The sequence below is a fragment of the Archangium sp. genome, assembly GCF_036277355.1.
In the GTDB taxonomy this organism is placed as follows: Bacteria; Myxococcota; Myxococcia; order Myxococcales; family Myxococcaceae; genus Archangium.
In genome coordinates, this window is record NZ_DASUNC010000057.1 from 1 (window position 1) to 57,671 (window position 57,671).

Below are 57,671 nucleotides of genomic sequence, written 5' to 3' on the forward strand. Positions count from 1 at the left end.
CGCCTCGCGGAACTCCTCCCCGAGTCGTGGGCCCAGCAGCAGGCTCAGCAGCGATAGGCTTGTCGACGTGCCGTCCATCACGCGGCCACCGTGCCACGCTTCTTGATGGCCTACACCCTGGGCTGGACCGGACCCTTACGGCACGCCCGTGCGCGTCGTGGTGGTGAAGAACGAGCACCGCACCTTCCTTTTCGACGCCCAGGGCAAGCTCCAGTCCATCTTCGGCAACGCCGTGGGCACTCGCGCCACCCAGACGGACCCGGGCCTGAAGAAGGTGACGGGCAAGCTCGACGAGGCCCAGTCCCACGCCCTCGGAAAGAAGCTGTGGGGCGGACCCGTCTTCGGGCCTCGCATCATCGACCTCTCGTGGGCCGATGGCTCCCGCTCGGGTGAGGAGCTCCATGGCACCAGCGCTCCCGCACAGCAGGGCGAGGACGTGTCGCACGGATGCGTCCGCCACGACAACGCCGACATCATCGCCCTCTACGACGCGCTGAAGGTGGGGGACATGGTGGCCATCGTCGACAGCATCAACGATCCGAACCTGAAGGCCCCGCCCGCCACGCCCACGGGCCTGCCGGACCTCTCGGGCGCCGTGGCTTCGCGCAAGTAGACGTCCCCGGGACTCGGGAAGCACCGGGCGAGCCACAGGCTCAACCCGGGAACCGGGCACCCTCACCCCGTCCCTCTCCCGGAGGGCGAGGGGAAATGGGCTCGGTGGGGCGAGGGGTCCTGACGAGGTGCTCGAGCCGCTCGAGCGACACGCTCAGAAGTAGCGCTTGCGCTTGCTGCTCGGGAGGATGCCCAGCACCTCGCGGTACTTGGCCACCGTGCGCCGGGCGATCTCCGTCCCCTGCGCCTTCAGCAGCTCGACGATCTTCTGGTCCGAGTACGGATTGCGCGGATCTTCCTGCGACACCAGCTGCTTGATGTGGTGCTTCACCGCCTCGCTCGCCGTGTCCTCTCCGGACACGCGGGCAATGGACGAGTTGAAGAAGTACTTCAGCTCGAAGATGCCCTGCGGCGTGTGCACGTACTTGTTCGTCGTCACGCGCGACACCGTCGACTCGTGCATCCCGATGTCCTCGGCCACGTCCCGCAGAATCAGCGGCTTGAGGTGGGCAATCCCCTGGTCCAGGAAGTCCTTCTGGAACTTCACGATGCTCTCGGTGACCTTGTAGATGGTGCGCTGGCGCTGGTGGATGGAGCGGATGAGCCACTGCGCGCTGCGCAGCTTCTCCTGGATGAACTCCTTCGTCTGCCCCGGCCCCACCCCGCCACTCTTCAGCGCGTTGCGGTACGTGCCAGAAATCCGCAGCTTCGACAGGCCGTCGTCATTCAGCACCACCGTGTACTCGTCCTCGCCCATCTTGTAGACGAACACGTCCGGGGTGATGTACTGCGCGTCGTCCCCGCTGAAGTTGCGGCCCGGCTTCGGGTCCAGCTTCGGCAACAGCTTGGACGCCTCCACCACCTCCTCGAGCGGCACCTTCAAGTCCTTCGCGATCGCCGGAAGGTTCTTGCTCTCGAGGTACTTCATGTGCCGCTTGATGATGAGGCCCAGCAGCGGCGCGTGCTTGTCCCTCAGCGCCGACACCTGGATGAGCAGGCACTCCTGCAGATCTCTCGCGGCGCAGCCCTTGGGCTCCAGGTTCTGGATGCGGCGCAGCGTGCGCTCGGCCAGCCCCATGGGCACGTCCGCCTCGTTGGCCAGGCGGATGAGCGGATCTCCCTCCACGTCCTCCAGCTTCAGGTACCCGTCGTGGTCCAGGTTGCCCAGGATCAGCATCCCGATGCGCCGCTCGGCCTCGTTGAGCCGCAGCGTCCCGAGCTGCTCCTGCAGGTGATCGACCAGGTCCTCCTTCTCCACCAGGTTGGCTTCGAAGGACGGCATGTCCTCGGTCGCCACGTTGCCCTTGTTGGAGGCGGTCGTGGGCTCGTTGAACTGGTAGCTGTTGAGGTAGGCCTCCCAGTCGATCTCCGGCGGACCATCCCCATCCGCCTTGAACTCGGGCGCCGCGTCCGGGGTCCGGGCTTCCACCCCCGCCGGCATCTCCGTGTTCGCCGCCTCCATGGAGGCCTCGCCCGGCTCCTTGTCGGAGGTATCGCCAAAAGGCGTCTCGTCGGGCTGCTCCAGGAGGGGGTTCTGGTCCATCTCCTCGCGGACCTGCTCCAGCAGCTCCATCCGCGAGAGTTGCAGCAGCTTGATGGCCTGCTGCAGCTGGGGCGTCATCACCAGCTGCTGCGACAGCTTCAGGCTCTGCTTGAGTTCCATCGCCATTTCTATCTCCCGCCCGTTTCAACAATCGACTCGACGGCGGCCCGCCATCAAGGACCGTGCCAAAGTAGCAAGGCCCCCTGACTTCGTCCAGTGTCCGAGAGTCCGGCCCGCACTTTGCATTTTGTGAAATTCTTCTTTTATTCCGCCTACTTGCACTGTCTCCATCCAACGGGGAGACGTTGCGCAATGGACGTGCCGGCCCGAGGCGGCGAGCGGCTCCAGCCGGTCCGCGAGCCCCCCACGGGGCCGGAAACCCGGCCCTCAAACCGACTGCAAGCGGAATCGCTCCCCGAGGTACACCGCCCGCGCCCGGGCCGAGGAGGCAATCTGCTGCGGGGTGCCCTCCTCCAGGATTTCACCCTGTGCGATGATGTAGGCGCGGTCGCAGATGCCCAGGGTGTCCTGGACATTGTGGTCGGTGATGAGGACGCCCAGGCCCCGGGACTTCAGGTGGGCGATCTGCCGCTGGAGGTCCCCCACGTTGATGGGGTCCACGCCGGCGAAGGGCTCGTCGAAGAGGATGAAGCGCGGGTTGGGGATGAGCGAGCGGGCAATCTCGGCGCGGCGCCGCTCGCCCCCGGAGAGCGTCTCGCCGAAGGACCAGGCCACGTGGCTCAGGCCGAACTCCTCCAGCAGCTCGCGGGCGCGGCGCTCCCGGGCCGCCTTGTCCAGGCCCTTCTGCAGCTCCAGCACGGAGAGGAAGTTCTCGTGCACCGTGAGCTTGCGGAAGACGGAGGCCTCCTGTGGGAGGTAGCCCAGGCCGCGCAGGGCCCGGCGGTGCATGGGCAGGGACGTGAGGTCCTCGTTGTCCACGCGCACCCGCCCCGCGTCGGGCCGCACCAGGCCCACCACCATGTTGAAGCTCGTCGTCTTGCCGGCGCCGTTGGGCCCGAGCAGCCCCACCACCTCGCCCTGCGCGACATGGAAGGAGACGCCCTGCACCACCCGGCGCTTGCGGAAGCTCTTCTGCAGACCCTCTGCGTGGAGATGGCTCGTCATGGCTGCTTCGTTCCCCCCGTCTTGTCCTTGCGCCGCTGCTCCTGCTCCTTCAGGGGCGCCGTCTTGAAGACGACGGTGGCGTCATCTCCCTCGAAGCTCTTGCCCCCGAGGGCCATGCGCACCTGGGTGCCCCGGAAGTGGATCATCGGATCCTCCGCCTCGGGATTGCCCGTCACCACCAGCATGCCGGTGGGGACGTCGAGGCGGGCGCGAGCGCCCTTCGCGCGGCGATCTCCATCCACCGCGCGCACGTTGCCCACGCAATCGGCACGCGTCACCTCCCGCGTGCCGTTGTAGTAGGCGGTCAGTTTGTCGCACCGCAAATCCATGGTCCGGTGCTTCACCGTCACATCACCCGAGAAGACAGCCTGCGAGCGCGTGCCATTCACCCGCTTGGACGTGATGACCACGGGGTTGTTCTGCGGAGCCCCCTTCACCTCGACGGGCGCCGACTTGAAGGTGACGGTGGCGTCCTTCACCTCGAAGTTCTGGCTGCCCAGCATCAGGCGCAGCTCGGAGCCCTCGAGGTGGGCCGCGGGGTCCTGCGCCTCGGGGTTGCCCGTCACCACGAGCAGGCGGCCAGGCACGTCGAAGTCCGCCCGCTCGCCCTGGGCGGTGCGCTCGCCGTCCACCGCGCGCACGTTGCCCACGCACTCGCCGCGCGTCGCCGTGTACTTGCCGGCGTACTGCGCGTAGTGCGCGGTGAGCTCGTCACACCGCAGGTCCATCGACTCGCGCCGGGCCCGCACGTCCTCCTTGAACATCAAGGTGGACTGGTCGCGCAGGATGGTCATCTTCTTGGAGGTGATCTCCGTCTCGCCCCCCTTCGGGGCGGCCACGGCCGTGTTGGGAGCGCGAGTGCCCGTGCTGGCGGTGGCCGCGGCGGGCTGCACCGGCTGGGCGACGAAGAAGGCCGTGACCAGGTACTCAATCACCGCGTGGCCCCCTGGACGTTCGCCCGCACCGAGCCCTCGAAGTCGAACTGCCCCGTGGGGAAGGACAGGGAGAAGGCGTCCGCCCGCATGCGGCCATTCGGTCCCGTCACCTCGACACCCTCCGTGCCTCGCGCCACCTGCTGGCTTCCGTCATACGTGGCGCGCGGGGTGTGCGCCACCAGGCCGGACGCCGTGCGCACCTCCACGTCTCCCGAGGCCACCAGCTGCCGCGCGCCCGGGTTGCCCTCCATGAGCTTCGCGCGCACCGTCGTGCCACCCGCCTGCTTGCCCTTGGGGGCGGTGCCGTTCGCGCCCTTGTCCGGCACGTGCACGGTGGCCTGGGTGGCGGTGAGCTCGCCCGTCCGGTCCCAGGTGGCCAGCGTGGCCTCGCCCGTCATGGACAGGGTGCTGCCGTCGTACGAGCGCAGCCGCACCCCATGCATCACCACGGCGGGCGGCGCGGAGGCATCTTCGGTGGCCTGCTTCTGGGTGCAGGCCGCCAGGAGGGCGAGGAGGCTGAGGAGGGGACGTCGCACGAGGCGTATCTCTATCACCGGGCGGGGGTGGGACGGGTCTTCCAACGCTGGTGCATCCACACCCATTGCTCGGGGGCCCGGCGGATGGCCGCCTCGATGCCGAGCGAGAGAGCGGCCGTGAGCGCCACGGCATCCGCCTCGCGGTCCCCGCTCGCCTGCCAGGGCACCTCCTCCATCCAGAGGCGGTAACCGTCGCCTTCCCGCTGACAGAAGCCCACCACCACCGCCGCGCCGGTGCGCAGCGCCAGGTCCGCCGCCGCGCGAGGCGTCGCGGCCAGCTCACCGAAGAAGGGCACGAAGACGGACTGCACCTTCATGTCCTGGTCGATGAGCAGCCCCAGGACTTCTCCCGCCTTGAGGGCGCGCAGCATGGCCCGGGCCGCGCCCTCCTGGCCCCGCCAGATGCTGCGCACCCCGCCCTGCGCGCGGAACCGCTCGACGAGCGCGGTGAGCCGCGGGTCCGTGGTCTCCTTGGCGATGCTCTGGCTGGGGTAGCCCGCGCGCGCCACCCGCCGGGCCAGCAACTCCCAGTTGCCCACATGGCCGGACACGAAGACGACGCCCTTGCCCCGGGCGAGCGCCGCCTCCAGGACGCTCCTGTCGCGGGCCTCCCAGCGGACCAGGTGCTCCAACCGCCGGTCCATGGCGGCGGTGGCGCCCACCTCGAAGGCGGCCATGCCCAGGTGGCGGAAGGAGGCGCGGGCGAGCTCATGCCGCTCCGCGTCGGACTTCTCGGGGAAGGCCCGGGCCAGTGACTTCAAGGCCTTGCGGCGCTCCCCGTCGGCCACGGCGAAGGCGAACCGGCCGAAGCCCGCCCCCAACCACCGGGCCAGGCCCAGCGGCAGGAGGCTGACGATGGCCAGTGCCGCACGGACGAGCAGGTAGCGGAGGAAACGCTTGAGACGCTTTGCTAAGGGTGGGCGCTCCACGAGCGTTTCCATATCCCATGCGCGAATACAACTTCGACGGCATCGTCGGTCCCACCCACAATTATGGCGGCCTGTCGCCCGGCAACCTGGCGTCCTCCCTGCACGGCGGCGAGGTGAGCCACCCCCGCGAGGCGGCCCTCCAGGGCCTGGAGAAGATGCGCTTCGTCGCGGGCCTCGGGGTGGGCCAGGCGGTGCTACCGCCACAGCCGAGGCCCTCGCTCAAGACGCTGCGCGCGCTGGGCTTCACCGGCACGGACGAGGAGGTCATCACCCGGGCCGGGAAGGAGGCCGAGCACCTGCTGCGGCTGACGTCCAGCTCGGCGGCCATGTGGACGGCGAACGCGGCCACGGGCGCGCCCTCGGAGGACACGGCGGACGGGCGCATGCACCTGACGCCGGCCAACCTCCAGCAGATGTTCCACCGGGCGCTGGAGGCGGAGACGACGCACGCGGTGCTGCGCTCCATCTTCGCGGACGAGAAGCACTTCGCGGTGCATGCGCCGCTGCCCGGGGGCGGGCACTTCGCGGACGAGGGCGCGGCCAACCACATCCGGCTGGTGACGCCGGGGCACAAGGCGGTGCACGTGCTCGCCTGGGGCCGCAGCGCGTGGCGGGACGATGTGCGCCACCCCACCCGCTTCCCCGCGCGGCAGACGTACGAGTCGAGCCAGGCGCTCGCGCGGCTCCACAAGTTGGACCCGGCGCAGGTGCTGCTGCCACAGCAGGCTCCCGAGGGCATTGACGCGGGCGCCTTCCACACGGACGTGATGGCGGTGGGCAACGAGAGCTTCCTCATGCTGCACGAGCTGGCCTTCGTGGACCCGCGGGGGCTGCTGAAGACGCTGCGCGAGAAGCTGGGCGAGGGCTTCACGTACGTGCTGGCCACCAACGAGGAGCTGCCGGCGCGGGACGCGGTGAAGGCCTACCCGTTCAACTCGCAGGTGCTGACGCTGCCGGATGGCACCATGGCCATCATCGCGCCCGAGGAGAGCCGGGAGACGGAGCCGGCGCGGCGCTTCCTGGAGCGCGTGGTGGCGGAGAACAACCCGGTGAAGCGCGTGTATTACCTGGACGTGCGCCAGTCGATGAACAACGGCGGCGGTCCGGCGTGCCTGCGCCAGCGCGTGTGGCTCACGGACGCCGAGCGCGCCGCGGTGAAGGCCAACGTCTTCTACAGCGCGGAGCTGCACGAGACGCTCGCCGGCTGGGTGAAGCGGCACTACCGCGAGGACCTGCGCGCCAGGGACCTGGCGGACCCGAAGCTGGCCCGCGAGACGATGACGGCCCTGGACGAGCTCACGCGCATCCTCGGCCTGGGCAACGTCTACGACTTCCAGAAGTGAGGCATTGTGGAACCGGGCGACGCCACTCCGCTCGGACGGGTGTACGGGGCCAGGGCGAGGCCGCCCCGGCACCCGTCATTCATTCCGGAACCACTCCGCTGGGATGCCGAGGGCCGCGAGAATCCGCTCGGGCGAGCGCTCGCCCTTGATTTCGCTGACGACCGGCAGACGAGGAAACGCCTCAGGCGGCTGCGCGAGTTCTTCGATGCCCTCCCCCCCCCGCCTCACGGTAACAAAAAACTCGTCCAGGTCCGGCGAGGCAATCACTGCATACACGGTCGCGTGGGGAATCCGTTCAGACACAGTGATGTCGGCGTACCCTATATTGCCTGTGCCGCTGGAGATCCGGAGCCCTTGCGGCGTGTCCTCAAGTCGGTAGTGTCCCGGAGGAAATGGGTCGTCGGCCTCATCCAGAACGCGGCGCGCATCCTCAGCCCTGACTCCTTCCACCAGGGCGACTTTGCGCAGAGGATTATTTGCAGGCGAGTCTGAAGATTCCTCGCGGCTTGGCAGCGGACAGCCGAGAGACGTGGCCAGTGATTCTGGGTCCACGTCCAAGACCTCAAGCGCCCCGTTCCGCCATGACATGACGATCCAGGGGTCGCTGGCGCGCTCAATCGAATACACGGGCTCATCACATTCGAGGGACAGTTCCTCGGCGAGTTGCATCTCTGCACCCACGTCACCGGGGTCCGTCCCCACGATGGCGTGGTAGCGACCACTGCCCGGAATGACCTTGAAGGGAAGTTCTTCTCCGTCCTCTTCGTCCCAGTCCGGCATCACGATGGCCTGGGCGCGGCTCTCCAACCGTGCGGACTCGCCTGGAGCCAGGACCGCCCAGAGAGGCCACCGGCTCATGGCGCACCTCCCGACAAGTTCTCCGGCAGATTCAGTGCCGCACGCAACTGCTTCGTCTTCTCCAATATCTGAGCTTCCTCCACCGCGATGACCTGAGTTTGCCGCGCGTTTGTTCGCAGGAAGTCTGTTAGTTTTTCCCAGGTCGGCCCACTCAGCTTGTCGGTAACGACGAGGAACGGTTTCCCGCGGGGTGCGTTGGCTGCGTCCGCGAGTTGGTCGAGCAAGTGCTGGAGTTGCTTTACGAGCGCCTCCTGTTGTTTGTTGAGCGTGGCGCCGCCCTGCTTGGTCAGCCAGGTGTCAAGCGTCTTGCGCCAGCGGTTGTCGTTCCAGCCTTTTACTTCCACTCCATGTTGGAGCTTGGACCCTGTCTTTGCTGTAAGCACGTTGTCAATGACGTGACCCTCCTTCATCTTCACCTGCCGTCCGGTCAGCCGGAAGCCCGGGAAGAGCTTCTGCGCATTGCGCTCTGTTAGTATTTCCGCTGCGATGCCTCGGAGTCGCTCACGTGCCCGAAGTTGCACCTCTAAATTGCCCGGTTCCGCCGCTGCTCGTCGGAACAGCCTCCAAGATGTCTTCTCATTCCTGGCCATGGCATTGAGATCCTCCAGGGCCAGCCCTGTCGAGGGCAGCCAGCCCAAATCCACACGGCCCCTGCGCGCTTTCCTCGCCAGTTCGACCACCGCTTCGGTTTCAAGTTCCGGGTGACTGACGAGCCACTGGGCCTCCTTCAGGAAGGCAAGTGGGTCCTTTAGACCTCGTGCTCCTGAGTGCCGCAGCAACTCCGCAAGCGCTGGTGTCGCCGCACCACGGGCAGAGGAGCGCAGTGATTCCACCGCGGCGAGGTAGGCGTGGGCCTTGTCGGCCGGCAGCGCCGCCGCACGCCGTGCCACCGCACCGTAGGCGAGCGCCATCTCCTGGCTCTCCGCCGCCAGCAGCTTCAACGCTTCCAGCGTCTTCTCGGCTCCTTCTGCCGCGAGCCCCGCGCCGCGAATGCCGCCGAGGGCCCGTGCGGCGGCCATCTCCCCCCGGATGGCGAAGAAAGCCTGCTTGAAGGCCTCGGCGCCGCCAGGCAGGGAAAACCGCAGTCCGTCCGGTGTCGCAACGGCCTTGCCCTCGGCGAGCATCCGCTCCAGCGTCTTCACCAGGGCCTGGACGGACTCCACCGACTCACGCAGTCCGGACGAGGCCCGGGCCCCCGCCGCGCTCAACGCCAGCCCGCCCCGGTTCACCAGCTCGCGTCCGATGCCCGAGGTGGCCAGCTTGTGGATGTCCCGGCCGGCCAGCGCCACCATGGCCAGGTCGTGCACCGCGAGGAAGGCCCCTCCCTCGGGCGTCCGCGACAGCTCGTCCCGGTATGTGTCCACCGCCGCCAGGGTCGCCACCAGCGACATGCGGCCCACGAACAGGCGCACCGCGGCTGCGCGCGCCTCCGCCAGCGTGCCGCCTTGCGCGGCCATGGCTGGCGCTCCTGTCAGCAGCGGCGCCCGCGAGAGGGCCGACACGGCGCCGTACACCATCCGCATCTCGATGATGCGGCCAACAGCCGACCCGATGACGGACGTGTCCGGCGTGGAAGCGAGCAGGGCCAGTTCCATGGCCGTCATCAGGTGCGTGCGCGGTTGGGGCCCATGAACTTCCACCCGTACCCACTCCAGCGGGTGCAAGGCCCGGCTGCGCGGCAGCTCGTCCACCGAGGACAGGTAGCGCGCCTGGAACTCCTGCCGCACCGGCTGGAAGTACAAGGCCATGCGCCTCGTGGGCCCCACCGCTTCTCCGGGCAGGGCGGGTTCGGCTCCCAGGCGCACCCCCTGCCGTACCTCCCACGCCTCTGGCGCCACCAACCCCGTGGACACCTGCCCATGGGCGACGTTGAGCAGGTGCGTCGTCTCGCCCTCACGTCCCAGGTGGAAGGTGGGAAGGGACTCGAGGACGTCCAGCACGAGGGGAAACGAAGCGAGCGCCTTCTGGGTAAAGGCCTGGCCCAGCAACACCTTGCCCTCCGGCGCGTTGCCGCCGAGCAGCTTCTCCAGCGCCCCACTCGACGTGAGCTTGCGCTCCAGCGGGGGGAATTCCCCGTCCGGCGTGGACAGCAGCACCCGCGTCAGCAGGTGCACCGCGTCCTCTCTCATGTCGGAGGTGAGCGCCGGGCCCGTGAGAACGGTGTTGAAGACGCCCAGGCGCTCGTCCGGGGTGAGCAGGGAGAGCACATCATGGTCGAGGGCGAGCAGAGGCCGGGGCTCTTGTGGTGTCGCCGTGGCGAGGGCTGTCTGGAGGAGCTCCCGCCGCAAGGCCGCCAACTCGCCCGTACCGGCCCCCAGCCCGGGCCGCCAGTCCCCCGGGCGGATGAGGAGCGTGCCCGGGTAGTACCAGTAGGCACTGCCCTCGGGGCTCTCGAGCGGCTCGGGAGCTCCGGGGGTGGTATTGAATTCGACGCTGTAGCCCCGCCAGCGCCCGTCCTTCCCGGGGAGGATGACGCGCGGGGTGCCGCGGGGAGCGTTGCGCACCCGCAGCTCCGCCCGCTCCAGGGACGTCTCCTCGGTGAGCAGCAACCAGGTGCGGGCCTGGACGCTGGAGCCGTCGGAAGAATAGAAGCGGCCCACCACGCTGCCCGGAGCCAGGACGGACAAGCCATCCATGACGTTGTAGCTCGTCTGGAAGCGCCTGGAGCGCAGGGCGATGGCCTTGCGCAGGGGCTCGGCGGCTTCACCGAGGGAGGGCCAGTCCTCGTCCCGCCAGGGGCCGAGCGCCTGGAGGTAGCGGTCGAAGTAGCTCTGCCCGGCCCCGTCCGGAATGTCCGAGCGCTGGGCCCAGCGCAGGCCGCGTTCCACCAGCGCGGCGGCCGCGGCCCTGTCCGGGGCAGCCGCCGAGAGCTGGGAGCGGCTCCAGGCCACATCCGCCTCCCACTGCGCCTCCAGGGCACCGCGCAGGGTGGCGAGCAACCGTGGCACGAGCGCTGGCGGGTGGCGCACGCGCACGCAGAGTTGGAGGACTTCAGCGGCGCTGGAGGGAGGCGCACGGGGCTCGATGTCGAAAGCGCCCGCCGCCGCGCCATCCCCGAAGAGGCGCGAGGCGAGCTCCTCCCGCGAGGCGTACCCAGGCACCCAGAGCAGCTCGGGCCGCTCCGGGTCCACCTGCACGGGGAAGGAAGCCTCCTGGGCCGAGAGGAATGTGAGCGCGCCGTTCTCCCCATCCTCGGGCATGTCCTCCCGCTCCGTTTCAACCCACTCGTCCTCCAGCCACTCAGGTGGAATGTCCTCCAGGGGTGGGAGGCGCCAGGTGCGCTCCAGGGCGGGCGTGTCCCGATAGTCCCAGCCCCACTCAAAGGTGAGGGTGAGCATGGCCCCGGCGCCCATGCCCTCCGGGACGTCTACTTCCACCTCTTCCCGGCCTGGCTCGCGGCTCACCACCCGGGGCAGCGGTGCTGGAGGGTGTCCCTCGAGCGGGTCCACCCGCAGCCGCTTGTCCTCCCCCCAATTCAGCTCGCCCGCGGCGATGACTTCCTCGCCTGCCTTCACCACGAGTCGGCCGGGATCCACCACCCGGAGGGAGAGCGCGCCTTCCTTCCAATCTTCCAGACGGGGACCGCGGGCTCCCCCGCGCATATGTGCGTCGGCCGAGAGCGTCACCCCAACCCGTCTCGGCTCCTCGCCGGCCGCGCTCATGCTGACCACGAGGCAGCTTGCGAGCACGAGGACCTGGAGTGCCCTGGCAGGCAAAGCCACCCGTGCCGGGTGCGGCCGTGTGCACGCGGTGGACGCATCACCTCGACGGGTGGACATGCCGCACCTCCTCACCTGTACCATGCGGGGGCCGCCTGAAACGGCAACCGCCCGGGAACATAGCCCGGGGCACGGGTCCGTCTTCAGCCCTCTGGAGGCTCCTCCCCGCGCGTCACCCGCTCCACCAGGGATGGGTAATCCAGCTTCAACACCTGACATATCCGCTGGAGCGTGGGCTCGGTGGGGATCATCCCCGCGCGCTCGATCCGGCCGTACACCCCCGTGAAGACGTCACTCGCCTCGGCCACCTGCTGCTGGGTGAGCCCCGCATTGACCCGGGTGGCGCGCAACCAGCGGGCCAGTTGGGGCAGATATCGGGTGGGAACGGGAATCGAGGACATGGGCGGCGCTCCGGTGAAGGGACCCGCCGAGGTTAGCACGCGGAAGAAGACCTGTTGAGTCTTCCCTCACGGAAAAGTCACCCCCGAGAGGGTGACCGTCCGGGTCATGCCCGCGTCCCACAGCTCGAGCACGTAGGGGCCAGAGGCCGCGCGCCCGGGCCGCTCCCCCTCCACCAGCACACGGTCCTCCTTGCCCGGCCCGAGTGGCCCCGGCACCCACACCGCCAGGTCCCACCGCGCGCCCTCCCCCACGAGCTGCGCGTGCGTGGGCGTCCACGGTTTGGACCCCTCGTTCCACAGCCTCAGCTCCACCGCCAGCCGTGTCACCTCGGACTCCTTCTCCCCGCCCGTGGCGCGGTAGCTCACCGCGTGCTCCACGTGGAAGGCTTCTCCGGGGCGCGGGGTGACCTCCTCGGTGATGACCTTGGAGCGGATGCCCTCCTCCCCCATCTGCCGCAAGACGAGCAGGCCGATGATCCCCCGGGGCGCCTCCCGCTCCGCGCGCTCGCGTGCCAACTGCGTCTGGCACTGCTGGTGCTTCGCCTCCGTCTCCTCCGCCTGTTGCCGGTACGAGTCGCACGGGCGCAGCTCCCGGTACACCTCCACCTGCGCTTCGGCCCGCGGAGACACCACCAGCGTGAAATCCGCGCTCGTGGGCGTGGCGCCATCCGCGAAGCGCACCGTCAGCCGCAACCGCTGGCCCGTCTTCAGCTCGTCCGAGGGCAGCAGGTTGAGCATGCGCCCGTCCTCCGACAACGACACCTGGAGGAAACGCTCCCGCTCCTCCACCACGACGCCCCCACTGCGCACGGGCATGTTGAAGAGCAGCGCGAGGGCGCGATGGGGGCTGATGAGCACCTCCCGGGCCTCACCGGCCGTGTCCGCCGTCACCGTGAAGCGCGGCGCGCCCGACATGTCCCAGGAGGCCATGGCGGGCTGGGCGGGGGTGGGAAGGCCCGGGTGGAGCAGCAGCAGCAACAGAACGGTGGTGGAGCATGGAACGGGCATGACGGGGGAACCTCCGAAGTGGACACGCTAGCAGAGACTTCTGACGTTGGCCCCGCCCTTCTCGCACTCCCGCCGCGCGCGGTGTCCCGTTACTGGAAGCGCTCCACCGGACTGATTTTCACCGAGGAGAAGATGATGGCGGCGTCCGGAGTGCTTCCAGGCTTCATCACCACACCCCGCTGGCCGTCCACCGAGGCGTCGTAGAGGTCGAAGCAGACGGAGTACGTCAGACCGTCGGGGGTCCGCGCCTGCGTGAAGCGCCCGTAGACACGCCCCTCGCCGAAGAGGAGCTGCCCGGTGTACACGGTTCTCGCTGGGAGCTTCCGAAGCGGCTGGCCCATGGTGAGCGTGACCACCTGCCCCGGGTGCACGGTGATGCGCTGACTGATGACGAGCCTTCCGTCGATGAGGAAGACCGCGCCGAGCTTTCCCCCAAAACCCTCGAACCCCAACACCCGCGTCATCGTCTCCACGGAACCCGCGGGGCACTCGGCGGGCGGAGGCACACGGGGGGCGGGCGCCGTGGGGCGCAACTGGGGCTCGGGGCTGGCGCAGGCGAGCTGACCCGCAGCCCACACCAGGGTGCATGTCTTCGCGGCGGTGTCGAGCAGCGAGCCCTGCTCGCGCCGCGGTTTGCGCTGGGGGGTGGAAGCCTGCTGAAGAGTCCTCACGCGCGTGCCATCCTTCCGGGGCGTCGCCAGGGCGACGGGCGCGGGGGTTGCGGCCTTCTCGGGCGCCGCGCCTCCGTCACCTTCCAGCGGCCCGGCCCCTCCCGCCACTTCCTGGCCGGTTTCCGTCACCCGTCGCATGCGGTCGCCGGACGTCACCTGGGAAGTGGGGACCGGCCACCACCAGAGCCATACCATCCATCCCAGCACCAACGCGGCGGCCCCCCAGGCCAGCGCGCGCCAGGACACGGGCCGTGCTCGCGGCGATGACGGGAAGTCCTCCGCCTTCGCGTCCCCCTCCGCTCCCGGTGGCGGCTCCTCCGGGGAGCGCGACAGCGTAGACGCCTCCGCCAGGGGCTCGGGCCGGCCCCGCCGAGGGAAGCGCCGCGCGTACTCCAGCAGCCGCCGCGCCTTCTCCCGCATGTCACCCCAATCCAGCCACGCCTCCTGGGGCGTGGAGGCATCCTCCGGGCTCCACTGCTCGCACAGCGGCACGTCCCAGGTGGCATCCGCCTCCGCCAGCACCGCCTCCAGCGCCGCCTCCACGGCCCCGGCCTCCGGGAAGCGCGCCTCGGACGACTTCTCGAGCATGCGCAGGCACAGCTCGCTCAGCGCCCGGGGCACGCGCGGGTTGAGCACGTGCGGCGGCGGGGGCTCGTGCTTCAGGATGAGGTCCGCCAGCGCGCCCTCGTCGGGCACCTCCGTGTCGAAGGGGTAGCTGCCCGTGAGCAGCCAGTAGAGGACGACGCCCAGCGCCCACAGGTCATCCGTGGTCCTCGCCGGGGAGTGCTCTCCGGCCCGCTCGCGCCGGAAGCGCAGGGCCTCGGGGCTGCGGTAGTGCCGGGTGCCCGGCAGCCCCAGGGGGTTGGTGATTTCGGGCGCACCCACGTACGTGCCCACCCCGAAGTCCACCAGCACCGGCCGCCCCTCCTTGTCCACCAGCACGTTGCTGCCCTTGATGTCCCGGTGCACCACACCGGCCGCGTGCACCCGCGCGAGCAGCCGCGCCACCCACCGCACCATGTCCGCCACCTGCCTCGCGGTGGGATTCCGTGTCCGGGCCCAGGCATACAGCGAGCGCCCCCGCACATACGGGGTGACGAGGTAGAGGAAGCGCGGGGCCTCGTGCGGCCACAACCCGTGGCACTCCACCGCCAGGCCGCCCACGCGCCGCAACCGCAGCCGCACCTCCAGCTCCCGCCACGCCCAGTCCGGAGAGTCCAGCGGCAGGAACTTGAGGGCGTATAGCCGCCCCGCGCGGCGCGCCCGGTACACCGTGCCCTGTCCGCCCTCGCCCAGCCGCCGCTCCAACCGGTAGCCGTCCACCACCGTCCCGAGCCCGGGGGGCCCTGCCTCCTCCCACTCCCGCTCGGCCCACCGCGGCCACTTCCCCGCCCACCGCCGCCCGGCTGAAAACCGCTCCTCCATGGCCTCGCTCATAAGTACGTGACCTCCCTGGTGGGTCAGTCTAACATGACCGCGCATGATGGGCTGGCGCGCACTCGAGCCCAGGCACGCAGGGCCAGGACCCCGACACCGGACGCGCACTCGTTGACGTCAACGAGTGCGGACATGAGAGGCATGGAGCGAGTACCCGCCCGCCCGGGAGGCACGCGCCCGGCCAGCCATGGCCTGAAGGGCGGGGGCAGTCCAACTTCGAGACAGAAGGTACCGCTCATGATCCCCGACTCCATCCAGCACTATCTCCAGCAGCAGCACGTGCCCTTTCTTCGCCACTGGCATCCGCGCGCGGTGACGGCGCAGGAGCTGGCCCAGGCGCTCCACGTGACGGGCTACCGCGTGGCCAAGTCCGTCATCGTCGAGGCCGACGGGCGGTTGTGCATCTGCCTCATTCCCGCGGCGGACACCCTGGACCTGGAGAAGGTCCGCCAGGTGCTCGGCGCGCGGGAGGCCCGGCTGGCCAGCGAGGGCGCGTTCGCGAACCGCTTCCCCGAATGCGAGCTGGGCGCGGAGCCGCCCTTCGGCCACCTCTATGAGCTGCCGGTGCTCATGGACGAGGGACTCGGCGTGGCGGAGGACCTGCTGCTGCGCGCGGGCTCCCACGAGGAGGCGCTCGAGGTGAGCGTCGAGGACTTCATCGGCCTCGAGTCACCGAGGATGGCCGCCATCACCCACGGGCACGCGGGGCATCAGCCGGTGCATCACGACATGCACCCGTGAGCCGCCGGGCTCAGGGCTGCTCGCCCTCCGCCGTCCCCATGTCCTCCTCCGCGCCCAGGGCCCGAAGGAGCATGGAATCCTTCGCGCCCGAGCCCCCACGCGCCCGGCTCCGCTCCTCCACACGCTGGCGCTCCGCCGCCTCCAGACGCGCCACCCACGCCTCCCCTTCCCCTCGCTGCGCCTCGGGCAGCAGCAACAGGCCCTCGCGCACCGCCCGCGCCGCGGCGTCGAACTGGTGCAGCGACTCGTGCAGCCCCGCCACCTTGAACCAGAGACTCCCACTCGGCTGCATGCGCACCGCGGACTTCCAGGACTCCAGCGCCCGCGCGCGCAACCCCTCCCGCTCGTAGCTGGAGCCCTCGAGCATGTAGAGCTGGGCGCGCTGCGCGTCGTTGGACACGAAGGGATTCACCTGCTGGAGCGACTCCCTCGCGCGCCGGGTCAACCCCAGCGCCACCTGCAGCCGCGCGAGCGCGAAGGCCCGCTCCACGTTGCCCGGAAACCGGGTCCCCACCGCCTCCAGCACCGCGAGCGCCTCGTCCCCACGGCCCAACGCCTGGAGCACGTCCGCGCGCAACAGGTACGAGGAGAGCGCGTCCGGAGCCCTCCGTGACACCTCGGCGCTCGCCGCCTCGGCCTCCGCCAGCTCGTGCCGCTCCAGCCGCACCCGGGCCTCGCGCTCCCAGAGCCGCACCGCCTCGGGCGCCGCGTCGAAGCGCTCGCGCGCCCAGGCCAGCCAGGGAAGGAGCACCTCCCGATGCCCCGCGCGCTGGAGCTGGGCGGCGAAGGTCTCCACGTGCCGCGCCGTGTCCGGCGTGAGCGCCCGCAGCTCCTCGAGGGTCCGCGCCCGCACGAGCGCCTCGCTCCACATCAGCGCATGGTCCCCCGCCTCGAAGGCCAGCCGGTACTCGAGGAAGGCCTGGGTGCGCTGCCCCAACGAGAGCAGGGCCCGCGCGGCCACGCGGTGGGCCCACGCATCCACCGGATTCAGGAAGAGCGCACGGTTGGCGAAGGCGAGTGCCCCGGCCGCTTCCGCACGCCCCGCGTTCGCATGGGCCAGGCCCATCAGGTCCTGCAGGGCATGGTCCGCCGGGTGCCGGTCGATGAGGGCGAGCCCCCGGGCGCGCACCTCGGAGAGCGGGGCCCGCGTGGTGACGAGCGCACCGAGCTCCGCCTCCGCCCTGTCCAGCGTGCTCCAGCCGGGAACCAGCGCCACCAGGGCCACCCCGGTGAGCACCCCGCCCACCGCGAGCACACGCAGGGGCGCATGGCCACGAGGGGCCTCGGCACGCGTCCGCTCCTCGGGGCGGGCCACGCTGGCCAGCGCCACCCAGGCCGCCACGGCGCTCGCGGGCAGCTCCAGGCTGAAGTCGAAGAGCTCATGCAGCCCGAGCGCCGCCACTCCCGCGAGCACCGCCCGCTCCGCCGCGCCCAGCCCCTCCCGGCGCGACAACCGGACGAAGCCCCACAGCATCACGGCGAGCAGCAACAGCCCGGGCACGCCGAACTCCGTGGCGAGCTGCAACACCGCGTTCTCCGGGTGCGTCGAGGTGTTGATGACGGGCCGCGTCTGGTAGCGGGGGAAGACGGACTCGAAGGCGCCGCGTCCCAGGCCGAGCGGGTAGGCCCTCGCCACCGAGGCCAGCACCGGCCACTGCTGGAGCTTGCTCTGGCGCAGCTCCTCCACGCTGTCCGCCGTCTCCAGCTCGGCCGCGAGGTGCTCGGAGGCCAGCAGTCCGCCCACCGCGAGCACCGCGAGGAGACACAGCAGCACCCGGGCGCCCCGGCGCCACGAGCGGGCCCACGGGAGCGCGAAGGCGAGCATCCCGAAGACGAAGAAGACGATGCCCCCGCGCGAGAGGGACAGCAGCACGCCCGTCCCGCCCAGCACCGAGGCCAGCACATGGGGCACCGCGCGCGTCCGCCCCTCGCTGGAGAGCGCGAGCCCCAGGGACACGGTGGCCGACAACCCGAGGAAGGCCGCGAGGTGGTTGGGGTTGCCGAAGGGCGTGACGAGCGGCGGCCGCGCGTGGACGAAGGCGATGACGCCGAAGAGGCTGTCGAGTCCGAGCAGCGCGTGCAGCAGGCCCAGCACGGCGATGGCCGCGCCCGTGAAGCCGAGCGTGCTCAACAGCCGGCGGCGCGCGCGTCCGGAGCGGCACACCTGCACCGCGGCGACGAAGGTGAGCAGGTACGCCAGGTGCCGGGCCAGCTCGCGCCAGGTGGCCGGCGGGTCCATCGACAGGGGCCGCGGGCCGTCCAGCCCCAGGGGCACGAGGACGAAGTCGCGCAGCCCGGCCGCCTCGGGACTGAGCACGGCGAGCAATCCCGGCGGCAACGGGACGAGCTGCAGCGCGCACAGGAGCGCCCCCGCGCCCAGGGGCAGCGCGAGCAGGGGCAGGTGCAGGGAGCGCTGCTGTCTCCACGCCCCCACACACGCCAGCACGAAGGCGAGTCCCGAGAGCACCACCAGCGGCCCGTGCACCCACGTGGGCGCGCTCCCGAGCGACAGGGGCAACACCGCCAGCAGCAACGCCAGCACGGCCTCGGCCCCGAGGGAATACCGGGACGTGCGCGAGCGGGAGTGGGACACGGAGGCCATGGACGGCTCCCGAGTATGGCACGGGTCCAGCGGGTCGCCCGGACTCCCCGCCCGCCTGAGCGCCAGGGCCGCACGGAGGCCGCGGGGCTCGGTGAGCAGCCGGAGAAGCGACCATCCGACCTTCCGGCCGCCATTGCTTGCATCCAGGACGCCTTCTGGCATCTTCGCCCACCCCATGCGCCGCGCCACCGCCCTCACCCTGCTCTGCTCCGCCCTGCTCGCCCTCGCCGGTTGCAAGAGTCCGTGCCGGCAACTGTCGGAGCGGCTCTGCGACTGCGTCGAAGCCTTCCAGCGCGACGACTGCATCCAGGCGGTGGCGGACCGCGAGCGGAGCCTCGAGCCGACCGACGAGGATCTCGCCGCCTGTGAGGAGCGGCTGGACACCTGCAAGATCGACGCGAACGATCGCAAGACGTGCGACCTGCTCCTGACGGACGAGGGCAAGGCCGCCTGCGGTCTGGCGCGCTGAACCCGGTCCTCCTGGCGAGGAGCCCGGCGGCTGCCTGAGCGCCCGCCTGTCTTGTCGCATTCCCGGAACGTCACCGATCCAGGACGGCATCGAGGTGTGCGCGGTGCTGCCCGCCTCCCTGGAGGAATCGGGCGACAAGTACCCGGTGCGGTGGGTGGACGTGGAGCCCCCGCGAAGCTCCGGGACGCGCGCTCCCGATGAGGAAGAGCGCGGTCCCTGGCTGCACTGAGACTACTTCCGGCCCAGGCCCATGTACGTGAAGCCCAGCTCGCGCATGCGCGACGGGTCGTAGATGTTGCGGCCATCGAAGATGACCGGGCTCTTCATCAGCGCCTTCATGCGCTCGAAGTCCGGGTGGCGGAACTCGTTCCACTCGGTGACGACGAAGAGCGCGTCCGCGCCCTCCAGCGCCTCGTAGGGCACCGTCGTGTAGCGGATGCGGTCTCCCAGCACGCGGCGCGCGGTGCGCTCGGCCACCGGATCATGCGCCGCCACCTTCGCGCCCTTGGCCAGCAGGCCCTCGATGACCTCCACCGACGGCGCCTCGCGCATGTCGTCCGTCTTCGGCTTGAAGGCCAGGCCCCACACCGCGAACGTGCGCCCCTCCAGCGAGCCGAAGTGCTTCAGCGCCTTCTGCACCAGCACCTTCTTCTGCCGCTCGTTGGTGCGCTCCACCGCGCGCAACAGATCCAACTCCATCCCCAGCTCGCGGCCCTTGGCCACCAGCGCCTTCACGTCCTTGGGGAAGCAGCTGCCGCCGTAGCCCACGCCCGGGAAGAGGAACGGGTAGCCGATGCGCTTGTCCGCGCCCATGCCCTTGCGCACGAAGTCCACGTCCGCGCCCACGCGCTCGCACAGCGCGGCGATGTCGTTCATGAACGAGATGCGCGTGGCCAGCATCGCGTTGGCCGCGTACTTCGTCAGCTCGGCCGAGCGCGTGTCCATGTAGAGGATGGGGTTCTCCGTGCGCACGAACGGCGCGTACAGCTGGCCCATCACCTTGCGCGCCCGCTCGGACTCCGCGCCAATCACCACCCGGTCCGGCTTGAGGAAGTCATCCAGCGCCGCGCCCTCCTTGAGGAACTCGGGGTTGGAGACGACGTCGAACTCCACCTCCGTCACCCGGGAGATGACCTCGCGCACCTTGTCCGCGGTGCCCACCGGCACGGTGCTCTTGTCCACCACCACCGTGTACTGCCGCATGGCCCGGCCCACCTGCTCCGCCGCCGCCAGCACGTACTGCAGGTCCGCCTCGCCGCTCTCGCCCTCGGGCGTGCCCACCGCGATGAACACCACCTGCGAGCGCGCCACCGCCGGCGCCAGCTCCGTGGTGAAGCTCAACCGCCGGTCCCGCGTGTTCTTGCGGATGAGCTCCTCGAGCCCCGGCTCGTAGATGGGGACTTCCCCCTGCTGCAGCTGGGAAATCTTCCGCGCGTCGATATCCACGCAGACGACGTCGTTCCCCGAGTCCGCGAAGCAGGTGCCCGCGACCAGTCCCACGTAGCCGGTTCCAATGATGGCGATGTGCATGAGCGTCCTGGCTGTCAGCAGCCGGGTACGCTCTTACCCGGGAGTGGCCTCGCGGGGGAAGGGGCGAGTGGCAGCCGGCCCCTCGTCTCACTGCCCGGTCAGCAACCGGCGCAGCCGCTCCGAGCCCCGCACATGGCTCATCTTCCCCGGCACGCTCGCCGGCTGGACGACCAGGCGTTCCAACAGCTCGCGCGTGGCGCGGCGCAGCGGCGGCAGGGCGGGCTCGAGCGCCTCGGCCGTCTGGGGGAAGAGCCCCGACACGATGGACAGCGAGGTGTAGAGGGCGCGCTCCAGCTTCCACGCCTTCGCCCGCTCCAGCAGCACCGCCACGTCCACGGGGCGCGAGTACACGCCGCCCATCGCCTTCGCCCCCGTCATCAGCTCGCGCAGGTCCACGAAGGACAGCCAGGGCACCTGGTAGCCCTCGCGCGCCTGCTCCAGGCACACCAGCAGCACCGCGTCCTCCAGGTCCGGGCGGAACAGGGAGGGGCCGTACATCTTCATGGGCTTCGCACGATCGAAGAGGCCCTGCACCTCGGCACGGCGGCTGGTGCCGAGCACGTCGGCGTAGAGGTGGATGGCGGTGCGGCCATCCGACAGCACCTTGACCGCGCCGTGGGCGGGCGCATCGGGCTCGGGGCGGAACTCGTGCTGGGCGAGGTAGCCCGCGAAGCCGTCCACGTCCATGCGCCGCAGCAACAGCTGAATTTCCAACACGGGGCGGAAGGCCACGTGCGGGTAGAGCGTGTCGGCGAAGGCCGCCGCGCCGATGAGGAGCAGCTTGCGGCCCTCCAGCTCGTCCACGCAGCGCTTGAAGTTGACGAGCTTCATCACGTTGTCGTTGACGGAGCCCGAGTAGATGCTGAGCAGCTGATCCCTCACCCACTCCGGCGCATCCGCTCCGGGCATGCGGTACTGGAGGTTGTAGGAAGCCAGCGGCGCCAGACCCTGGGCGATGGCCCAGTCCACGTACTCCTCCCAGGGAGCTCCACGCAGCGAGACACGGGGCGGGTCGAAGGAGGCGAGGACGCGAAGGGTGTCGAGGAGGCTGGTGGCCATGTCGCCGCAGCTTTAACGACTCCCGCGTACATGACGCAATCGGAAGCCGCACCCCCTGTCACATCGCCACCGCGGAGACGGGGTTGTCCGGATATGGAACGGCGCTGTCCGGATACGGACGGACAGGGGAGCCCCGCGCCCGGCGGTCTCCTGCCCGCTGGGAATGGGGGCGGGCTGGCACGAGTTCGGCATGTCTTTTCCGGACATGAGCCAACCGCCCTCTTCACTCCCCGCTCCGCAGGCCGAAGCCCGCCCCGTCGACGCCAGCGAGCGGCTCGCCCTGCTCGACGTGCTGCGCGGCTTCGCGCTGTGCGGCGTCTTCGTCTCCAACGTCCACATGTGGTTCTCCGGCCGCGCCTACATGACGCGAGCGCAGATGGAAGCCGCCATGGCCTCGGCCACCTGGGTGGACCACACCCTCATGTACACCCTGGGGCTCCTCGTCAACGGCAAGTTCATCACCATCTTCTCGTTCCTCTTCGGCCTGGGCTTCTCGGTGCAGATGATGCGGGCCGAGGCGCGTGGCGCCGCCATCGCCCCGCTCTACAGACGGCGGTTGGTGATGATGTTCCTCATCGGCTGCGTGCACCTGTTCGGGCTCTGGCTCGGCGACATCCTCACCACGTACGCGACCATCGGCTTCGCGCTGCTGCTGTTCCGCGAGCGCCAGGACAAGACGCTGCTCATCTGGGCCGCGCTCCTCATCTTCATCTGCATGCCCGTGGTGAGCGCCGCCATGAAGTACGTGCCCATGCTGCTGAGCGGTGGAGCGGAGGCGGGGCCCGAGGCGGCCAAGGCGGCCATGGAGCGCGGCAACCAGCTCCGGGCCGAGACGATGCAGGCCTTCTCGAGTGGCACCTACGTGGAGATGGTGCGCGCCAACGCGCGCCACTTCTTCGGCCAGTTCCTCCCGGGTCTCGCGGGCTTCCTGCTGCCCATCCTCGGCCGCTTCCTGCTCGGGCTCATCGCCGGGCGGCGGCGCCTCTTCCACGACGCGCCCCAGCACCTGGCGTTCTTCCGCAAGCTGCTGCGCTGGAGCCTGGGCATGGCGGGGATCGGCAGCATCTTCGGAATGGGGGTGCAGTACATGATGCGCCAGAAGATGCTGGAGCCCCAGTCGCCGTGGATGATGTTCCTGAGCCCGGTGCGGCAGCTCAACGAGATGGGGCTCGCCGCCGTCTACGTCGCGGGCCTGGTGCTGCTCTTCCAGCGCGAGGCGTGGCAGCGGCGGCTGATGGTGCTCGCCCCGGTGGGCCGCATGGCGCTGACGAACTACCTGAGCCAGACGGTCATCAGCCTGTTCATCTATTACGGCTTCGGCCTGGGACTCATGGGGAAGATCAGCCCCGGGGCGAGCATCGCGCTCACGCTGGTCATCTTCGCGGTGCAGGTGGTGCTCAGCCACTGGTGGCTGGGACGCTTCCGCTTCGGCCCCGCCGAGTGGGTGTGGCGCTCGCTGACGTACGGCAAGGCTCAGCCGATGCGCCAGCCCGTGGCTCCAACCAGTGCGGCCGTCACGGCCGTCTGACGCTCACACGGGAGAAGAGGCGCGGCACGGCCGCCTGGGAGGCTTGACGTCTCTGGGTGGCCGGAAGTTGGCTGCGCGCGCCATCCGCTCGTTCCTGGGCATCTACTGCAACCACTCTATCACCCTCTCCGGTGACGTGTTCCAGCTCAGCCCGGCCGCGCCCGGCGCGCCGAAGGTGACGAGCGTTTCCCTGTCGCAGTAGTCGGGCCTACTTCAAAAGGAGGCTAGTCGCAGGTGTATCCTACATTCCGCACATCGCGAAGCTGCTTTCGTACTGATTTCAGATGCGGCTCAATCAGGGCAGGCCTCAAATAATCGCGCCTCCGCTTGAAGCTCGAAGCTCGTTGATGGAAGGGACTTCATGGGAGCCTCCTCTCGGGCTCCTCCAATCTCGCGCAATCTCGCTGATGTTCTAGAGCTGCCTGTTTCTGAGCACTCCTGGGTGGATGTTCACCCATCATGTATCCACTGAAGAGGTCCCAGGCGAGCACTACCGCCGCATGCGGTACCTGTCCAATCCCTCCGTCAATGAGCGACCCAGCCCTCGTTCTGCGCCCTGAGGGCGGGCCAGGAGTAGAGGTGTATCCAAGAACAGCCTTGCCCCACCTCTGAAGTCGCCCCATCATCCTGACGTGCGAAGGACGGTTGACAACCACGGGCCTGGTACCTCCTCTGATGCCGATGAACCAGGTCTGGAGTCAAAGGTGGTGGGGGCGCTGCCCATCATCAACCATTTCCTTGAGTTGGCGGGGGTGGACGAGGCCCTCCAGCGCTTTCTGCCCCAGCCAGGCTCTCGCGACCGGCTGGCGCCCGCGGTAGGAGTGGGCATCCTGCTGCGCAACCTTCTGGTAGCCCGCGAGCCGCTGTACAGCCTGCGGGACTGGTGTCGTCGGGTCGAGGGCTCCCTCCTGGGACTACCTGGCAGCGGGGCGGAACTGCTCAACGATGATCGGCTCGGCAGGTGCCTGGACAAGTTGTTCGAGGCAGACCGTGCCGCGCTCATGACGGCGGCTGTCGTCCAGGCCGCGCGGAGCTTTGAGCTCAATCTCGAGGAGTTGCACAACGACAGCACGACCGTCACGTTGTCCGGGGAGTACGCAGACGCCAAGGGGCAGCGGAGGAATGGAAAGCCTACCCATCGCATTGTCCACGGCTACAACAAGGACCACCGGCCCGACTTGAAGCAGTTGCTCTACCTGCTGACGACCACGGCGGAGGGGGCCGTTCCAATCTGGTGCAGCGTCGAGCACGGGAACACCACCGACGACAAGACGCACATCGGCACATGGAGTGTCCTGCGTGAGCTGGTGGGAAGACCCGACTTTCTGTACGTAGCGGACTCAAAGCTGTGTACTCGTGAAAACATGGACCACATTGCCCGTCACGGGGGGCGGTTCATCACGGTGCTGCCACGGACCCGGGGGGAGATACAGTCCTTTCGTTCCTGGCAGGAGAAGTTCGGCGTCGAGTGGGTAGAGGTTCTACGTCGCCCCAACTCGAGACTGAAGGACGGTCCGGATGATGTATTCAAGGCCTATGAGTCACAATTCCCATCCGATGAAGGCTATCGGATTGTGTGGATATGGAGCTCACAGAAGGCCGAGTGGGACGGGCTGTCCCGGCGGCGGCGGGTGGCGCGGGCGACCGAGGAACTGCAGAACCTGGCGACACGGATACAAGCGCCCCGCTCACGAGTCAAAGACGCCGTGCATGCTCAGGAGTTGGTCAAGGGCATTCTGGCTCGCACCCGGACCGAGGAGTTGATAAACGTCGCGGTCGAAGTCCAAGAAGAAGAACGCTTCAAACAAGCAGCCCCTGGCCGGCCAGGAAAGCAGACCATCTATGTGCGAGTGCCACGGGAGAAGCTGCAACTGCACTGGAGCACTCAAGCCGCGGCGCTGGAGCTCGAGCAGGCGATGGACGGCATCTTCCCCCTCGTGCTCAACGACCGGCATATGACACTGAAGGATGTCCTGCTGGCATACAAGCATCAGCCTCGGCTGGAGAGACGCTTCGAGCAACTCAAATCCGTCCTGGATGTGATGCCCGTCTTCCTCAAGAGTCCAAGTCGAATCGAAGCACTTCTCTTCCTGTACTTCCTCGCGCTTCTCGTCTACTCGCTCATTGAACTTCAGCTTCGACGCCAGATGGCCGCCGAAGGCCTTGCTGACTTGCCACTCTACCCAGAGGAAAGAGCGTGCGAACGCCCCACTGCGGATAGAGTCCTGCACCTCTTTGGAGACGTGCGCTGCCATCGACTTCGGAGCCCGTCGGATGGGTCCTGCCGGATTTTCAAGGACAAGCTGACTCAAAGACAGGCCGTCATCCTCCAGATGCTCGGAATGCCACCGTCCCGCTACTTCACAGGGATTCAAGAGGTGCCGCGAAAATCATGAGTCGAAAATCCATGGGAAATCAGCTCCTCGATGTGCGGAAAGTAGGATATGGTCCTCATCAACCCCGAGTTCCACTTGCAACCGAGTCTGCACATGCTTCTCCTTGACAAAAACATTGACGATCTCGTCCGTATGGAACGGTTGCTCACCGACACCACCGAGGCCGACTGGGTCCAGGCTGCGGCAATGTGTGAGCCAATGCGCTATTGGAAGCCGTACCGCCAACCAACCTGACACATACACATCGTCCACCGATAGCCATTACCAGGAGTACAGCCCATGCACGCAAGCGGACATGCGATCATCACGCAAGCGAGCTTAAATCAGGCACAGGCCCAAAGCTTCCGGGCCGATCAATCCCCACCGGCCCAGAGCTGTCCACGTACTCTTGTCCTTGGCGCATTCTTCGACGGCTCAGGCAATAACATGTACCGCGATTACACCGGAGCGCTCGGGGCCGGCAGTGAAACCAACGTCGCCAGACTCTTCCGCGCATACCAGGATCACGACGATGCAGAGAAAATCCGCGAAAAGATTTATGTAGTCGGGGTCGGCGCAATGGACGCAGAAGCCGGCAGTGATCTCGTTGCGGAAATGGGCTCGAAGAAAGAGAAGCGCATAGCCCAAAGACTCATGGCAGAGGAATTTGCTCGTCAGATCCCTTTCGCTGGCGATGTCGGAGGCTTAGCCTCTGGGCTCGGAGGAAGGGAGCGGCTCATCATCGCGTATCGCTGGGCAAGGAGTTGGTGCACAGCCACCTGCGCTGACACGAAGAAAATCATCGACATCTATGGATTTAGCCGCGGGGCTGCAATGGCCCGCACCTTCGTCAAGCTTATCAACATGGGCTTACGGCGCGAGATCCCCAACCTATCCGTGAGATTCCTTGGAATCTTTGATACCGTGGGGTCATTCGGCATTCCTGGTGACGATGTCGACGTCGGACAAAACATGGGTATTACCCAAGGTGACGTCGGTGATGCACGGCATTTCACTGCCAGGCACGAGATCCGCCAGAATTTCCCGCTAACTGCACTTGAACTCGGTCATCGCGAGTACGCGGGAGTTCACTCGGACGTAGGTGGTGGGTATGCGGCGATGGAAGGAAAAACCACCAATCACCTCGCGTTTGTCCCGCTCAATGACATGCATCAAGCCAGCATGAATAACGGGGTCGAACTCAACACGTTGGCGTTCCCGGCTGGAGTTAGTATTGAGCAAATTCGAGCTGATTCCGAGAAGTACTTTCCAGCTGGCGAGATTGTCTTCGACCCGAATAGCAAATACGCTCATGAGCGCACTCAGTTCTACGAACGCTATATACACACCTCGCATAGCATGTTGCACCCAGCCCATTACCCTGAGCCGAGTCGCCAGCGCCGAATCTTTCCCAACCCACCAGTAAAGCCTTTTCGTAGGTTGCCGCCAGAATATGAATGGGTGGAGTAAAACCTACAAGGCGAGCACCGCGCGCAAGAGAACAAAAAGAAGGTCGGGCGAGCCCCCTTCAGAACATCCACAGATCCGGCAAGCAAAGGACAGCGTTCAGGCTGCACACTTCAGGGTGCATCCGCTGACGTCCACATTGAAGACAACAGCAACTGCGCCAAGTGAGGCCTATTGCGACCGGATGACTCTCAGAAGCCAGACATCTTGGAGAGAATCTCCTTCATGACCTCGGAGGTCCCGCCGCCGATGGTGATGAGGCGGATGTCTCGCCAGGCCCGCGCGATGTGCGTCTCCTCGATGTAGCCCATGCCGCCGAAGAACTGCTGGACGTCGTAGGCCACCTTCTGCGCCAGGTCTCCCGCGAACAGCTTCGCCATGGAGATCTCCCGCACCGGGTTCTCCTTCGCGTCGAACAGCGCCACCGCGTGGTACGTCAGCCGCTTGGCCGCCTCGATGGCCGCCATGTGCTCCACCAGCTTGTGCCGCCACACCTGGAAGCCCAAGAGCGGCCTGCCGAAGGCCTGCCGCTCCTTGCCGTACTCGAGCGCGTCTTCGATCATCCGCTCCATCCCGCCCACCGCCGAGATGGCTCCCACCAGGCGCTCGCCCTGGAAGTTCGTCATGATGTGGTAGAAGCCCTGGTTCTCCTCGCCCAGCACGTAGCGGCGCGGAATCCGGCAGTCCTCGAAGTAGAGGATCGCCGTGTCCGAGGACAGGTTGCCCACCTTGTCGAGCTTCTTGGACACCGAGAAGCCCTTCACGTCCGTGGGGAACGTCACCAGGGAAATCCCCCCGTACCCCGGCCCGCCCGTGCGCACGGCCAGCGTGAGGAAGTCCGCCCGCGTGCCGTTCGTGATCCACATCTTCGAGCCGTTGATGACGTAGTCATCCCCGTCCACGCGCGCCGTCGTCTGCATGTTCGCCACGTCCGAGCCCGCCCCCGGCTCGCTCACGCCCAGCGCGGCGATCTTCTCGCCCGCCAGCGCCGGGGCGAGGAACTCCCGCTTCTGCTCGTCCGTGCCGATCTCGTTGATGATCGGCGTGGCCATCTGGCTCTGCACCAGCAGCGCCATGCCCACCCCCGCGTTGCGGCTGCGCGTCAGCTCCTCGGTGAAGGCCGTCACGTACCAGTAGTCCAGCCCGCTGCCGCCGTACTGGGGATCATGGTTGATGCCGAAGAAGCCCAGCTCGCCACACTTCTGGAAGATCTCCCGGGGGAAGATGCCCGCCCGGTCCCACTCCAGCGCGTGCGGCGTCAGCTCCTTCTCCACGAACGTACGCACCGTCTTGCGGAAGGCCTCATGCTCCTCGGTGAACGGGTTCAGCATGGTCGCTGTGGCTCCTCGGGATGATTGATGGGTGAGTCGATAGTACAAGGGTCGTCCTCGCGGACAAGGACACTCATGACTTCTGTCACCCTCGCGTTGCTCGCGCTCCTGTCGGCCACTCCGGCCGCACGCCCCTCGGCCGAGGAGGTGCTCCGCACGCAGTGCCGCACCTGGGCCGCGGATCCGAAGAACCCCTGGGCGCTCGCTCATGGAATCGCCGCCGAGGGCCGCGCCTTCAAGGCCCGCGATGGCCGCCGCGCCGCGGACGTCATCGTCTCGGACTTCCTCCACCGCGAGGGCCCGGACCTCCGCTTCGACGCCTTCGCCGCCGACGGCACGCCCGTGGAGCCCCACCCCCACCTCCTCGTGAAGACGCTGCTGCTCGCGGGCGTCCCGGCCTCCCAGTCCTTCCGCGCACAGGGAGGCCCCGTCACCCTCGGCGCGCTCGTGGAGGACCTGAAGCGCGACTTCCGCCGCGACGCCGCCCTGTCGCCCCATGGCGCCTGGACGCTCGATGCCCTCTCCCACGCCCTGCCCCCGGGCGCCACCTTCACCACCGGCGCGGGCGAGACGGTGCGCCTCGACGCGGTGATGGACGAGGCGCTCGCCCTGCTCGAGCGGGAGCAGGCGGAGCTGCTGGCGGGAATGAAGGCCGGGCTGCCCCAGGTGCCCAAGCGCAAGCAGGGCATCTACGCGCACCCCTGTGGCGGGCTGCACCTCTTCCAGGCCGTCGCCAGCCACGCACGCCACCCCGCCGTGCGCAAGGCCTGGGGCCCCCGGCTCGACACCCAGGTGGACGTGCTCGTGTACCGGCTCGGCTCCGAGTCCCGTCAGTACGACGCCGCCCTCACCTCCGCGCCTGCCGCGTACCGCCTCCCCGTGCTCGTACAGATGGTGAAGTTCCACGGGCACTTCCTGGAGACGCTCGGCCGCTACCGCGAGGAGACGGGCTGGAAGCCCACGCCCGAGCAGTCCCAGGCGGTGGAACAGGCCCGCGCGCTGCTCGATGGCGCGGTGCGTCGACTCGAGGCCTCCGGTGCCTTCCGCGACATGGAGTCCGTGAAGGCGGCGCAGTACCAGCTCTACCTGGACCTCATCGGCGATGCCTGCCACGCCGCCCACGGGCTGAGCTACTGGAGGAACCACCCGGGAGGTTGATACAAACCTCCACCATGTCCTTTCCCCTCCGCCTCCTGGCCGCGAGTCTCGCCCTGGTCGGGCTCACGCTCGCCGGCTGCAAGAAGGAGAGCTGCCTCGGCAACGATGAAGGCTGCCGGGTCGTCAGCCCCTGCGAGAAACTGAGCTACTCCTGTGAGGCCGCCTCCGGCTCCCTGCTCGAGGTGCGCACCCTCACCCCCACGGACAAGCGCGTGGGCAGCCATGCTCCCAGCGAGGGCGCCGAGACCGTTCCGGGCGGCCTCAACGCCCTCGGCGCCCGCGGCGACATCCTCCTGGGCAATGACCGGGCGGTGGCCGTCATCGCCGGCCTCGGCAACACGAACCTGCTGGATCCCAACGGCGGCTCGCTGCTGGACCTGAGCGCCCGCGGCAAGGACAACGACGGCCTCAACCAGGTGCTCCAGGTGGTGGGCATCCTCCCCGGTGACGCCGCGCACTACACGTCGATGAAGATCATCGACGAGCGCCCCGCCCGCGTGGCGGTGCAGTTCAACGGCACGCTCGACGGCAAGCCCGAGTTCCCCATCCACACGATCTACGAGATGCGCCCGTGCGAGCCCGGCATCCGCGTGCGCACCGAGGTCCTCAACACCTCCGTGGATCCGCAGCTGTGGGCCCTGGCGGATGGCTTCTACTGGAGCGGCCGCGAGGCCCTGCCCTTCACGCCCTCGGAGGGCTCGGGCTACCAGCACCCGTCCTTCAGCCTCCTCAGCATCGGCGACGCCTTCAAGAAGTTCCCGTACCTGACGGCCGCCATGGCCTCGGATCCGGCCTCCAGCTACGCCCAGGTGGCCTGCGGCGAAGCGGATGTGCTCGAGGGCTTCCAGAGCGATCAGATCTCCTCCTCGGGCCTGGGGCGCACCGTGGTGCAGCCGCGTGACTACCTCGTCTTCGAGCGGTTCCTCGCCGTGTCCGAGCGCGGGGACGTGGCCGCCGCCGCGGACCTGGCCCTCGAGGCCCGGCAGAAGCTGCACGGCGAGAAGTACGTGACGCTCACGGGCGTGGTGACCCGGAACGGAGCGCCCGAGTCCTCTTCGGGCCGCGAGATCAGCGTGCTCGTCAGCGAGGGCGAGCTCACCACCGCCGCGGCCAACCGCGTCCCGTGGACCCAGGTGACACCTGACAAGGAGGGCCGCTTCCAGGCCCGCGTGCCCGCCGGCCGTGACTACGTGGTGGAGCTGCACGCCTTCGGCCGCAAGGTGGCCGACCGCCAGCTCGACAACGTGAACGCGGACACGGACGTGGGGACGCTCGCCGTGTCCTCGCACTCCAAGCTCACTGTGAACGTGGTGGATTGGGTCTCCAACGCGGGCCTCGACGCCGAGGTCTTCCTCGTTCCCGTGAATGACAACACGCTGAAGGACACCGAGGGCACGCTGCATGGCCGCTTCGGCACCTGCGCGCCGTGGCTGGGTCCGCCTCCGGGCCCCTCGCCCGCGTGCAACCGCTTCCTCGTCAATCGCCGTATCAATAACGGCACCGTCACCGTAGACGCCCCCGCAGGCACCTTCTACGTCTACGCCTTCAAGGGCCCCTTCTGGACCATCGACCGGAAGACCGTGACGCTCGGCGACGGGGACGTCACCGTGAACCTCGCCCTGTACAAGCTGGCGATCCAGCCCCTCGACACCGTGGGCGCGGACCTGCACGTGCACGGCGCGGCCAGCTTCGACAGCTCCATCCCCGAGTACGACCGCGTGCTCTCCTTCGCCGCCACGGACCTGGACGTCATCGTCTCCACCGACCACGACGTCATCTACGACTACGCCCAGACGGTGTGCGAGCTGGGCCTGGAGAACAAGATGAGCGCCGTGGTGGGCCTGGAGACCACCGGCCACATCCTCTGGATGAAGCGTCCCGGCGCCACCGTGCCCCTCGTCGTGGGCCACTACAACTTCTGGCCGCTCCAGTACGACCCGACCAAGCCGCGCAACGGCGCCCCGGCGGACGAGCTCGTCGAGCCCGGTGAGCTCTTCGACCGCGTGAAGGAGAGCGCCCTGCCCGCCCTGCGCGACCAGCTCCTGGTGCAGCTCAACCACCCGTGGGCCGACGCTGAGTTCGGCCGAGACCTGGGCTACCCGCGCGCACTCGCGCTCGACCTGACGAAGAACCTGCCCGCGAATGACAACGGCACCAACGCCGGCATGTACGTGCGCACCCCCAAGGGCGGCTTCGCCAACAACGGCCAGCACGCCCAGGAGGTGATGAACGGCACGCAGAACGACATGCTGCTGCCCTACCGCGCCTTCTGGTTCTACACGCTCAACCAGGGCCACCTGGTGGCGGGCACCGCCAACAGCGACTCGCACAGCCTCGCCGACAACACCGTGGGCCTGCCGCGCAACATCGTCTACACCGACGCCATCCCCGGCAAATTGTTCGACACCGCGAAGTTCAACAAGGCCCTCAAGGCCGGTGAGTCCTTCGGCACCAACGGCCCCGTCATCGAGGCCACCGTGGACACCGCGAGCGGGGCCCGCCGCTTCGGCTTCACCCCGCTGGCCCCCACGGCCGACGCGAAGCTCCGCCTCACCGTCTCCGCCGCCCCCTGGGTGCCCGTGGAGGAGGTGCGCATCGTCGTCAACGGCACCATCGTGAAGACGCTCAGCGGCACGGACCTCTTCCATCCGGAGAATCCGCTCGATCTCACGAACGTCGAGAGCAAGCTCGTGCGCTACAACGGCAGCCTCGCACTGTCCGAGCTGCTCGGCGGCGTGAGCGGGGATGCGTGGGTGGTGGTGGAGGCCGGCGCCCGCCTGCCGCTCGCCGCCGACCTCGGTGGCCCCGAGGGCAAGCCGGATGGCATCCCCGACACCGGCGACAACAACGGCGACGGCAAGGTGGATCGCGCCGACATCGCCGAGGGCTCCAGCTACGGCCCGCTGCGCACCCCGGCTCCGCCCACCAGCGAGGGCAACCCGCAGTTCCACTTCTCGCAGGTGGTCACCGGCGGCTACCCCATGTCCTTCACCAACCCCTTCCTCCTCGACCGGAACGGCAACGGACGCTTCGATGCCCCCGGCGTGGCCGCCCAGTGAATCGAGGGCACACCGTGAACCCGTCCCGACTGCTCTCCGCGCTCGCCGTCATGCTGCTGCTGCCCGCCACCGCTCGCGCGGAGGGCGGGTGTGAGCAGTGGATCTCCCCCGCGCTCGCCGAGGGCCCCCTCACCTTCGGCTTCCTCTCCGCCGATGTCGCCACCGGCCGCCGCGCCTGCCCCCGCACCGAGGTGGGCTTCGGCATCCAGGGTGGCGCCATCGTCGAGACGGAGAACTTCTACGGCGCCATCACCGGGGCCGGCCTGCTCTCCGGCAGCTACGCCGTGCGCCCGGACCTGGAGGTGTTCGCCACGCTGGAGGCCACGCGCTTCCAGTTCGTCCAGAACGCCACCCTCACCGGCACCACCCTGCACCTGGGGCAGCTCACCGTGGGCGGCACCTGGGTGGCGCTGACACAGGGCGCCTTCGTGCTCGCCCCGAGCGCGCGGCTGCAACTGCCCACGTCCTTCTCGAGCCCGAGGACGCGCACGCTCGGCGCCGAGGTGGGCGCCGCCCTGCTGTACCGGCCCAACAACCGCTTCGAGGTGCACGGCTACGCGGGCCTGGATGGGGACATGGGCGTGGGCCCTGGCCCCGCGCTGCCCCGCGCCGGCTTCCTGATGAACGTGGGCACCGAGTACGCGCTCTGCAGCGGCTTCGCCGCCGTGCTCGACGCAAACCTCCACTTCGGCCACCGCGCCGTGCTGGACTACGTGGCCCCGGCGCTCGGACTGCGCTTCCGCGCGGGCGAGCACTTCGGCGCGGAGCTCGGCGCCAGCCTCCCCCTGCTGGGGGCCGAGCGTGCTCTCGCCATCGGTGGGCTGAAGCTCACGTACCGCCTGTAACACCGTCCCCGTCCTGGAGGGCACACCCCCCAGGCGGGCAACACCCGGCCGGCCCCTGGCGGAATTCCCGGCTCGCGTCTCGTGTCAGTGCGGCCAGTTCCTCATGCCGCCGACTCTTCGACCTCGTGCTCCGCTCGCCCGCTCGACGCTCATCAAGATGGGCGCTCGCATCGCCGTCGTCATCGCGCTGACGACCTTCTTCAGCTACCTCCACATGCAGCACACGCTGCGCACCGAGGCCCTCGCGCAGCTGGAGCAGCATGTCTCCGAGCGGGGACAACGCGAGCAGGCCATCTTCCTGCTCGCCGAGGACAACCACGTCATCCTCAAGCAGGCCCTGGAGGAGCGCCTCCGCGCCCTGGGCCCCGAGGACCTCGGCCCGCGCTTCGAGCGGCTGTTCGTGCGCCTGCCCGACGGCTCGCTCCGCAGCCGTCCCGAGGGCTTCGATGGCAGGAAGATGGTGGGTGTCTTCGTGCCCAGGGGGGTGAAGGTCGACGAGGACATGCGCCGTCGGCTGCTGGCCTCGTACGACGTGCTCACCCAATACGGGCCCGCCTTCCACGTCCGCTTCTCGGACACCTTCGTCACGCTGCCCGAGGGGCCCATCGTCATCTACTGGCCCGAGCGCCCCACCTGGGTCCATGACGCCAAGCCCGGCTTCAGGGTCACCCAACAGGTCTACTTCTCCACCAGCCTGCCGGAGAACAACCCGGAGCGGCGGACGCGCTGGTCCGAGATCTACACGGACGAGGTCAGTGGCAAGTCCATGTCCACGTCCACCACGCCCCTGGACCTCGAGGGCCGGCACGTCCTGTCCATCAGCCAGGACGTGATGCTGGAGCAGTTGATGGCCCGCACCATCACCGATCACCTGCCCGGTGCCTACAACGTGCTCTCCCGCGATGACGGCACGCTCATCATCCATCCCGACATGCAGCGGAATGGCACGGGCGCCCCGTCCGGCACCGCGGGCGGGCAGGAGCACCTGCGGCGCATCATCGAGCGCGTGAAGGCCCGTCCGCCCGGGCAGTCCGTGTTGGAGCTGCCGGAGCACGACGAGTACCTCGCCGTGGCCCGGCTGAAGGGACCCGGCTGGAACCTCGTCACCGTGCTCCCCGAGCACGTGGTGTCCCAGCCCGCCCTCCTCGCCGCCCGCTACGTGCTGCTGCTCGGCATCCTGTCGCTCTCCCTGGAGCTGGCCATCATGGCCTGGGTCCTCAAGCAGCAGATCACCCGGCCCCTGCTCGCCTTCACCCAGGCCACCGGCCGCGTCGCCTCCGGCGATTTCCACGTGGAGCTGGACACCTCGCGCAACGACGAGCTGGGACAGCTCGCCCGCTCCTTCCAATGCATGGCCGACGAGGTGCGACGCCGCGAGCAGGCCCTGCGCGAGGCCAACGGCAGCCTGGAGCAACAAGACGCTGATGATCCTCGTCAACCTCGTCAGCAACGCCAAGTACGCCATGGACGGCGTGCCCGTGGCCGAGCGGCTCCTCACCGTGAAGCTGGAGCGCACCACCTCCGGGCTGGTGCGCATCCAGGTGCATGACAACGGCATGGGCATCGCGCCGGAGATGCTCACCCGCATCTTCCAGTACGGCTTCACCACCCGCGAGGAAGGGCACGGCTTCGGCCTGCACTCCAGCGCCCTGGCGGCCCAGGAGCTGGGCGGCTCGCTCACCGTCCACAGCGAGGGGCCCGGACATGGGGCCACCTTCACCCTGGAGCTCCCCTACGTCGCGGCCCAGCAGGCCGCGTGAGGGCGCTCCTTCGTCCCCCTCCAGCTTTGTGATGCAAGAAAGCGGGAAAAATCTTACAGTTCCACCATATGTGGGGGACAGAACATTCCAGCAACTTCCGGCAACCCGTCCCTTGAACCCGGCTCTCGACAGGGTGGTGGCCGAACGGCTTCTGCCCGTGTCCATCTATCGGCCCAGGAGCGAGCATGAGCAATCCCACGGACAAGCGGAGGATCCTCGTCATCGATGACTCCGAGGCCATCCACACCGACTTCCGCCGCATCCTCAACCCCGAGCAGCGCCGAGGCCGGGACGATCTGGATCTGCTGGAAGAGGCCCTCTTCGGCCCGGCGCCCACGCGGCCCCAGGAAGCCGAGCCGGAGTTCGAGGTGGACTCGGCCTTCCAGGGACAGGAGGGCCTGAGCAAGGTGCGCGACGCGCTGGCGGCGGGCCGCCCCTATGCGCTGGTGTTCCTCGACTACCGCATGCCGCCGGGATGGAACGGCGCCGAGACGCTCCGGCGGCTGCGCGCGGTGGCGCCCACGCTGAACGTGGTGCTGTGCTCGGCCTACTCCGACTACTCGTGGACGGAGATCTTCCAGGAGTTCGGCGAGCAGCAGACGCTGCGCGAGCTGCGCAAGCCCTTCAACGGCCAGGAGGTGCGCCAGCTCGCGCTCACCCTCACCACGCCGAAGGAGACCGCCGCGAAGTCCGGGTGAACGGGGCGCCCACACGGTACCCAGGGTCCCGCCTGACGAGCCCCCGCGTCACGCGGAATTCCCATGACGGCTCTGGTGTCCATTCCGTCACCCCCGGCCCCGTGATGGCCATTCGCCGGTGCAGGAGGTTGTATGAGCCAGTGCGCGAACAAGAAGCGTGTCCTCGTCATCGACGACTCCGAGGCCATCCACACGGACTTCCGCCGCATCCTCAACCCCGAGCAGCGCCGTGGCCAGGATGATCTGGAGCTGCTGGAAGAGGCCCTCTTCGGCCCGGCGCCCACCCGTGAGCTGGCCCGCGAGGAGCCGGAGTTCGAGGTGGACTCGGCCTTCCAGGGACAGGAGGGCGTGGCGAAGATCCGCGAGGCGCAGACGGAGGGCCGCCCCTATGAGCTGGTGTTCCTCGACTACCGCATGCCCCCCGGCTGGAATGGCGCCGAGACGCTGCGGCGCATGCGCACGGTGGCCCCCGAGCTGCGCGTGGTGCTCTGCTCGGCCTACTCCGATTACTCCTGGGCGGAGCTGCTGCGGGAGTTCAGCGATCTCCAGTTGCTCAAGGAGTTGCGAAAGCCCTTCAATGGCCAGGAGGTGCGGCAGCTCGCCCTCACCCTCACCACGTCTCAGGACGGCGGACCCGCGAGCGGCGTGAGCCAGTAGCGCTCGCGCTGGAAGGGATGGGTGGGCAGGGCCACCCGGCGCCGCGCGTACGGCGCATCGAAGGCGGCCCAGTCCACCTCCACGCCCTTCACGTACAGCTCGCCCAGCGTCTTCAACAGCCGCGGCCACTCCGCTTCGCCCGGGTGCAGGACGAGGGGCTCGATGCCCTCCGCCGTGGCCGCCGTCTCGCGCTCCAGCGGCTCCCCGCCCACCGCCCGCCGCAGGCCTTCCTCCAGGCCGAGCACCCCCACGTCCACCGCCGCCACGTACTCGCCCACGCCCTGCCCCACGGACCGCCGCGGCACCACGCCCCAGGCCCTCCACATCCGCGCCAGCGCCCACTCCAGCGCGAACACCACGGCCCTCCCGTACGGCGCCTCCTTCAACAGCGCCGGCTCCGCGCCGTACAGCACCTGCACCAGCGGCTTCTCCAGCACGCCCTTCAGCGCCGCCGCACAGTGCTCCACTGCCTCGCGGAAGACGGGCTGGGACTCGTACAGCTCGCGGCCCATACCGGTGGGCCACGCGCCTTCCGCGCCAAAGACGAACGCCACCCGCGGCGCCACCGTGACCGGGCCCCGCGGCTCCGCCGTCAGCAGGCGCTCTCGCAGCTGGGAGGCATCACGGCCCACCACCGCCAGCCGGTGCTCGAAGTGCGCCCGGCCCGCCGCCGCCGTGAAACACACGTCGCCGAGTGGCTCGCGGCCCTCCTCCAGCACCCGGGCGTAACGGCCCACCTGTGCTCGCAGCGCCTCCTCGCTCCGCGCCGACAGCACCAGCACGTGCTCCGGCCGCTCCACCTCCCGCTTCACCTCCGGCCTCGCCGGTGGCTCCTCCAGCACCACGTGCGCCACCGTCCCCGTCCTCCCGTACGACGTCACCCCCGCGATGCGCCGGCCCTGCGCCGGCTCCCACGCCGTCAGCTCCACCGGCACCTTCACCCCCATGGACTTCCAGTCGATGTGCGGGTTGGGGTTCTTCAGGTGCAGGTGCGCCGGGAGCTGCTTGTGCTGCATCGCCAGCACCACCTTCATCATCCCCACCACCCCCGAGGCCGCCTCCGGATAGCCCAGGTTCGTCTTCACCGAGCCCATCCACAGTGACTCGCCGCCCTGGCGCCCCTCCTTCAGCACCGCCCACGCCGCCTCCGCTTCGATCGGGTCCCCCATCGCCGTGCCCGTGCCGTGCGCCTCCAGGTAGCTCACCTCGGAGGGCCGCACCCCCGCGGTCTCCAGCGCCTGACGGAGGACGGCCTGCTGCGCCACGCCGTTGGGCACCGTGAACGAGCTGCTCGGGCCGTCATGACCCACCGCCGAGCCTCGAATCACCGAGAGGATGTTGGCGCCTCTCGCCTTCGCGTCCGACAGCCGCTCCAGCACCAGCACGCCACAGGCCTCGGCGCGGCTGTACCCGTCCGCGGACGCATCGAAGGTCTTGCACCGCCCGTCCGGCGCCAGCGCTCCACTGCACGAGAGGTAGACGCTCGCCTCCGGCGAGAGGATGAGGTTCACCCCCGCCGCCAGCGCCATCGTGCACTCGCCATTGCGCAGGCTCTGACAGGCCAGGTGCACCCCCACCATCGAGGAGGAGCACGCCGTGTCCACCACCAGGCTCGGGCCCTGGAAGCCGAAGAGGTACGACAGCCGCCCGGAGATGGCGCAGTTGGCCCGCGCGCCGATGAAGTACGGATCGATCGCCGCCAGGCCTCCCTGGTCCAGCGCGAGCTGCCCGTAGTCGTTGTTCATCGCCCCCACGAACACGCCCACCCGATCCCTCCGGGTGCGATCCACGGCGTGCCCGGCCCGCTCCAGCGCCTCCCAGGCCACCTCCAGCACCAGCCGCTGCTGCGGATCCATGCTCTCCGCTTCCCGCCGCGAGATGCCGAAGAACCGCGCGTCGAACCGCTCCACGTCCTTCAGGAAGCCCCCGCGCTTCGTGCGGATCTTCCCCTTCGCCTGGGGATCCGGATCGTACAGGGCGTCGGCGTCCCAGCGGCCCGGTGGGAGCTCGCTGGTGGCGTCCACGCCCTTCACCATCAGCTCCCAGAAGTCCTCCGGGCCCTCCACGCCTCCCGGCAGCCGGCACGCCATTCCGACGATGGCGATGGGCTCACGGCGCGCGGCCTCGGCCTGCTCCAGCCGCGCCTCCAGCTTGCGGATCTTCACCAGCTGCTGCTGCAACAACTGGCGGTAGTTGATCTCCTCGGACATGTCCGGCCCTCACGAATCCTTGGCGAGATCCTCGGCCACCAGCCGCGCCAGCTCGGCGTCGGACAGGGCGTCGAGCGAGTCTTCCAGCTGACCCTCGAGCTGGCCCTCGGGCTCGGGCCTGGGCACGGGGACGGGCTTCGTCTCCGGTGCCTTCGGCCGCGGCTCCTGGACCTCGAGCTTCAAGACGTTCTCCAGCAGGTGCCGCACCAGGAAGTCGATGGTGGGGTGGTCCAACGCCACCGTCGCGGGCACCGACACACCGAGCCCCTTCTGCAGCACGTTGCGCAGCTCGATGGCCATCAGCGAGTCCATGCCCATCTCCGCGAAGCCCTGGCGCCAGTCGAGCTGCGAGGGCTCTATGCGGAGGATGCGCGCGACCTCCTCCTGGAGGCCGCTGGCCAGCACCTGGTGACGCTCGTGGGGCAGGGCCGCCTTCAGCCGCTCCGCGAGCGGATGGCGCGGCTGCGAGGTGGCCACGGCCGTGCCCGGTCCAGGCGCGGGGCGAGCGGGTGCCACGGCCTCGTAGAAGGACGAGCGCCCCTTGGCCCCGAGCACCTCCAGGTATACCGGCCACTGCACGGACATGAGGGCCAGCTGGGGCCGGCCACTCGCGAGCGCCTCGCCGAACAGCGCGAGGGCCTGCTTCGTCGCGAGCGGACGGATGCCCCGGCGTTCGAGCGCTCGGGCCAGCGTCCCATCCGGCGCGCCCACCATGCCCGTCTCCGCCCACGGGCCCCAGTCGAGCGACTGCGCCACCAGCCCGCGAGCACGCCGCTCGTGGGCGAGCGCGTCCAGGAAGGTGTTCGCCGCGGCGTAGTTGGCCTGGCCCCGCGAGCCGAGCAGCGCCGAGGCCGAGGAGAAGAGGACGAAGAAGTCCAGCGGCCGGCCCTCGGTGAGCCGGTGCAGGTTCCACGCTCCCGCCACCTTCGGCGCCATCACCCGCTCGAAGCGCTCGAGGTCCTGCTGCGGCAGCGCTCCGTCATCCAGCACGCCCGCAGAGTGGACGACGCCGCGCAGGGCCGGTGAGTCCTTGTCGATGCGCTGGAGCAGCCTGGCCACCTCCGCCTCGTTGGAGATGTCCGCGGAGGCCACGGTGACCCGGGCTCCCGCCTGCTCGAGCGCACGCACCGCCTCGGAGGCCCGCGCCGAGGGCGCACGGCGTCCCACGAGCACCAGGTGACGCGCGCCCTGCTCCACCATCCACCGCGCCACCTCCAGGCCCAGTCCGCCCAGTCCGCCCGTGACGAGGTAGGTGGCATCCGCCCGGAGCGGGAGGGTGCTGGCGCGCGAGCCCGAGTCCTTGCGCAGCACCGGGTGCAGGCGCACGCCGCCGCGGAAGGCCACCTCGCGCTCGGTCGCGCTGCCGCCACTGCCCAGCTCGGCGTACAGGAGGTGGAGGCTGCTCTCGAGGTCCTCGGGGTCCAGGTCCACGCGGGTGCAACGCAGCTCCGGGACCTCCAGATCGATCACCCGGCCGAAGCCCCACAGCGGCGCCTGCGCGAGCGCGAGGCCCCCACGCGTGTCCTTCACCGCCTGGGCGCCCCGGGTGACGAGCCACACGGGAGGTGCCTCGTCGCGGCCCGCAAGCCCCTTCACGAGGTGCAGGACCGCGCCACTCGCCTCCAGCGCGGCCCGCTGCACCGACTCCGCCGAGGCGTCGTCCGCGGTCCGCTGGTCCATGCCCCACAGGTACACCACGCCCGCGCAACGGGCCGGGATGAGCGTTTCGATGGACACGCGCGCGAAGCCCTCGGGACGCACGCGGAGCACGGGCGCACCCTGCTCCTCCAGCATGCGCCCGAGCCGCTCGCCCACGCCCTGCGCATCCATCAGCAGCACCCAGGGCCGCTTGTCCGCCAGCGAGGCCGGGACGGGCTGGACCTCGGACGCGGGCTTCCAGGTGACCTCGTAGCGCGCCTCCTCCCGCCGCGCGTGCGTGTTGAGCCGCACCGCCTCGCGGTTCGCCATCCGCGCCCGGAAGCCCACCACCTCCGCCACCAGCCCCTGCTCGTCGAGCACACGCAGGTCGCCCCCGATGGGATCTCCCGCTTCGGGCCGTCCGCCGCCCTCGATGCGGGCATGGCACCACATCGTCCCCCGCGGCCGGCGGTAGACGGTGAAGCGCGAGACGCTGAAGGGGATGAGCATCGCCTCGGGGTGCCGCGCCTGGTACTCCAGCGTCCAACTCGTGAGCACCTGGAAGCACGAGTCCACGAAGCCCGGGTAGAGCGGGTAGTCCTCCAGCCTGTCCGGCAACGGAGGCAGCCGCATCTCGCCAAGAATCTCATTCCCCGCCCGGGCGACCGAGCGGATCCACTGGTACCCCGAGCCGAGCGTGTAGCCCTTCTCCCGCATGCCCCGGTAGAGGTCTTCTCCCTGCATGCGCTCCTGGACACGGGACAGCAGCTCCTCGCGAGGGGTCCACGGCGCCGGCTGCGCCTCCCGGCCCACGCGCACCCCGCCGCTGGCGTGCAGCACCCACGTCTCCGTGCCGCCGTCGTCGCCGAGCGACTTCACCTCGAATGCGTGGCCCTGCTGCTGAGGCGAGAGGATGACCTGGAGCGTGCGCTCCTCGTCCTCCGCGAGCACCAGCGCCTGGGGGAAGGCGAGGTTCTCCAGGGAGCACGCGGGCGTGCCCCAGGCGTCCTCGATGACCGACAGCACCAGCGACACGTGCGAGGAGCCCGCCGCCACGATCGTCCCGTTGAGGCGGTGCTCATCGAGGTGCCCCGGACGCGAGGGCCCGTAGGTCGTCTCGTAGACGAGCGCATCGAGGGCCGGAGAGCGCAGCCGGCGGCCGAAGTGCGGGAGGCGCTCCGTCTCGTGCCGGGGCGCGAGGGCCGTGCGAGGCGCCGCGCTCCGCCACCAGTAGCGCTGGCGCTGGAAGGGATAGGTGGGCAGCGTCACCCGGCGCCGCTCGTAGGGCGCGTCGAAGGCCGCCCAGTCCACCGCCACGCCCTTTACGTACAGCGCGCCGAGCGTCTTCAACAGCCGCGGCAACTCCGCCTCGGCCGGGTGCAGGGGCAGGGACTCCAGGCCCTCGGTCGAGCCCGTCTCCGCATGCACCCACGGCACCTGGCCCACCGCCATCCGCAGCCCTTCCTCCAGGCCGAGGACACCGGACTCCACCGCCGCCACGTACTCGCCCACGCCCCGCGCCACCATCGCCTGAGGCACCACGCCCCAGGCCCTCCACATGCGCGCCAGGGCCCACTCCAGCGCGAACACCGCGGCCCGGCCGTACGTCTCCTCCTTCAGCAGCGCGGAGTCCGCCCCGTACAGCACCTGCACCAGCGGCTTCTCCAGAATGCCCTTCAGCGCCTCCGCGCAGTGCTCCAGTGCTTCGCGGAAGACGGGCTGAGAGTCGTACAGCTCCCGGCCCAGGGCCGCGGGCATCTCGGAGTCACCGCCAAAGACGAAGGCCACCCTGGGCGCCGGGCCCACCGCACGCCCCGGCACCACGCCCTCCACCTCGCGGCCCTGCTCCACCGCCCACAGCAGCTCGCTCAGGTGCCGGGCGCTGCTTCCCACCACCGCGAGCCGGTGCTCGAAGTGCGCGCGGCCCACCGCCGCCGTGAAGCACACGTCTCCCAGCTCCGTCCCGCCCTCCTCCAGCACCTGGGCGTAGCGGCCCGCCTGGGCCCGCAGCGCCTCCGCGCTCCGCGCCGACAGCACCAGCACGTGCTCCGGCCGCTCCACCTCGCGCGTCCGCACGGGCCTCGGCGGCGCCTCCTCCAACACCACGTGGGCATTCGTTCCGCTGAAACCGAAGGAGCTCACCCCCGCGAGGCGCCGGCCCTGCGTCGGCTCCCACGCCGTCAGCTCCACCGGCACCTTCACGCCCATGGACTTCCAGTCGATGTGCGGGTTCGGCTTCTTCAGGTGCAGGTGCGCCGGGAGCTGCTGGTGCTGCATCGCCAGCACCACCTTCATGATGCCCGCCACGCCCGCCGCGGACTCCAGGTGGCCCAGGTTCGTCTTCACCGAGCCCATCCACAGCGACTCCCCGCCCTGGCGCCCCTCCTTCAGCACCGACCACGCCGCCTCGGCCTCGATGGGGTCTCCCAGCGACGTGCCCGTGCCGTGCGCCTCCAGGTAGCTCACCTCGGAGGGCTTCACGCCCGCGCTCCCGAGCGCCTGACGGATGACGGCCTGCTGCGCCAGTCCGTTCGGCACCGTGAGGCCGCTGCTCGCGCCGTCCTGGTTCACCGCCGTGCCTCGGATGACCGCGAGGATGGGGTCCCCCTGCGCCCGCGCCTCCGACAGCCGCTTGAGCACCAGCACGCCCGCGCCCTCGGCCCGCGCGAACCCATTCGCCGAGGCGTCGAACGTCTTGCACCGCCCGTCCGCCGCCAGCATGCGCGCCTTGCACACCGCCATCATCGGCTCGGGCGAGAGGATGAGGTTCACCCCCGCCGCCAGGGCCAGGGTGGACTCGCCGTTGCGCAGGCTCTGGCAGGCCAGGTGCAGCGCCGTCAGCGAGGACGAGCACGCCGTGTCCACCGCCATGCACGGGCCCTGCAAGCCGAGCGTGTACGCCAGGCGCCCGGCCACCACGTTCAGCGAGGTGCCCGAGGCGAACCACGCATCCACGTCCTCCGGCGCTCCCTGGAGGATGACGCGCGAGTAGTCCGCCGTGGTGATGCCCACGAAGACGCCCGTGCGCGTGTTGCGCAGCGCGCTCGCGTCCTGGCCGGCCCGCTCCAGCGCCTCCCAGGCCACCTCCAGCACCAGCCGCTGCTGCGGATCCATGCTCTCCGCCTCGCGCGGGGAGATGCCGAAGAACTGCGGCTCGAAGCGGTCCACCTCGCGCAGGAAGCCACCGGAGCGCACGTACATCTTCCCCGGCGCCTCCGGGTCCGCGTCGTACCAGGCGTCCACGTCCCAGCGGTCCGCCGGAATCTCCGAGATGGCGTCCGTGCCCTCGCGCAGCAGCCGCCAGTAGGCCTCCGGCGTGTCCGCTCCGCCCGGCAGCCGGCATGCCATGCCGACGATGGCGATGGGCTCGTCCGAGGCCACCGGGGTGTGGACCTCGGGCGCGGCGGCGGCGCGGGGGGCCTCCGACTCGAGCAGCGAGGACAGGTGCTCCGTGAGCGCCCGCACGGTGGGGAAGTTGAACGCCAGGGTCGCCGGCAGCGGAACGCCCAGCGCCTTCTGCAGCCGCTCCTTCACCTCCACCGCCATGATGGAGTCCAGCCCCATCTCGTTGAAGCCGCGCTCGTCCTCCACGGACTGGCCGGGCTGCAGACCGAGGATGCGCGACACGGACTCCTGCACCAGCTTGCGCAATGCCTCGCGCCGGACGGTGGCCGTGGGGGCCTCGCGCCAGGGGGCCGGGGCGGTGCTCTTCGCCACCGGAAGCGCCTGGGGCTGGGCGGCCAGCTCGGTGCGCAGCCGGGACAGCAGGGGGTGGGGGCCTCGGGCCTCGAAGATGGGCAGGAAGCGCTCCCAGCGGATGGTGGCCACCATTGCCTGGGGCACGCGCGCGCCCACGAGCCGCTCCATCCAGCCCAGCGCCTCCTGCCGGTCCAACACCTCCACGCCCATGTTCATCAACCAGCGGCCCTGCTCCTCGGAGGCGGCGCCACGGCCGCTCCAGAGACCCCAGTTGATGCTGGTGGCCGCGAGCCCCAACGCGTGCCGGTGCGCCGCGAGCCCATCCAGGAAGCTGTTGGCCGCGGAGTAGGACCCCACGCCCGACGAGCCCCACACCGCCGAGATGGACGAGAAGAGGATGAAGAAATCCAGCGGCTCGTCCCGCGTCAGCGTGTGCAGGTTCCAGGCGCCGGCCACCTTGGGCGCCAGCACGCGCTCGAGCGAGTCCGCGTCCAGGTCGCGCACCCGCGACGTCACGGACACCACCGCCGCGTGGACGATGCCGCGCAGCAGAGGCATGGACGCGCGCACCCGCTCGAGCAGGGCCGCCATGTCGTCACGGAGCGCCACGTCCGCCTGGGCCAGCAGCACCTTCGCGCCCGCGGCCTCCAGCTCGCGCACGCCGGTGATGCGATCGGCCAGCTCGCCACCCTGGGCCAGGACCGTGTCCCACTGCGAACGCTCGGGCATGGCCCGGCGCGCGGTGAGCACGAGATGCCGGGCACCCCGGCGCACCAGCCAGCGAGCCACCTCGAGCCCGAGCGCCCCCTGCCCTCCCGCGATGAGGTACGTGGCCTCGGCCTGGACGGGCACGGGCTTGGACTCTGGAGACTCACGCTCCACCAGCCGCGCCACGTAGCGTTGGCCGCCTCGCAGCACCACCTGGTCCTCGTCCCGCGCCGTGCGCAGCTCCTCCCAGAGTTGCCGCGCGCCGTCCTCGGGGCCCAGGTCGATCAACCCGCCCCAGCGGCCCGGGCTCTCCAGCGCCACGCTCCGCCCGAGTCCCCACAGCGTCGACCGCGCGGGCTCCACCTTCTCCGCACCCGGGCCCACGGCCTGGGCGCTCCGGGTCACCACCCACAGCCGTCCACCGGGCTCCGGCGCGCCCTCCACGACGCGCAGCACGGAGGCCACGCTGGCACAGGACTCGCGGATGCCCGGGCCTTCCACGCTCGTCACGTCCAGGGCGCCCAGGTACACCACGCCCGCGCAGGGCGAGCTCGCGGAGAAGCGCTCGCGCCACACCCGCTCCAGGGCCGAGGCATCGCCCGCGTCCACCTTCACGCAAGTGCCACCCTGGGCCTCGATGCTCGTGGCGAGCTGCTCGCCCACTCCGCCGCGATCGCACAGCAGCAGCCAGGTGCCGCTCGCCGGTGCGGGCTCGGACGCCGGGCGCGGTGCGGGCTGCCACTCCAGCGCGTAAAGGTCACCCCGCGTGCCGTCCGGAGCCTGCGAGGTGACGTCCTGCTCTTGCCCGGCCTGTGAGGAAGACCTACCGGCGGAGGCCGACTCCGGAATGGCCCAGTACCGCTGGCGCTGCCAGGGGTAGCGCGGCAGCACCACCTTGCGGCGAGCGGGCTCGGGGTCCACCTTGCTCCAGTCCACCGCCTGGCCCCGGACGAACAAACGTCCCAGGGCGCCCAGCACCTGCTCCAGGTCATCCTTGCCCTTGCGGAGCGACGGCAGCCACTCGGGCCCGTCCCCCAGGCACGTCTTGCCGAGCCCGAGCAACGTGGTGTGCGGGCCGATCTCCACATAGGTGTCGATGTCCAGGCCGCGCAGCGACTCCATGCCCTCCTGGAAGCGCACGGCCTCGCGGGCATGACGGCGCCAGTAGCCCGGAGCACCCAGCTCGTTGGGACCCACCGGCCGGCCCGTGACGTTGGAGATGAGCGGCAGCTTCCCGGGAGACCGGGCCATCCGGGACGCCCGCGCCTCCAGCGCCTCGAGCATCGGCTCCACCAGGGGCGAGTGGAAGGCATGCGAGACGTTGAGCTTGCGCGTCGCGATGCCCTGGGCCTCCAGTGCCGAGGTGACGCGCTCCACGGCCTCGGCCGCGCCGGACAGGGAGAGCTGGCCCGGTCCGTTGTACGCGGCGATGGACACGCGGTCCTGGTACGGCGCGAGCAGCGGTGCCACCTGGTCCTCGGTGGCGAACACCATGGCCATGACTCCGCCCGGAGGCAGGGCCTGCATGAGCCTGCCGCGCTCGGCGATGAGGTCCAGCGCGTCCTCCATGGAGAGGATGCCGGCCACGCACGCCGCGGCGAACTCGCCCACGCTGTGTCCCATCACCGCGTCCGGAACCACGCCCCACGAGCGCCACAGCTCGGCCAGCGCGTACTGCAGGGCGAACATCGCCGGCTGGCTGTAGCCCGTCTGGTCGATGGGAGACGAAGCGCCATCCCGCGGGTACAGCACGGACAGCAGATCCATCCTCGGCTGCAGCCGCGCGGCGCACCGGTCCAGCGCGTCGCGGAAGACGTCCGAGGTGTCGTAGAGCCTCCGGCCCATGCCGGCGAACTGCGCGCCCTGGCCGGTGAAGAGGAAGGCCACCCTGGGTGGAGCGTTGCCCGCCCTGCCCTGCGCCACCTGCTCCGGCTTCGAGTCCGAGGCGAAGGCGGACAGGCTCGCGGCGAGGGCCTGCGTGGAGCCGCCCACCACGGCCAACCGGTGCGGCAGGCGCGCGCGGGTGGTGTTGAGGGTGAAGCACACGTCCGCCGCGTCCAGCTCCGGGTGGGCGGTGAGGTGCTCGGCCTGACGGCGCGCGAGGGCCACCAGCGCCTCCTCCCCGCGCGCCGAGAGCGTCAGCAGGTGCGTGGGGCGAGGCACGGGCGTGCGCGTGGGGGCAGCCGGGGGAGGCGCCTCCTCCAGGATGATGTGCGCGTTGGTGCCGCTCATGCCGAACGCGCTCACGCCGGCCAGCCGGGGCACCGCCGAGCGCTTCCACGGCTGGAGCTCGGTGGGGACGTAGAAGGGAGTGCCCTCCAGCCGGATGCGTGGGTTGAGGCGGCTGAAGTTGAGGTGCTTGGGGATGGCCTCGTGCTGGAGCGCGAGCACCGTCTTCATGAGGCCGGCGATGCCCGCGGCGGCCTCCAGGTGGCCCATGTTCGTCTTCACCGAGCCGAGCGCGCACCGCGAGCCATCCGGCCTCGGCCTGCCCAGCACCTCCACGAGCGCCTCGACCTCGATCGGGTCTCCGAGGGGCGTGCCGGTGCCATGGGCCTCGATGTAGCCGAGGGCCGAGGGGTCCACCTTCGCGCTCGCCAGGGCCTGCCGCAGCAGGGCCTGCTGGGCGAGCATGTTGGGCGCGGTGAGTCCCTGCGAGCGTCCATCCTGGTTGACTGCGGAGCCGCGGATGACGGCGAGGATGGTATCGCCCTGGGCCTGCGCGTCCGACAGGCGCTTGAGCACGACGAGGCCGCAGCCCTCGCCACGCACGAAGCCATTGGCGCGGGCGTCGAAGGCACTGCACCGGCCGTTGGGAGAGAGCGCCTGCATGCGCAGGAGCGTCTCCGTGACGGACGGGTCCAACACGAGGTTCACGCCACCGGCGAGCGCCACGGAGCACTCACTGGCGCGCAGGCTCTGGCAGGCCAGGTGGATGGCCACCAGCGAGGACGAGCACGCCGTGTCCACCGCGAGGCTCGGCCCCTGCAACCCGAGCGTGTACGAGACGCGCCCGGGCGGAAAGCAGTGGCCGTTGCCGGTGCCGTAGTAGGCGTCGATGCGCTCGGGCTCGGTGGGCAGCAGCCGGTAGTAGTCATCTCCGGTGAGCCCCACGAAGACGCCCGTGGCCGACTGCGCCAGACGCTCCGGATCCTGCCCCGCGTGCTCCAGTGCTTCCCAGGCCACCTCCAGCAACAGGCGCTGGCGCGGGTCCATGCTGGAGGCCTCGCGCGGGGAGATGCCGAAGAAGGCCGCGTCGAAGCCGCTCACGTCCTCCAGGTACCCGGCCCAGCGCGGTGCACTCGCGTCCGAGCCCACGCGGCGTGAAGCGGGCTCGCGGCGGACGGCATCCCGCCCGGCCGACAGCAGCTCCCAGTACGCCTCCGGCGTGTCCGCTCCGCCGGGGAAGCGGCACCCCATTCCGATGATGGCGATGGGTTCGGTGCGGGCCCGCTCGAGCGAGTCGATACGGGCCTGCATCTTCTGCATCGCCATCACCGCACGAGCCAAACGCTGCTTGAGCTCGTCCTTGACGTCTTCACTCACTGCGTGTCCTCCCAGCCCGCCAGCGCGTCATCCACCATCTCGAGCAACTTCCCTTCCGACAGCTCCGCGAGCTGGTGGGCGTCTGGCTCCGCTTGCGCGGGGGACCGGTTCATGAGGATCGGCTGCTCCGCCGGGGCGGCGGGAGCCGGTGCATCGGCCTGCTTGGGGGTGAGGCCCAGCTGATCCAGCAGGTACACCGCCAGCGCCGCCAGGGTGGAGTGCGCCCACAGCAGCGTCACCGACAGCTTCAGCTCCAGGGTGGCCTCGATGCGGTTGCGCAGCTCCAGGCTCATCAGCGAGTCGAGCCCCAGGCCGCGGAACGGCTCGTGCCGGCCCACGCGCGACGGATCGATGCGCAGCACCTGGGCGAGCCGCTCGCGCAGGTAGGTCTCCATCTTGCCCGTGCGCTCGCTCGCGTTGGCCCGCCGCAGCTCCAGCAGCAGGGCGGAGCGGCCGCGCTGACCCTCGCCCTGGCGCTCCGCGGCCAGCTCCTCCCAGATGCGCAGCGACGCCGCGCTCGGGAAGAACTCCAGCCACTGGCGCACGTCGAGCGACACCGCGCCCACGTGCACCGCGCCCTCCTGGAGCAGGCGCTCGAGCATCATCTCGCCCTGGCGCGGGGTGAAGCTGGCCATGCCCTGGTGCGCCAGCCGCTCGCCGCGGTTGGCGTGCGCGGCGGCCAGACCGACCTCGGAGAAGGGACCCCAGTTCACGCTCAGCGCCGGCAGGCCCTGCTGGCGCCGGTAGTGGGCCAGCGCATCCATGGCCGCGTTGGCCGCCGCGTAGTTGCCCTGGCCCGGCAGGCCCAGCAGCGCGGACATGGACGAGTAGAGGACGAAGAAGTCCAGCGACTCGTCGCGGGTGAGCATGTGCAGGTTCCACGCGCCCTGGATCTTCGGGGCCATGACGGTGCGGAAGCGCGCCGGCTCCTGTTGCTCCAGGGTGCCGTCATCGAGCACGCCCGCGCAGTGCAGCACGCCGCGCAGTTGGGGCATTTCTCCCCGCGTACGCGCCACCACCTCGGCCAGGCGCCGGGCGTCCGCCACGTCCGCCTTGGCCACCTCGACACGCGCGCCCTGGGCCCGCAGCGTCTCCAGCTCCTTCTGCACGGCCTCGGAGGGAGTGCTTCGGCCGGTGAGCAGCAGGTGCCGCGCGCCATGCCCCACCAGCCAGCGGGCCGCTTCCAGGCCCAGGCCGCCGAGGCCACCGGTGATGAGGTACGTCGCGTCCTCGCGCACCCGGAAGCCCGCGCGCGGCGGCACCACGCGCAGGTGCGGATCCTCCATGGTGACGACGAGCTTGCCCACGTGCTGGCCCTGCGCCATCTCGCGGAAGGCCTCGGAGGCCAGCGACACGGGGAAGGCGCGGTGGGTCACGGGCTTCAGCCTGCCCGAGGCCATCTGCTCCACCACCTCGTGCAGCAGCCGCGAGCACAGCGCCGGGCGCTGCTCCCGCAGGCCCACCAGGTCGATGGCCGCGTAGATGAGGCGGCGGCTGAACTGCGACAGGTCCAACGCGCGTCCGGCGTGGATGTCGCGGTTGCCCACCTCCAGGAAGCGGCCGTCCGGGGCCAGCACCTCCATGCTCCGGGTGATGGCGTCGCCGGAGAGGGAGTTGAGCACCGCGTCCACGCCCTCGCCATTCGTGAGGCGCATCACCTCGTCGGCGAAGGCCAGCGTGCGCGAGTCCATCACGTGCTGAATCCCCAGGGAGCGCAGCAGCTCGCGCTTCTCCGGGGTGCCCGCGGTGGCGAACACCTCCACGCCCAGGGACCAGGCGATCTGCACCGCCGCGAGGCCGAGTCCGCCCGCGGCCGAGTGGATGAGGACGCGCTCGCCCTTCTGCAGCCGGGCCAGGTGGTGCAGCGCGTACCAGGCCGTCATGAAGACGCTGGGGATGGAGCTGGCCTCGGCCGCGCTCATGCTCGCGGGGCGGCGCACGGCGAAGCGTGCATCCGTGACGACGTGCGAGGCCATGGCCGAGGGCGTGAAGGCCACCACCTCGTCACCGGCCTTCAGGTTCGTCACCCCCTCGCCCACCGCCACCACGCGGCCGGCGCAGTCGAGCCCCAGTGGCAGGCCCTCCAGCGGCACGCCGGGGGCCCCGCCCTTGCCCTTCATGACGTAGAGGCCCATGGTCTTCATCACGTCGATGAAGTTGAGGGCCGAGGCCTCGACGGCGATCTCCACCTCGCCCGGGCCGGGCTTGCGCCGCTCGGCCATGCGCACGGACACGCCGCCGAAGGAGCCCGCCGGGGGCGTCTCCACCTGGAAGGGCCGTCCCGCCGCGGGCAGCAGCGGCTCCAGGAACATCTCCTTCGCGCCCGAGCGCCGGACGAGCCGCGCCACGAAGCGCGCACCGCAGCGCAGGGCCACCTGCTCGTCCTCGGCGCGCGCGGCCAGCTCGCGGCCCAGGGCCTCCACGTCCACCAGGGGCGAGGAGGGGTCCAGGTCCACGCACGTGCAGCGCAGCTCCGGGTGCTCGTGGCCCACGGCGCGGCCCAGGCCCCAGAGGGCGGCCTGGAGCGCTCCCGTCGCGGGCGAGCCCTGCACGGGGTAGGCGCCCCGCGTCACCAGCCACAGGCGCGGCGGATCCCTCCACCCGAGCCGCAGCACCTCCTGGACGATGCGCAGCGCGCCGCCGCAGGCCCGCACCGCCTCGTCGATGGCCTTCTCTCCCGGCATGTCCGGGGCCGGCATGTCCAGGCCCCACAGGTACGCCACGCCCGCGCAGGCGCCGCCGGACGGCAGGCACTGCTGCAACATGGCGCGCAGGTCCTCGCGCGAGCCGGGCGTCACCGCGAAGTGACGGGCCCCCAGCTTGCGCAGGCCCGAGCCCGCCTCCACGCGGATGCAGGCCCCGCCCCAGGACTCCAGCATGTCCGCGAGCGAGGCGCCCACGCCGGACGCGTCCTGGAAGATGAGCCAGGGCGACTCGTCCGAGCCGGGCTCGAACACGGCGGGCAGGCCCATCCGGCGCCAGGCCAGCTCGAAGAGCGAGCGATCCTGCTCGGAGCGGGCGCGGCCATAGCGCGTGGGCAGCGCGGAGAGCTCCAGGCCCTCCACCTCGACGAGCGGCACGCCCTGCCCGTCGAGCAGGACGACGTCGCCCTCCAGGGGCATGCCCTTGCGCCAGGACTCGGGTGGCGGCAGACGCGCATGGGCCCACTTCGGCGAGCCCTTGCGCAGCACCTCGAAGCGGCGCAGGCGGACGGGGACGAAGGTGGTGTCACCGGCGGGCAGGGCCTCCAGCAGCACCTGCAGCGCGGCGTCGAGCACCGCGGGGTGGAGCTCGCCCTGCTGCGCGAGCGACTCGGGCGGAGAGAGGCGGCCCACGGCCTCGCCGTCCTGGCGCCACACCTCCTTGAGTCCGCGGAAGGTGGGGCCGTACTGGAGCCCGCGCTGCTCCATGTCGAGGTAGTGCACCTCGGTGAGGCGGACCTCGGAGCACCGCCGTTGGATGTCCTCCACCCGTACCGCGGGCAGCGCGCCACGCCCGTTGGAGTCGGACGCGCGCACGCGGCCCTGGGCATGCAGCGTCCACATCTCCGCGCTGCTGCCGCCGGGGGTGGGGATGAAGCTGGACACCTTGAAGGAGATGGCTCCCGTGGAGCCCACGTCCACCAGCAGCTCGGCGCGGCGGGTGCCGTCCCCCAGCAGGGCCAGCGCCTCGTGGATGCGCACGTCCTCGAGCGTCCATGGCCCGGGGCCGAGCGCCGACTGCACCGCCGTGGACACCCAGTCCAGGTACGCCGTGGTGGGCAGGATGATGGTGCCCTGCACGCGGTGGTCTCCCAGCCAGGGCAGGTTCTGCGCGCCCACCTCCACGTCCCAGAAGAAGGCCCCGGGACGCAGCGACGAGCGGCGCACCGGCCCCAGCAGCGACTGGTTGCGCTCCTCGCGGGACTGCTTCGGGACGGGGCTCGCGCCGGGCTGGAACCAGCAGTCCTGGCGCTGCCACGGGTAGTCGGGCAGCCGCACCAGCCGGCCCCCTTCCGGGTGCAGCGCCTTCCACTCCACGTCGCGGCCGGCGGCATAGAGGCCGCCGAGTGTCTCCAGCATCACCTCGCGCTCGGGCTGCTCGCGCCGCACGGACGGCAGCACGGTGGCCTCCATGCGCAGGTGGGCGATGGTCTGCTCGATGGCGGGCAGCAGCACCGGGTGCGGGCTCACCTCCACGAAGAGCGAGTGCCCGTCATGGGCGAGCCGCTCCACCACGGGGGCCAGCAGCACGGGCTCGCGCAGGTTGCGCACCCAGTAGGCGGGCTCCAGGTCCTTGCCGTCCGTCACCTCGCCCGTCACGGTGGAGAAGAGCGACACCTCGCCGCGCCGGGGCGCCAGGCCCTCCAGCGCGCGCAGCAGATCCTCGCGCAGCGGCTCCATCTGCGGGCTGTGCGAGGCCACGTCCACCTTCACCCGGCGGCAGAAGACGTTGCGCGCCTCCAGCTTCTCCAGCACCTGGGCGAGCGCGTGCGGCTCGCCGGAGAGCACGGTGGAGCGCGGGCTGTTGCTGGCCGCCACGGACAGCCAGTCCTCGAGGCCGCGGATGGCCATGCGGGCCTCGTCCAGGGTCAGCTCGACCATGGCCATGCCGCCCTGGCCGCTCACCCGGCGCAGCAGCAGGCTGCGGCGGCAGATGATGCGGGCCGCGTCCACCAGGTCCAGAGCGCCGGCCACGTGCGCGGCGGCCACCTCGCCCATGCTGTGGCCCACCACCATGTCGGGCACCACGCCCCAGGCGCGCCACAGCCGGGCCAGCGCCACCTGGATGGAGAAGAGCGCGGGCTGCACCTGGTCGATGCGCTCCATCCACCCCGGGTTGTCCGAGGCCAGCAGGTCCATCAGCGACCAGTCCACGAAGCGGCGCAGCGCGGCGTCACACTGCTCGAGCGCGGAGCGGAACACGGGCTCCTCGGCCATGAGCCGGCGGCCCATGCCGAGCCACTGCGAGCCCTGGCCCGGGAAGACGAACACCACGGGCTGGTGCCGGCCATCCGCGTGGCGGGTGACGGAGAGTCCCGGGCGGACCTCGCCGCGCAGGAAGGCGGACAGGCCGTCGCGGGCCTCGGCGGAGGTGCGGGCCAGCAGCGCCATCCGGTAGTTGAGGTGGCTGCGGGTGACGGACGCCGAGTAGCAGACGTCCCGCGGCGACAGGGGGTGCGACTCCAGGCGGGCGATGACGCGGCGGGCGGCCTCCGCGAGCGCCTCGGGCGTCTGGGCGGACAGGGGCAGCAGGTGCGTGCGGCCCGGAGCCAGGGCGGGGGGCTTGTCGGAGGGCAGCACGGCCACCGGCGTCTCCGGCGGCGGCAGCGCCTCCCAGCGCACCGGGACGCCCCGCACGTGCAGCGCGCCGAGCGCCTCCAGCAGGGCGGCCCGCGCCTCGTCGCGGCGCAGCGAGCCCACCACCACGCCCGTGCGGCCGGCCTTGCGCAGCAGCTGCTCCACCGGACGGCACAGCACCGGGTGCGGGCTGAGCTCCACGAAGGCGTCCACGCCCTCGGCCATCAGCCGTTCCACGGCCTGGGCGAAGCGCACCGGCTGGCGCGGGGTGCGGCAGCGTGCGTCTCCGAGGCGTCCATCCGGCCCCACCTCGCGCGCCACGGTGGACACCCAGCGCACGCCCTCCTGGCGCTCCCACAGCTTCTCCTGGGCCGCCTCCAGCTCGTCGCGCAGCGGCTCCCACTGGCTCAGGCGGCTGGCGCGGTACACCTTCCACACCGCGTCCGCGGCCTCCAGTCCTCCGGCGATGCACGCGGCGGCCACCTCGCCCACGCCGTGGCCCACCACCACCTCGGGCTCCACGCCCCAGGCGCGCCACAGCGCCGCCAGCCCCACCTGCACCGCCAGCGTCAGCGGCTCGGCCGCGTCCTCGTCCGACAGCACCCGCGCGTGCGGATCCCTCAGCGCCTCCACCAGCGACCAGCCCGCCAGCGGCATGAAGGTGGTGTCCAGCGCCTCCAGCCTCGCGCGGAACACCGGCTCCGTGGCCAGCAGCTCGCGGCCCATGGCGGGCCACTGCGAGCCCTGCGGCGCGCAGATGAAGGCCAGGCGCGGCGGCTCCCCGGGCTCGCTCGTGAAGAGGCCCGTGCGGCGCTTGCCCTGCCGGAAGGCCTTCAGCAGCGTGGCCAGCTCCGCGCGCGTGCGGAAGGTGAAGGCCGCGCGGTGCGCCCCCTGCCCCGCGTACGGCGCCCAGGTGCGGCACAGGTCGCGCACGCACACCGGCGCCTCGTCGTGCTGCACCAGCTCCTCGGCCTTCGCCGCCCGGGCCAGCAAGTCCTCCGCGCTGTCCGCCGCCAGCGCCAGCAGCTCCTCGCGGCCCACCGGCGACTCCTCCAGCACCACGTGCGCGTTGGTGCCGCCCCAGCCAAAGGCGCTCACGCCCGCCGTCGCGGGCTCGTCCTCGCTGGGCCACGGCATCACCCGCTGCGGCAGGCTCAGCCGCAGCTCGCCGAAGGGAATGCGGGGGCTCACCTCGCCGTGCAGCATGTGCGGCGGCACCAGCCGGCGCGAAATCGACAACGCCACCTTGATGAGGCCCATGATGCCCGCCGCGCCCTCCAGGTGGCCGACGTTCGCCTTCAACGAGCCGATGAGCAGCGGCCGGTCGATCGCCCTCCCCTCGCCCAGGGCCGCGCCCAGTGCGCTGGCCTCGGTGGGGTCTCCCAGCGCGGTGCCCGTGCCGTGTGTCTCCACGTAGTGCACGCGGTTGGTGGGCACGCCAGCGCGCGCATACGCCTCGCGCAGCAGCGCCGCCTGTCCGGGCACGCTCGGCGCGGTGAGCCCGTTGCCGGTGCCGTTGTTGTTCACCGCGCTGCCGCGGATGACGCAGTAGATGTGCGCGCCGGAAGCGAGCGCCGCCGACAGGGGCTGCAGCACCACCAGGCCCGCGCCCTCGCCGCGCCCGAAGCCGTCCGCGCCCGCGGCGAACGCCTTGCTGCGCCCGTCCGGCGCCAGCCCGCCGAACTTGGACAGCAGCACGTTCGCCTCGGGCGAGAACATCAGGTTGACGCCGCCCACCAGCGCCAGCCGCGACTCCCCCGAGCGCAGGCTCTGGCAGGCCAGGTGCACCGCCACCAGCGACGAGGAGCACGCCGTGTCCACCGTGAGGCTCGGCCCCTTGAGGCCCAGGAAGTACGAGAGCCGGTTGGCCACGATGTTGAGCGACTGGCCCGTCGCGCTGTGCAGCGTCACCGCCGCGCGCTCGCTCAGGTGCCGGTCCGCGTAGTCGTGCCAGATGGCGCCCATGAACACGCCCGTGCGCGAGCCCTTCAGGCCCACCGCCGGCACCCCCGCGTCCTCCAGCGCCTCCCAGCACACCTCCAGCATCAACCGCTGCTGCGGATCCATCTCCGCCGCCTCGCGCGGCGAAATCCCGAAGAAGAGCGGATCGAACCCGCTCACCCGCTCCAGGAAGTAACCATGCCGGGTGTTCGCCTTTCCCGGAGCCTGGGGGTCCGCGTCGTACCAGGTGCCGTTGTCCCACCGGTCCGCGGGCACCTCCTGGAGCAGATCCTTCCGCTCACACAGCAGACGCCAGAAGGCCTCCGCGTCCGATGCGCCTGGCAGACGGCACGCGAGCCCCACCACCGCGATGGGCTCCGCCTCCTTCACTCCCTGCGTGGCCCCGGCCTCGGCACCCGTCAATTCCTGCTCCGCCTTCGCGGCGGATCCGGCGCCCGGTCCCAGCTGGCTCTCGCTTTCCGTCATGGTTGTCGCCTTCCTGTGTCCGTCAAAGGTCCACTGCACCGTCGGCCCATGTCAACCGACCGGCTGTCAATGAATTGCGCTCCTCACGGGTTTCGCTTGGTTTTGCGGTCCCGGCCTGTTGGTGCCTCTCACGGATGCGATTCCCCCCGGCATGAGCCCAGACGCGACTCGCGGAGAAATGCGAGGCGCTGGCTCGGCTTGCCGCCAACGTCTCATGACGCCAATTACATGGGTAGCGGGTAAAGACAGACCCCCGCACTTCACGGGAGATCCGGGATTCATGACGCCCCGTGTCTCCCGTCTGAGCTCCCGGCCAATTCCAGACAGAACCTATTTGACCAGTCTTTCAATTTCTTCCGAGCTAAAGCCTGCCTCGAAAAGAATTTTATGTGTGTGCTGTCCAAGAACCGGGGGAGGACGCAGCGGTGTCTCGCCCATGCGCAGCGGCGTGAGGAGGTGGGTCACTCTTCTCCCACGTTGGGTGTCTTCAGACTCCACGAACAGATTTCGTGCGCGCAGTTGGGGATCCGCCAGGACTTCATCGCCTTCGAGTACGGGTTCGACACACACATCCGCGCCCGCGAAGCGCTCCGTCCAATACGCCAGGGGATGCTCGGCGAAGATGCGGGAGAACTCCGCCTTCACGCGCGCGCCGGCCTCGCCGGTGTCATAGGCATCCGCGAGCAGGTCCGGCCGTCCCAACACCTGACACACCCCGGCGAGGAACTTGGGCTCCAGCGCGCCCACGGACAGGTAGCGGCCGTCGCTCGTGCGGTACAGCCCATAACAGGCGAAGCCGCCATTGAGCGTCTCGCGGCCGCGGCGCAGGGGTTGGCCCTGCTCGCCCATGAAGAGCCGCGCCGCCAGGTGCATGTGGAGGAAGGCCGTGGCGCCATCCGTCATGGACACGTCCACGAAGCGGCCCTGCCCGGTGCGCTCGCGCTCGTGGAGCGCCGCGAGGAGGCCCACCAGCGCGAAGAGGCTGCCGCCGCCGATGTCGCCCAGCTGCACGCCGGGGAAGGCCGGGGCGCCGTCCGCCTCGCCGCCGTAGCCGAGCACGCCCGCGCGCGCCGCGTAGTTGAGATCATGCCCCGCCTTGAGCCGGTCCGGCCCCGTCTGTCCGTAGCCGGAGATGGCGCAGTAGACGAGCCGCGGGTTCTCCGCGTGCAGCACGCTCCAGCCCAGGCCCAGCTTGTCCATGACGCCGGGGCGGAAGCTCTCCACCAGCACGTCGTAGCCGCGCACCAGCCGCTTGAAGGCCTCGCGCGCCTCGGGGGCCTTGAGATCCAACGTCAGCGAGCGCTTGTTGCGGTTGAGCCCGTAGAAGAGCGCGCTCTCGTCGTCGCGCAGGGGGGCCATCTGGCGGAGGTAGTCACCGCCCTGGGGGTCCTCCACCTTGTCCACCGTGGCGCCGAGGTCGGCGAGCACCAGCGTGGCGTAGGGGCCGGGCAGAAGACGGGAGAGATCCAGGACCTTGAGTCCGGACAGGGGAAGCGTGTTCATGGTGGGGGGGAGGGGGGCTGAGGGGGGGATAAAAAAGAAGCGGCGCGGCCCCCGAGGAGGAGCACACGCCGCCCGTGGAGCCTCGCGCCCGAGGGCGCGGCTCCGGGTGTGACTAGCCGAGCAGCTTCGCCAGCTTCATGGCGAGGCCCATGTCCATCGGCTTGAACTTGAGCTTGCCCTGCATGGCGGCCATCTGCGCGTTGAGCTGCTTGGCGCGGATCTTCACGAAGTCGTCGTTGCTGACGGTGACGGTCATCTTCGGGCT

Annotated in this window: 35 protein-coding genes (1 of these 35 running past the window's edge); 16 read left to right on the forward strand and 19 right to left on the reverse strand. The window is 70.1% G+C overall.

The genetic code is table 11. The annotated features are described in order from the left end of the window. Positions 1-148: 148 nt before the first annotated feature. On the forward strand, positions 149-613 hold the full coding sequence (locus VFZ09_RS14630) for a L,D-transpeptidase (protein ID WP_329728181.1): 465 nt from the start codon (positions 149-151) through the stop codon (positions 611-613). Positions 614-766: 153 nt separating this feature from the next. Here the strand turns inward: VFZ09_RS14630 and rpoN are convergent, their stop codons facing one another. The 5 genes from rpoN to VFZ09_RS14655 all read right to left on the reverse strand — a co-directional run bounded on the left by rpoN (position 767) and on the right by VFZ09_RS14655 (position 5,680). Beyond that, on the reverse strand, positions 767-2,281 hold the full coding sequence (gene rpoN / locus VFZ09_RS14635; protein WP_329728182.1) for an RNA polymerase factor sigma-54: 1,515 nt from the start codon (positions 2,279-2,281) through the stop codon (positions 767-769). A 261-nt stretch (positions 2,282-2,542) separates the two neighbouring features. Next, positions 2,543-3,280, reverse strand: a complete 738-nt coding sequence (lptB, locus tag VFZ09_RS14640; RefSeq protein ID WP_329728183.1) for an LPS export ABC transporter ATP-binding protein — start codon at positions 3,278-3,280, stop codon at positions 2,543-2,545. Next, positions 3,277-4,215 carry an LptA/OstA family protein gene (locus tag VFZ09_RS14645; protein WP_329728184.1) on the reverse strand — a complete coding sequence of 313 codons (939 nt, stop codon included), beginning with the start codon at positions 4,213-4,215 and terminating at the stop codon, positions 3,277-3,279. Before VFZ09_RS14645 ends, lptB begins: the two co-directional genes overlap by 4 nt. After that, positions 4,212-4,751: an LPS export ABC transporter periplasmic protein LptC gene (gene lptC, locus VFZ09_RS14650; protein ID WP_329728185.1), complete on the reverse strand. Its 540-nt coding sequence runs from the start codon at positions 4,749-4,751 to the stop codon at positions 4,212-4,214. The genes VFZ09_RS14645 and lptC overlap by 4 nt, the downstream gene beginning before the upstream one ends. Positions 4,752-4,765: 14 nt before the next feature. Then, a complete protein-coding gene (locus VFZ09_RS14655) occupies positions 4,766-5,680 on the reverse strand; it encodes a lysophospholipid acyltransferase family protein (RefSeq protein ID WP_414640702.1) in 915 nt (304 codons plus the stop codon). 17 nt (positions 5,681-5,697) lie between these two features. Here VFZ09_RS14655 and astB point away from each other — a divergent pair, with 17 nt between their 5' ends. Beyond that, positions 5,698-7,023: an N-succinylarginine dihydrolase gene (astB, locus tag VFZ09_RS14660; protein WP_329728187.1), complete on the forward strand. Its 1,326-nt coding sequence runs from the start codon at positions 5,698-5,700 to the stop codon at positions 7,021-7,023. Between the two features lie 75 nt (positions 7,024-7,098). Here the strand turns inward: astB and VFZ09_RS14665 are convergent, their stop codons facing one another. The 5 genes from VFZ09_RS14665 to VFZ09_RS14685 form a co-directional block, all read right to left on the reverse strand. After that, positions 7,099-7,881, reverse strand: a complete 783-nt coding sequence (locus tag VFZ09_RS14665; protein WP_329728188.1) for a hypothetical protein — start codon at positions 7,879-7,881, stop codon at positions 7,099-7,101. Continuing rightward, positions 7,878-11,507 (reverse strand): hypothetical protein, encoded by a 3,630-nt coding sequence (locus VFZ09_RS14670; RefSeq protein ID WP_329728189.1) that lies wholly within the window; start codon positions 11,505-11,507, stop codon positions 7,878-7,880. Before VFZ09_RS14670 ends, VFZ09_RS14665 begins: the two co-directional genes overlap by 4 nt. Before the next feature lie 236 nt (positions 11,508-11,743). Continuing rightward, positions 11,744-12,001, reverse strand: a complete 258-nt coding sequence (locus VFZ09_RS14675; protein WP_329728190.1) for a helix-turn-helix transcriptional regulator — start codon at positions 11,999-12,001, stop codon at positions 11,744-11,746. A gap of 66 nt (positions 12,002-12,067) precedes the next feature. Beyond that, on the reverse strand, positions 12,068-13,009 hold the full coding sequence (locus VFZ09_RS14680) for a DUF2381 family protein (RefSeq protein ID WP_329728191.1): 942 nt from the start codon (positions 13,007-13,009) through the stop codon (positions 12,068-12,070). An 89-nt stretch (positions 13,010-13,098) separates the two neighbouring features. Next, complete coding sequence (locus VFZ09_RS14685) at positions 13,099-15,117, reverse strand: serine/threonine-protein kinase (RefSeq protein ID WP_329728192.1); 2,019 nt, start codon at positions 15,115-15,117, stop codon at positions 13,099-13,101. A gap of 237 nt (positions 15,118-15,354) precedes the next feature. On the opposite strand from VFZ09_RS14685, the gene VFZ09_RS14690 reads away from it, so the two are divergent. Beyond that, positions 15,355-15,858, forward strand: coding sequence for a YbaK/EbsC family protein (locus tag VFZ09_RS14690; protein ID WP_329728193.1), 504 nt, complete (start codon positions 15,355-15,357; stop codon positions 15,856-15,858). A gap of 10 nt (positions 15,859-15,868) precedes the next feature. Here VFZ09_RS14690 and VFZ09_RS14695 read toward each other — a convergent pair whose 3' ends face one another. Next, on the reverse strand, positions 15,869-18,460 hold the full coding sequence (locus tag VFZ09_RS14695; RefSeq protein WP_329728194.1) for an O-antigen ligase family protein: 2,592 nt from the start codon (positions 18,458-18,460) through the stop codon (positions 15,869-15,871). A 91-nt stretch (positions 18,461-18,551) separates the two neighbouring features. Between VFZ09_RS14695 and VFZ09_RS14700 the strand changes: the two genes are divergently transcribed. Next, on the forward strand, positions 18,552-18,929 hold the full coding sequence (locus VFZ09_RS14700; RefSeq protein WP_329728195.1) for a hypothetical protein: 378 nt from the start codon (positions 18,552-18,554) through the stop codon (positions 18,927-18,929). 231 nt (positions 18,930-19,160) lie between these two features. Here VFZ09_RS14700 and VFZ09_RS14705 read toward each other — a convergent pair whose 3' ends face one another. Both VFZ09_RS14705 and VFZ09_RS14710 read right to left on the reverse strand, forming a co-directional pair. After that, on the reverse strand, positions 19,161-20,459 hold the full coding sequence (locus VFZ09_RS14705) for a UDP-glucose/GDP-mannose dehydrogenase family protein (protein ID WP_329728196.1): 1,299 nt from the start codon (positions 20,457-20,459) through the stop codon (positions 19,161-19,163). 87 nt (positions 20,460-20,546) lie between these two features. After that, on the reverse strand, positions 20,547-21,518 hold the full coding sequence (locus VFZ09_RS14710; RefSeq protein ID WP_329728197.1) for a nucleotidyltransferase family protein: 972 nt from the start codon (positions 21,516-21,518) through the stop codon (positions 20,547-20,549). Between the two features lie 190 nt (positions 21,519-21,708). On the opposite strand from VFZ09_RS14710, the gene VFZ09_RS14715 reads away from it, so the two are divergent. The 5 genes from VFZ09_RS14715 to VFZ09_RS14735 all read left to right on the forward strand — a co-directional run bounded on the left by VFZ09_RS14715 (position 21,709) and on the right by VFZ09_RS14735 (position 26,891). Then, entirely contained in the window at positions 21,709-23,046 is a 1,338-nt protein-coding gene (locus VFZ09_RS14715) for a DUF418 domain-containing protein (protein WP_329728198.1), read from the forward strand. A gap of 67 nt (positions 23,047-23,113) precedes the next feature. Continuing rightward, positions 23,114-23,248, forward strand: a complete 135-nt coding sequence (locus VFZ09_RS14720) for a hypothetical protein (protein WP_329728199.1) — start codon at positions 23,114-23,116, stop codon at positions 23,246-23,248. 502 nt (positions 23,249-23,750) lie between these two features. Further along, positions 23,751-25,442 (forward strand): IS1634 family transposase, encoded by a 1,692-nt coding sequence (locus tag VFZ09_RS14725; protein ID WP_329728200.1) that lies wholly within the window; start codon positions 23,751-23,753, stop codon positions 25,440-25,442. Positions 25,443-25,490: 48 nt separating this feature from the next. After that, on the forward strand, positions 25,491-25,676 hold the full coding sequence (locus tag VFZ09_RS14730; RefSeq protein ID WP_329728201.1) for a hypothetical protein: 186 nt from the start codon (positions 25,491-25,493) through the stop codon (positions 25,674-25,676). Positions 25,677-25,721: 45 nt separating this feature from the next. Beyond that, positions 25,722-26,891, forward strand: a complete 1,170-nt coding sequence (locus VFZ09_RS14735) for a DUF2235 domain-containing protein (protein WP_329728202.1) — start codon at positions 25,722-25,724, stop codon at positions 26,889-26,891. A 188-nt stretch (positions 26,892-27,079) separates the two neighbouring features. On the opposite strand, the gene VFZ09_RS14740 is transcribed toward VFZ09_RS14735, so the two are convergent. Beyond that, positions 27,080-28,219 (reverse strand): acyl-CoA dehydrogenase family protein, encoded by a 1,140-nt coding sequence (locus tag VFZ09_RS14740; protein WP_329728203.1) that lies wholly within the window; start codon positions 28,217-28,219, stop codon positions 27,080-27,082. 75 nt (positions 28,220-28,294) lie between these two features. Here VFZ09_RS14740 and VFZ09_RS14745 point away from each other — a divergent pair, with 75 nt between their 5' ends. The 7 genes from VFZ09_RS14745 to VFZ09_RS14775 all read left to right on the forward strand — a co-directional run bounded on the left by VFZ09_RS14745 (position 28,295) and on the right by VFZ09_RS14775 (position 36,396). After that, positions 28,295-29,377 carry a hypothetical protein gene (locus tag VFZ09_RS14745; protein ID WP_329728204.1) on the forward strand — a complete coding sequence of 361 codons (1,083 nt, stop codon included), beginning with the start codon at positions 28,295-28,297 and terminating at the stop codon, positions 29,375-29,377. A 14-nt stretch (positions 29,378-29,391) separates the two neighbouring features. Further along, positions 29,392-32,436 carry a CehA/McbA family metallohydrolase gene (locus VFZ09_RS14750; protein ID WP_329728205.1) on the forward strand — a complete coding sequence of 1,015 codons (3,045 nt, stop codon included), beginning with the start codon at positions 29,392-29,394 and terminating at the stop codon, positions 32,434-32,436. A gap of 14 nt (positions 32,437-32,450) precedes the next feature. After that, positions 32,451-33,281, forward strand: a complete 831-nt coding sequence (locus VFZ09_RS14755; RefSeq protein WP_329728206.1) for a hypothetical protein — start codon at positions 32,451-32,453, stop codon at positions 33,279-33,281. Positions 33,282-33,384: 103 nt separating this feature from the next. Continuing rightward, positions 33,385-34,830, forward strand: a complete 1,446-nt coding sequence (locus VFZ09_RS14760; RefSeq protein ID WP_329728207.1) for a HAMP domain-containing protein — start codon at positions 33,385-33,387, stop codon at positions 34,828-34,830. Continuing rightward, positions 34,760-35,041 carry an ATP-binding protein gene (locus tag VFZ09_RS14765; RefSeq protein WP_329728208.1) on the forward strand — a complete coding sequence of 94 codons (282 nt, stop codon included), beginning with the start codon at positions 34,760-34,762 and terminating at the stop codon, positions 35,039-35,041. Before VFZ09_RS14760 ends, VFZ09_RS14765 begins: the two co-directional genes overlap by 71 nt. Before the next feature lie 185 nt (positions 35,042-35,226). Then, the gene (locus tag VFZ09_RS14770; protein WP_329728209.1) at positions 35,227-35,739 is read left to right on the forward strand and encodes a response regulator; all 513 of its coding nucleotides are present in this window, start codon (positions 35,227-35,229) and stop codon (positions 35,737-35,739) included. 132 nt (positions 35,740-35,871) lie between these two features. Continuing rightward, positions 35,872-36,396 carry a response regulator gene (locus tag VFZ09_RS14775; protein WP_329728210.1) on the forward strand — a complete coding sequence of 175 codons (525 nt, stop codon included), beginning with the start codon at positions 35,872-35,874 and terminating at the stop codon, positions 36,394-36,396. Here VFZ09_RS14775 and VFZ09_RS14780 read toward each other — a convergent pair. The 5 genes from VFZ09_RS14780 to VFZ09_RS14800 form a co-directional block, all read right to left on the reverse strand. Then, positions 36,360-38,606 (reverse strand): type I polyketide synthase, encoded by a 2,247-nt coding sequence (locus VFZ09_RS14780; protein WP_329728211.1) that lies wholly within the window; start codon positions 38,604-38,606, stop codon positions 36,360-36,362. The two genes, VFZ09_RS14775 and VFZ09_RS14780, sit on opposite strands and share 37 nt — an antisense overlap. Positions 38,607-38,615: 9 nt before the next feature. Next, positions 38,616-48,197, reverse strand: a complete 9,582-nt coding sequence (locus tag VFZ09_RS14785) for an SDR family NAD(P)-dependent oxidoreductase (RefSeq protein ID WP_329728212.1) — start codon at positions 48,195-48,197, stop codon at positions 38,616-38,618. Continuing rightward, entirely contained in the window at positions 48,194-55,903 is a 7,710-nt protein-coding gene (locus VFZ09_RS14790; RefSeq protein ID WP_329728213.1) for an SDR family NAD(P)-dependent oxidoreductase, read from the reverse strand. The genes VFZ09_RS14785 and VFZ09_RS14790 overlap by 4 nt, the downstream gene beginning before the upstream one ends. Before the next feature lie 330 nt (positions 55,904-56,233). Beyond that, positions 56,234-57,406: a CaiB/BaiF CoA-transferase family protein gene (locus VFZ09_RS14795; RefSeq protein ID WP_329728214.1), complete on the reverse strand. Its 1,173-nt coding sequence runs from the start codon at positions 57,404-57,406 to the stop codon at positions 56,234-56,236. 112 nt (positions 57,407-57,518) lie between these two features. Next, on the reverse strand, positions 57,519-57,671 hold the 3' portion of the coding sequence (locus VFZ09_RS14800; RefSeq protein WP_329728215.1) for an SCP2 sterol-binding domain-containing protein. It continues 177 nt past the right edge of the window; only the last 153 of its 330 coding nucleotides appear in the window; the start codon falls outside the window, past its right edge — the gene reads right to left on this strand; it ends in the stop codon at positions 57,519-57,521.

Excerpts from the sequence above, each read along its gene's own strand:
- VFZ09_RS14695 (WP_329728194.1), bottom strand. The coding sequence starts at position 18,460 with ATGGCCTCCGTGTCCCACTCCCGCTCGCGCACGTCCCGGTATTCCCTC.
- VFZ09_RS14715 (WP_329728198.1), top strand. The coding sequence starts at position 21,709 with ATGTCTTTTCCGGACATGAGCCAACCGCCCTCTTCACTCCCCGCTCCG.
- VFZ09_RS14760 (WP_329728207.1), top strand. The coding sequence starts at position 33,385 with ATGCCGCCGACTCTTCGACCTCGTGCTCCGCTCGCCCGCTCGACGCTC.
- VFZ09_RS14775 (WP_329728210.1), top strand. The coding sequence starts at position 35,872 with ATGAGCCAGTGCGCGAACAAGAAGCGTGTCCTCGTCATCGACGACTCC.
- lptB (WP_329728183.1), bottom strand. The coding sequence starts at position 3,280 with ATGACGAGCCATCTCCACGCAGAGGGTCTGCAGAAGAGCTTCCGCAAG.
- VFZ09_RS14790 (WP_329728213.1), bottom strand. The coding sequence starts at position 55,903 with ATGACGGAAAGCGAGAGCCAGCTGGGACCGGGCGCCGGATCCGCCGCG.
- rpoN (WP_329728182.1), bottom strand. The coding sequence starts at position 2,281 with ATGGCGATGGAACTCAAGCAGAGCCTGAAGCTGTCGCAGCAGCTGGTG.
- VFZ09_RS14680 (WP_329728191.1), bottom strand. The coding sequence starts at position 13,009 with ATGCCCGTTCCATGCTCCACCACCGTTCTGTTGCTGCTGCTGCTCCAC.
- VFZ09_RS14745 (WP_329728204.1), top strand. The coding sequence starts at position 28,295 with ATGACTTCTGTCACCCTCGCGTTGCTCGCGCTCCTGTCGGCCACTCCG.
- VFZ09_RS14665 (WP_329728188.1), bottom strand. The coding sequence starts at position 7,881 with ATGAGCCGGTGGCCTCTCTGGGCGGTCCTGGCTCCAGGCGAGTCCGCA.
- VFZ09_RS14780 (WP_329728211.1), bottom strand. The coding sequence starts at position 38,606 with ATGTCCGAGGAGATCAACTACCGCCAGTTGTTGCAGCAGCAGCTGGTG.
- VFZ09_RS14740 (WP_329728203.1), bottom strand. The coding sequence starts at position 28,219 with ATGCTGAACCCGTTCACCGAGGAGCATGAGGCCTTCCGCAAGACGGTG.
- VFZ09_RS14675 (WP_329728190.1), bottom strand. The coding sequence starts at position 12,001 with ATGTCCTCGATTCCCGTTCCCACCCGATATCTGCCCCAACTGGCCCGC.
- VFZ09_RS14705 (WP_329728196.1), bottom strand. The coding sequence starts at position 20,459 with ATGCACATCGCCATCATTGGAACCGGCTACGTGGGACTGGTCGCGGGC.
- VFZ09_RS14795 (WP_329728214.1), bottom strand. The coding sequence starts at position 57,406 with ATGAACACGCTTCCCCTGTCCGGACTCAAGGTCCTGGATCTCTCCCGT.
- VFZ09_RS14690 (WP_329728193.1), top strand. The coding sequence starts at position 15,355 with ATGATCCCCGACTCCATCCAGCACTATCTCCAGCAGCAGCACGTGCCC.
- astB (WP_329728187.1), top strand. The coding sequence starts at position 5,698 with ATGCGCGAATACAACTTCGACGGCATCGTCGGTCCCACCCACAATTAT.
- VFZ09_RS14770 (WP_329728209.1), top strand. The coding sequence starts at position 35,227 with ATGAGCAATCCCACGGACAAGCGGAGGATCCTCGTCATCGATGACTCC.
- VFZ09_RS14710 (WP_329728197.1), bottom strand. The coding sequence starts at position 21,518 with ATGGCCACCAGCCTCCTCGACACCCTTCGCGTCCTCGCCTCCTTCGAC.
- VFZ09_RS14735 (WP_329728202.1), top strand. The coding sequence starts at position 25,722 with ATGCACGCAAGCGGACATGCGATCATCACGCAAGCGAGCTTAAATCAG.
- VFZ09_RS14730 (WP_329728201.1), top strand. The coding sequence starts at position 25,491 with ATGGTCCTCATCAACCCCGAGTTCCACTTGCAACCGAGTCTGCACATG.
- VFZ09_RS14750 (WP_329728205.1), top strand. The coding sequence starts at position 29,392 with ATGTCCTTTCCCCTCCGCCTCCTGGCCGCGAGTCTCGCCCTGGTCGGG.
- VFZ09_RS14685 (WP_329728192.1), bottom strand. The coding sequence starts at position 15,117 with ATGAGCGAGGCCATGGAGGAGCGGTTTTCAGCCGGGCGGCGGTGGGCG.